This window comes from Streptomyces sp. NPDC018263 (assembly GCF_055562575.1).
Genome location: NZ_JBVHFA010000009.1, coordinates 112738 through 168320 on the forward strand (window position 1 = coordinate 112738; position 55583 = coordinate 168320).

At 71.4% G+C, this 55583-nt stretch carries 54 protein-coding genes, 4 tRNA genes and 1 pseudogene (2 of these 59 only partly in view); 12 read left to right on the top strand and 47 right to left on the bottom strand.

Features of this window, described 5'->3' with window-relative positions:
* Positions 1-329: the 5' end (the start) of an aspartate carbamoyltransferase catalytic subunit gene (locus tag ACZ3HQ_RS25460; protein ID WP_467514338.1), read on the bottom strand. The gene continues 652 nt to the left of window position 1, outside the view; the window shows 329 of its 981 coding nt (coding positions 1-329); its start codon is at positions 327-329; the stop codon falls past the left edge of the window.
* 91 nt (positions 330-420) lie between these two features.
* Entirely contained in the window at positions 421-993 is a 573-nt protein-coding gene (pyrR, locus tag ACZ3HQ_RS25465; RefSeq protein ID WP_467514340.1) for a bifunctional pyr operon transcriptional regulator/uracil phosphoribosyltransferase PyrR, read from the bottom strand.
* Positions 994-1245: 252 nt separating this feature from the next.
* Here pyrR and bldD point away from each other — a divergent pair, with 252 nt between their 5' ends.
* Positions 1246-1746, top strand: coding sequence for a transcriptional regulator BldD (bldD, locus tag ACZ3HQ_RS25470; protein ID WP_018549006.1), 501 nt, complete (start codon positions 1246-1248; stop codon positions 1744-1746).
* A 184-nt stretch (positions 1747-1930) separates the two neighbouring features.
* On the opposite strand, the gene nusB is transcribed toward bldD, so the two are convergent.
* The 18 genes from nusB to ACZ3HQ_RS25560 form a co-directional block, all read right to left on the bottom strand.
* A complete protein-coding gene (nusB, locus tag ACZ3HQ_RS25475) occupies positions 1931-2365 on the bottom strand; it encodes a transcription antitermination factor NusB (protein WP_467514341.1) in 435 nt (144 codons plus the stop codon).
* Between the two features lie 2 nt (positions 2366-2367).
* Entirely contained in the window at positions 2368-2934 is a 567-nt protein-coding gene (gene efp, locus ACZ3HQ_RS25480; RefSeq protein WP_130339883.1) for an elongation factor P, read from the bottom strand.
* A 49-nt stretch (positions 2935-2983) separates the two neighbouring features.
* Positions 2984-4099 carry an aminopeptidase P family protein gene (locus ACZ3HQ_RS25485; RefSeq protein WP_467514343.1) on the bottom strand — a complete coding sequence of 372 codons (1116 nt, stop codon included), beginning with the start codon at positions 4097-4099 and terminating at the stop codon, positions 2984-2986.
* A gap of 70 nt (positions 4100-4169) precedes the next feature.
* A complete protein-coding gene (locus tag ACZ3HQ_RS25490) occupies positions 4170-5048 on the bottom strand; it encodes a Pro-rich N-terminal domain-containing protein (protein ID WP_467514344.1) in 879 nt (292 codons plus the stop codon).
* Positions 5049-5214: 166 nt separating this feature from the next.
* The gene (aroB, locus tag ACZ3HQ_RS25495) at positions 5215-6306 is read right to left on the bottom strand and encodes a 3-dehydroquinate synthase (RefSeq protein ID WP_467514345.1); all 1092 of its coding nucleotides are present in this window, start codon (positions 6304-6306) and stop codon (positions 5215-5217) included.
* Positions 6303-6821: a shikimate kinase gene (locus ACZ3HQ_RS25500; RefSeq protein WP_467514346.1), complete on the bottom strand. Its 519-nt coding sequence runs from the start codon at positions 6819-6821 to the stop codon at positions 6303-6305. Before ACZ3HQ_RS25500 ends, aroB begins: the two co-directional genes overlap by 4 nt.
* Positions 6818-8002, bottom strand: a complete 1185-nt coding sequence (aroC, locus tag ACZ3HQ_RS25505; RefSeq protein WP_467514347.1) for a chorismate synthase — start codon at positions 8000-8002, stop codon at positions 6818-6820. The genes ACZ3HQ_RS25500 and aroC overlap by 4 nt, the downstream gene beginning before the upstream one ends.
* A gap of 177 nt (positions 8003-8179) precedes the next feature.
* The gene (locus ACZ3HQ_RS25510; RefSeq protein ID WP_467514349.1) at positions 8180-9019 is read right to left on the bottom strand and encodes a shikimate dehydrogenase; all 840 of its coding nucleotides are present in this window, start codon (positions 9017-9019) and stop codon (positions 8180-8182) included.
* On the bottom strand, positions 9000-10634 hold the full coding sequence (gene mltG, locus ACZ3HQ_RS25515; RefSeq protein WP_467514350.1) for an endolytic transglycosylase MltG: 1635 nt from the start codon (positions 10632-10634) through the stop codon (positions 9000-9002). The genes ACZ3HQ_RS25510 and mltG overlap by 20 nt, the downstream gene beginning before the upstream one ends.
* 122 nt (positions 10635-10756) lie before the next feature.
* Positions 10757-11221, bottom strand: coding sequence for a Holliday junction resolvase RuvX (ruvX, locus tag ACZ3HQ_RS25520; RefSeq protein ID WP_381112953.1), 465 nt, complete (start codon positions 11219-11221; stop codon positions 10757-10759).
* Between the two features lie 11 nt (positions 11222-11232).
* Complete coding sequence (alaS, locus tag ACZ3HQ_RS25525) at positions 11233-13905, bottom strand: alanine--tRNA ligase (protein ID WP_467514353.1); 2673 nt, start codon at positions 13903-13905, stop codon at positions 11233-11235.
* Complete coding sequence (locus ACZ3HQ_RS25530; protein ID WP_030810645.1) at positions 13905-14252, bottom strand: hypothetical protein; 348 nt, start codon at positions 14250-14252, stop codon at positions 13905-13907. Before ACZ3HQ_RS25530 ends, alaS begins: the two co-directional genes overlap by 1 nt.
* An 8-nt stretch (positions 14253-14260) precedes the next feature.
* Positions 14261-14704, bottom strand: coding sequence for a DUF948 domain-containing protein (locus tag ACZ3HQ_RS25535; RefSeq protein WP_030810648.1), 444 nt, complete (start codon positions 14702-14704; stop codon positions 14261-14263).
* Between the two features lie 180 nt (positions 14705-14884).
* The gene (gene rpsD, locus ACZ3HQ_RS25540) at positions 14885-15499 is read right to left on the bottom strand and encodes a 30S ribosomal protein S4 (protein ID WP_018549020.1); all 615 of its coding nucleotides are present in this window, start codon (positions 15497-15499) and stop codon (positions 14885-14887) included.
* 343 nt (positions 15500-15842) lie between these two features.
* Complete coding sequence (locus ACZ3HQ_RS25545; RefSeq protein WP_467514354.1) at positions 15843-17198, bottom strand: replication-associated recombination protein A; 1356 nt, start codon at positions 17196-17198, stop codon at positions 15843-15845.
* A 41-nt stretch (positions 17199-17239) separates the two neighbouring features.
* On the bottom strand, positions 17240-17896 hold the full coding sequence (locus ACZ3HQ_RS25550) for a vitamin K epoxide reductase family protein (protein WP_467514356.1): 657 nt from the start codon (positions 17894-17896) through the stop codon (positions 17240-17242).
* A gap of 223 nt (positions 17897-18119) precedes the next feature.
* Entirely contained in the window at positions 18120-19379 is a 1260-nt protein-coding gene (gene hisS, locus ACZ3HQ_RS25555) for a histidine--tRNA ligase (RefSeq protein ID WP_467514358.1), read from the bottom strand.
* Positions 19380-19392: 13 nt separating this feature from the next.
* Positions 19393-20100 carry an MBL fold metallo-hydrolase gene (locus ACZ3HQ_RS25560; protein WP_467514360.1) on the bottom strand — a complete coding sequence of 236 codons (708 nt, stop codon included), beginning with the start codon at positions 20098-20100 and terminating at the stop codon, positions 19393-19395.
* A gap of 192 nt (positions 20101-20292) precedes the next feature.
* On the opposite strand from ACZ3HQ_RS25560, the gene ACZ3HQ_RS25565 reads away from it, so the two are divergent.
* Complete coding sequence (locus ACZ3HQ_RS25565) at positions 20293-21117, top strand: peptidylprolyl isomerase (protein WP_467514362.1); 825 nt, start codon at positions 20293-20295, stop codon at positions 21115-21117.
* Positions 21118-21285: 168 nt separating this feature from the next.
* Complete coding sequence (locus tag ACZ3HQ_RS25570) at positions 21286-22515, top strand: DUF349 domain-containing protein (protein ID WP_467514363.1); 1230 nt, start codon at positions 21286-21288, stop codon at positions 22513-22515.
* A gap of 68 nt (positions 22516-22583) precedes the next feature.
* On the opposite strand, the gene ACZ3HQ_RS25575 is transcribed toward ACZ3HQ_RS25570, so the two are convergent.
* From ACZ3HQ_RS25575 to pgsA, 15 genes and pseudogenes are all read right to left on the bottom strand, one after another.
* Positions 22584-25097: a RelA/SpoT family protein gene (locus ACZ3HQ_RS25575; RefSeq protein ID WP_467514365.1), complete on the bottom strand. Its 2514-nt coding sequence runs from the start codon at positions 25095-25097 to the stop codon at positions 22584-22586.
* 229 nt (positions 25098-25326) lie between these two features.
* Positions 25327-25866, bottom strand: a complete 540-nt coding sequence (locus ACZ3HQ_RS25580) for an adenine phosphoribosyltransferase (protein WP_467514367.1) — start codon at positions 25864-25866, stop codon at positions 25327-25329.
* The gene (secF, locus tag ACZ3HQ_RS25585) at positions 25863-26972 is read right to left on the bottom strand and encodes a protein translocase subunit SecF (RefSeq protein WP_467514369.1); all 1110 of its coding nucleotides are present in this window, start codon (positions 26970-26972) and stop codon (positions 25863-25865) included. The genes ACZ3HQ_RS25580 and secF overlap by 4 nt, the downstream gene beginning before the upstream one ends.
* Before the next feature lie 3 nt (positions 26973-26975).
* Positions 26976-28754 carry a protein translocase subunit SecD gene (secD, locus tag ACZ3HQ_RS25590; RefSeq protein ID WP_467514371.1) on the bottom strand — a complete coding sequence of 593 codons (1779 nt, stop codon included), beginning with the start codon at positions 28752-28754 and terminating at the stop codon, positions 26976-26978.
* 155 nt (positions 28755-28909) lie between these two features.
* Positions 28910-29452: a preprotein translocase subunit YajC gene (gene yajC / locus ACZ3HQ_RS25595; RefSeq protein WP_467514373.1), complete on the bottom strand. Its 543-nt coding sequence runs from the start codon at positions 29450-29452 to the stop codon at positions 28910-28912.
* Between the two features lie 164 nt (positions 29453-29616).
* Positions 29617-30687, bottom strand: a complete 1071-nt coding sequence (gene ruvB, locus ACZ3HQ_RS25600) for a Holliday junction branch migration DNA helicase RuvB (protein ID WP_467514375.1) — start codon at positions 30685-30687, stop codon at positions 29617-29619.
* Positions 30688-30717: 30 nt separating this feature from the next.
* Positions 30718-31323, bottom strand: a complete 606-nt coding sequence (gene ruvA, locus ACZ3HQ_RS25605; RefSeq protein ID WP_467514377.1) for a Holliday junction branch migration protein RuvA — start codon at positions 31321-31323, stop codon at positions 30718-30720.
* Positions 31320-31907, bottom strand: a complete 588-nt coding sequence (gene ruvC / locus ACZ3HQ_RS25610) for a crossover junction endodeoxyribonuclease RuvC (RefSeq protein ID WP_467514762.1) — start codon at positions 31905-31907, stop codon at positions 31320-31322. The genes ruvA and ruvC overlap by 4 nt, the downstream gene beginning before the upstream one ends.
* 140 nt (positions 31908-32047) lie before the next feature.
* On the bottom strand, positions 32048-32800 hold the full coding sequence (locus ACZ3HQ_RS25615) for a YebC/PmpR family DNA-binding transcriptional regulator (RefSeq protein WP_031180147.1): 753 nt from the start codon (positions 32798-32800) through the stop codon (positions 32048-32050).
* Between the two features lie 80 nt (positions 32801-32880).
* Positions 32881-33486, bottom strand: coding sequence for a pyridoxal 5'-phosphate synthase glutaminase subunit PdxT (gene pdxT, locus ACZ3HQ_RS25620; protein WP_467514379.1), 606 nt, complete (start codon positions 33484-33486; stop codon positions 32881-32883).
* A gap of 11 nt (positions 33487-33497) precedes the next feature.
* Complete coding sequence (pdxS, locus tag ACZ3HQ_RS25625; RefSeq protein ID WP_030810697.1) at positions 33498-34403, bottom strand: pyridoxal 5'-phosphate synthase lyase subunit PdxS; 906 nt, start codon at positions 34401-34403, stop codon at positions 33498-33500.
* Between the two features lie 127 nt (positions 34404-34530).
* Complete coding sequence (locus tag ACZ3HQ_RS25630) at positions 34531-35073, bottom strand: LemA family protein (RefSeq protein ID WP_030810699.1); 543 nt, start codon at positions 35071-35073, stop codon at positions 34531-34533.
* Positions 35070-36278, bottom strand: a complete 1209-nt coding sequence (locus tag ACZ3HQ_RS25635) for a glycosyltransferase family 4 protein (protein ID WP_467514381.1) — start codon at positions 36276-36278, stop codon at positions 35070-35072. Before ACZ3HQ_RS25635 ends, ACZ3HQ_RS25630 begins: the two co-directional genes overlap by 4 nt.
* Positions 36275-37183 (bottom strand): phosphatidylinositol mannoside acyltransferase, encoded by a 909-nt coding sequence (locus tag ACZ3HQ_RS25640; protein WP_467514383.1) that lies wholly within the window; start codon positions 37181-37183, stop codon positions 36275-36277. The genes ACZ3HQ_RS25635 and ACZ3HQ_RS25640 overlap by 4 nt, the downstream gene beginning before the upstream one ends.
* Positions 37180-37903: pseudogene (gene pgsA / locus ACZ3HQ_RS25645) on the bottom strand (phosphatidylinositol phosphate synthase). Before pgsA ends, ACZ3HQ_RS25640 begins: the two are co-directional and overlap by 4 nt.
* A gap of 235 nt (positions 37904-38138) precedes the next feature.
* Here pgsA and ACZ3HQ_RS25650 point away from each other — a divergent pair.
* Positions 38139-40337 carry an elongation factor G-like protein EF-G2 gene (locus ACZ3HQ_RS25650; protein WP_467514384.1) on the top strand — a complete coding sequence of 733 codons (2199 nt, stop codon included), beginning with the start codon at positions 38139-38141 and terminating at the stop codon, positions 40335-40337.
* Positions 40338-40533: 196 nt separating this feature from the next.
* On the top strand, positions 40534-42177 hold the full coding sequence (locus ACZ3HQ_RS25655) for a hypothetical protein (protein WP_467514386.1): 1644 nt from the start codon (positions 40534-40536) through the stop codon (positions 42175-42177).
* Between the two features lie 18 nt (positions 42178-42195).
* On the opposite strand, the gene ACZ3HQ_RS25660 is transcribed toward ACZ3HQ_RS25655, so the two are convergent.
* The gene (locus tag ACZ3HQ_RS25660) at positions 42196-42756 is read right to left on the bottom strand and encodes an HIT family protein (RefSeq protein WP_467514388.1); all 561 of its coding nucleotides are present in this window, start codon (positions 42754-42756) and stop codon (positions 42196-42198) included.
* A gap of 67 nt (positions 42757-42823) precedes the next feature.
* Here ACZ3HQ_RS25660 and ACZ3HQ_RS25665 point away from each other — a divergent pair, with 67 nt between their 5' ends.
* A complete protein-coding gene (locus tag ACZ3HQ_RS25665; RefSeq protein WP_467514390.1) occupies positions 42824-43483 on the top strand; it encodes a potassium channel family protein in 660 nt (219 codons plus the stop codon).
* Positions 43484-43514: 31 nt separating this feature from the next.
* Here ACZ3HQ_RS25665 and thrS read toward each other — a convergent pair whose 3' ends face one another.
* From thrS to ACZ3HQ_RS25680, 3 genes are all read right to left on the bottom strand, one after another.
* Positions 43515-45491: a threonine--tRNA ligase gene (thrS, locus tag ACZ3HQ_RS25670; protein ID WP_467514392.1), complete on the bottom strand. Its 1977-nt coding sequence runs from the start codon at positions 45489-45491 to the stop codon at positions 43515-43517.
* 94 nt (positions 45492-45585) lie between these two features.
* Positions 45586-46821, bottom strand: a complete 1236-nt coding sequence (locus ACZ3HQ_RS25675) for a hypothetical protein (protein ID WP_467514393.1) — start codon at positions 46819-46821, stop codon at positions 45586-45588.
* Positions 46818-47384, bottom strand: coding sequence for a DUF4365 domain-containing protein (locus tag ACZ3HQ_RS25680; RefSeq protein ID WP_467514395.1), 567 nt, complete (start codon positions 47382-47384; stop codon positions 46818-46820). Before ACZ3HQ_RS25680 ends, ACZ3HQ_RS25675 begins: the two co-directional genes overlap by 4 nt.
* A gap of 168 nt (positions 47385-47552) precedes the next feature.
* Between ACZ3HQ_RS25680 and ACZ3HQ_RS25685 the strand changes: the two genes are divergently transcribed.
* Positions 47553-48278, top strand: a complete 726-nt coding sequence (locus ACZ3HQ_RS25685; protein ID WP_030810727.1) for a 3'-5' exonuclease — start codon at positions 47553-47555, stop codon at positions 48276-48278.
* A gap of 82 nt (positions 48279-48360) precedes the next feature.
* On the opposite strand, the gene ACZ3HQ_RS25690 is transcribed toward ACZ3HQ_RS25685, so the two are convergent.
* From ACZ3HQ_RS25690 to ACZ3HQ_RS25700, 3 genes are all read right to left on the bottom strand, one after another.
* Positions 48361-48432 (bottom strand) — tRNA-Val (locus ACZ3HQ_RS25690).
* Positions 48433-48715: 283 nt separating this feature from the next.
* A tRNA-Val gene (locus ACZ3HQ_RS25695) sits at positions 48716-48787 on the bottom strand.
* A gap of 61 nt (positions 48788-48848) precedes the next feature.
* Positions 48849-49301, bottom strand: a complete 453-nt coding sequence (locus tag ACZ3HQ_RS25700; RefSeq protein WP_467514397.1) for a TIGR02611 family protein — start codon at positions 49299-49301, stop codon at positions 48849-48851.
* A 190-nt stretch (positions 49302-49491) separates the two neighbouring features.
* On the opposite strand from ACZ3HQ_RS25700, the gene ACZ3HQ_RS25705 reads away from it, so the two are divergent.
* Together ACZ3HQ_RS25705 and ACZ3HQ_RS25710 are read left to right on the top strand one after the other, a co-directional pair.
* A complete protein-coding gene (locus tag ACZ3HQ_RS25705) occupies positions 49492-49905 on the top strand; it encodes an SsgA family sporulation/cell division regulator (RefSeq protein WP_010351314.1) in 414 nt (137 codons plus the stop codon).
* A 287-nt stretch (positions 49906-50192) separates the two neighbouring features.
* Positions 50193-50753 (top strand): CGNR zinc finger domain-containing protein, encoded by a 561-nt coding sequence (locus tag ACZ3HQ_RS25710; protein ID WP_467514399.1) that lies wholly within the window; start codon positions 50193-50195, stop codon positions 50751-50753.
* 90 nt (positions 50754-50843) lie between these two features.
* Here the strand turns inward: ACZ3HQ_RS25710 and ACZ3HQ_RS25715 are convergent, their stop codons facing one another.
* Positions 50844-50996 (bottom strand): hypothetical protein, encoded by a 153-nt coding sequence (locus tag ACZ3HQ_RS25715; protein ID WP_165425682.1) that lies wholly within the window; start codon positions 50994-50996, stop codon positions 50844-50846.
* A gap of 201 nt (positions 50997-51197) precedes the next feature.
* Positions 51198-51644 (bottom strand): hypothetical protein, encoded by a 447-nt coding sequence (locus ACZ3HQ_RS25720; RefSeq protein ID WP_467514401.1) that lies wholly within the window; start codon positions 51642-51644, stop codon positions 51198-51200.
* A 242-nt stretch (positions 51645-51886) separates the two neighbouring features.
* Here ACZ3HQ_RS25720 and ACZ3HQ_RS25725 point away from each other — a divergent pair, with 242 nt between their 5' ends.
* Positions 51887-52411 (top strand): DsbA family protein, encoded by a 525-nt coding sequence (locus tag ACZ3HQ_RS25725; RefSeq protein WP_467514403.1) that lies wholly within the window; start codon positions 51887-51889, stop codon positions 52409-52411.
* 34 nt (positions 52412-52445) lie between these two features.
* On the opposite strand, the gene ACZ3HQ_RS25730 is transcribed toward ACZ3HQ_RS25725, so the two are convergent.
* The 3 genes from ACZ3HQ_RS25730 to ACZ3HQ_RS25740 all read right to left on the bottom strand — a co-directional run bounded on the left by ACZ3HQ_RS25730 (position 52446) and on the right by ACZ3HQ_RS25740 (position 55223).
* A complete protein-coding gene (locus tag ACZ3HQ_RS25730; protein WP_467514405.1) occupies positions 52446-53270 on the bottom strand; it encodes a GNAT family N-acetyltransferase in 825 nt (274 codons plus the stop codon).
* A 70-nt stretch (positions 53271-53340) separates the two neighbouring features.
* Positions 53341-54162, bottom strand: coding sequence for an aminotransferase class IV (locus ACZ3HQ_RS25735; protein ID WP_467514406.1), 822 nt, complete (start codon positions 54160-54162; stop codon positions 53341-53343).
* On the bottom strand, positions 54159-55223 hold the full coding sequence (locus tag ACZ3HQ_RS25740) for a chorismate-binding protein (RefSeq protein WP_467514408.1): 1065 nt from the start codon (positions 55221-55223) through the stop codon (positions 54159-54161). The genes ACZ3HQ_RS25735 and ACZ3HQ_RS25740 overlap by 4 nt, the downstream gene beginning before the upstream one ends.
* A gap of 179 nt (positions 55224-55402) precedes the next feature.
* On the opposite strand from ACZ3HQ_RS25740, the gene ACZ3HQ_RS25745 reads away from it, so the two are divergent.
* Positions 55403-55475 (top strand) — tRNA-Gly (locus ACZ3HQ_RS25745).
* 38 nt (positions 55476-55513) lie between these two features.
* Positions 55514-55583: transfer RNA gene (locus ACZ3HQ_RS25750), tRNA-Cys, on the top strand (it continues 4 nt past the right edge of the window).

Here is a 55583-nt window from a genome sequence, read left to right on the forward strand (position 1 = left end):
CCGGAGGCGCTGTGCCGGATGACGACGGCGTCCACGCCCATCGCCTCCAGTGTCTGGGCGGTGTCCTTCAGCGACTCGCCCTTGGAGACGCTGGAGCCCTTGGCCGCGAAGTTGATGACATCGGCGGAGAGGCGCTTCTCGGCGGCCTCGAACGAGATCCGGGTGCGGGTCGAGTCCTCGAAGAAGAGGTTGCAGACCGTGCGGCCGCGCAGGGCCGGCAGTTTCTTGATCGGCCGGTCCGCGACCCTGGCCATCTCCTCGGCGGTGTCGAGGATCAGGACGGCGTCGTCACGGGTGAGGTCGGCGGCCGAGATGAGATGACGCTGCATCTGTCAGGCTCCGTAAGGCAGTTAATACGGGAGGTTTCGGGCGGACCGGGGTGCGCCGGGGCACGCCGAAGCGGCCGGGCACCCGGAAGCGCTACTGGTCGGCAGCCTTGGCACCGAGCAGCACGGTGTCGCGACCGTCCTCCTCGGCGAGCTGGACCTTGACCGTCTCCCGCAACGACGTGGGGAGGTTCTTGCCGACGTAGTCGGCGCGGATCGGGAGTTCCCGGTGGCCGCGGTCGACGAGGACGGCGAGCTGGACCGCGCGCGGGCGCCCGAATTCGTTCAGGGCGTCGAGGGCGGCGCGGATGGTGCGGCCGGAGAAGAGCACATCGTCGACGAGGACCACCAGGCGGCCGTCGACACCCTCACCGGGGATCTCGGTGCGGGCGAGGGCGCGCGGGGGGTGCATGCGCAGGTCGTCGCGGTACATCGTGATGTCGAGCGAGCCGACGGGGATCTTCCGGCCGGTGACCTGCTCCAGCTTGACGGCGAGCCGCTGGGCGAGGAAGACGCCTCGCGTGGGGATGCCGAGGAGCACCACGTCGTCGGCGCCCTTGGCGCGTTCGACGATCTCGTGGGCGATGCGGGTCAGTACGCGGGCGATGTCCGGGCCTTCGAGTACGGGCCGGGCATCTGAGTTCAGCGGATTGGCGTGCGAGTCCATACGAAACGGACCTCCTTCTCCGCCTCACGGGACGGACTTTAAAGGACGTCGGATTTGCGCCAACCACCCTAGCAGGTCGCCGGAGGGGCTCGTTCACCCGCTTGGCCCAACGGGCGGCCACTACCACGGAAGAGTCGGTGTGGACCATTCGGCTTGACGCAGGAGAATCACGCTGCGTAACCTCACAGTGAGTTACCAGCCGCGCGGTGGGATCACCTGCCGCCCGCGTCTACACAGTGTCCGGGGAGCTATATGTCCAGCGAATACGCCAAACAGCTCGGGGCCAAGCTCCGGGCCATCCGCACCCAGCAGGGCCTTTCCCTCCACGGTGTCGAGGAGAAGTCCCAGGGGCGCTGGAAGGCCGTGGTGGTCGGTTCCTACGAGCGCGGCGACCGTGCCGTGACCGTACAGCGCCTGGCCGAGCTGGCCGATTTCTACGGCGTTCCGGTGCAGGAGCTGCTGCCGGGCACCACGCCGGGCGGGGCAGCCGAGCCGCCGCCGAAGCTGGTCCTGGACCTGGAGCGGCTGGCCACCGTGCCGGCCGAGAAGGCGGGCCCCCTCCAGCGGTACGCGGCGACGATCCAGTCCCAGCGCGGCGACTACAACGGCAAGGTGCTGTCGATCCGCCAGGACGACCTGCGCACCCTCGCCGTCATCTACGACCAGTCCCCCTCGGTCCTCACCGAGCAGCTCATCAGCTGGGGCGTCCTGGACGCGGACGCGCGCCGCGCGGTCGCCCACGAGGACAGCTAGCCGCTGAGTTCAGCAGCGCAGAAACGTGCCGCCGGGATGGCAGGGAGACGATCCCTGCCACCCCGGCGGCTTTTTCGGCGTGCTGAGGCCGGAGAAACTCAGGGGCGCGGGGAACTGCGCGACCAGCCCCGACGGGCCGGCACACGCGGCTCTCCCGCGCCCTTACGGCAGTACTACGGCGGTACTACGGCTGATCGCGCCGCAGGCCTGGCTTCAGCTCCTTGAAGCGGCCCAGGAGGCCGTTCACGAAGGCCGGCGACTCGTCCGTCGAGAACTCCTTCGCGAGCTGCACCATCTCGTCCAGGACGACCGCGTCCGGGGTCTCGTCCTCCCAGATCAGCTCGTACGCGCCGAGGCGCAGCAGGTTGCGGTCGACGACCGGCATCCGGTCGAGCGTCCAGCCCACCGCGTACTGGGCGATCAGGTCGTCGATGCGGCGGGCGCGCTCGGCGTACCCCTCGACGAGCTGCATGGTGTACTCGCTGACGGGCGGCTGCCGGGTGTCGCTCCGGGAGAGCCGGACCCAGTCGGCGAGAACCGTGATGACGTCGGTGCCGCGCTGGTCACCCTCGAAGAGGATCTGGAAGGCGCGCTTGCGGGCCGTGTTGCGGGCGGCCACGGTTAGCTGTTCACCCGGCCGAGGTAGTCGCTCGTACGGGTGTCGACCTTGATCTTCTCGCCGGTGGTGATGAAGAGCGGGACCTGGATCTGGTGGCCGGTCTCCAGGGTGGCGGGCTTGGTGCCACCGGTGGAGCGGTCGCCCTGGACGCCCGGCTCGGTCTCCTGGATGACCAGCTCGACGGCGGCCGGCAGCTCCACGAAGAGCACCTCGCCCTCGTGCTGGGCGACGACGGCGGTGAAGCCCTCGATCAGGAAGTTCGCGGCGTCGCCGACGGCCTTCGGGTCGATGTGGAGCTGGTCGTACGTCTCCATGTCCATGAAGACGAAGTACTCGCCGTCCTTGTACGAGTACTGCATGTCGCGCTTGTCGACGGTGGCCGTCTCGACCTTGACACCGGCGTTGAAGGTCTTGTCGACCACCTTGCCGGAGAGGACGTTCTTGAGCTTGGTGCGCACGAAGGCCGGGCCCTTACCGGGCTTGACGTGCTGGAACTCGACGACGGACCAAAGCTGGCCCCCGTCGAGCTTGAGCACCATGCCGTTCTTGAGGTCGTTCGTGGAAGCCACGGTTGCGGAATCTCCTGGACTGACGTACGACCCCGGCGCTCGCACCTGACTACAGGGCGAGCAGTTCCTTGGTCGTGATGGTGAGTAGCTCGGGTCCGCCGTCCGCCTCGGGGCGGACGACGAGCGTGTCATCGATCCGGACTCCGCCCCGGCCCGGAAGGTGGACCCCCGGCTCGACGGTGACCGGCACGCAAGCGTCAAGTTTACCCATGGCCGCGGGGGCGAGCTGCGGGTCCTCGTCGATTTCGAGCCCGACCCCGTGTCCGGTGGCCGGCTGGAGGGCCGCGCCGTGCCCGGCGGAGTCCAGCACCTGGCGCGCGGCACGGTCCACGTCACGGCAGGCCGCGCCCGGCACGAGGGCCTCGCGACCGGCCCGTTGGGCGGCGAAGACCAGGTCGTACAGCTCCACCTGCCAGTCGGCCGGCGAGGTGCCGATGACGAAGGTCCGCCCGATCTCGCACCGGTAGCCGCGGTAGGCGGCGCCCAGGCAGACGGAGAGGAAGTCGCCCTCCTCCACCCGCCGGTCGGTGGGGCGGTGGCCCGGACGGCCGGAGTTGGGGCCGGTGGCGACCGAGGTCGGGAAGGCCGGGCCCTCGGCGCCGTGGTCGACCAGCCGGCGCTCCAGCTCCAGCGCGAGATGCCGCTCGGTGCGGCCGACCAGGATGGACTCCAGCAGCTCGCCGAGGGCCTGGTCGGCGATCTCGGCACCGATGCGCAGACAGGAGATCTCCTCCTCGTCCTTGATCAGCCGGAGCTGCTCCACGGCCGTGCCGAGGTCGGCGAGCCGCAGCTTGGGCGCGACGGCGTCCAGGGCGCGGTACCGGGCGACGGTGAGGTGGTGCTCCTCCACGGCGAGGGCCTCGCTGCCCTGGCTCCCGGCCAGGTCGGCGGCGGCGACGGCCGGGTCGCGGCCGGGCGTGGACAGGATGTGCAGGACCAGGGACTCGTCGGGGCGGCCGTCCGCGGGCCGGTCCTCGGGCGGGACGGGGCACACCAACTGGTCCTGCTGGTCCTGGTCCCTGCCGAGCAGCAGGACGGCGCCCTGGGGCGCGGCGCCCGCCAGGTAGCGCACATTGGCGGGGCGGGAGATGAGCGCTGCCGCGGTACCGGCCGCGTTGCAGCGTTCCCTCAGCCGGGATCGACGGGTCGCGTACACCTCTGACATGAGACGAGCGTAGAAGTTGTGCCCGGTTTGTGCCGGTTGGCGAGGGCCGAGTGGGGTGCGGCCGGTGTCCCTACCAGTTCGGCGGACTGGCGATGGCGCGGGCCAGCACCTCGTCCAGCACCCGTGCGGTGCCGGGGACGTCCAACTGGGAGTTGTCGATGATGGGCAGCCCGGAGCCGTACCAGCCGGCCATGCGGCCGTGGATGCGGGCCACCTCCTCGTCGGTGAGGCGGCGGTTGCCCGAGCGCTCGGCGTTGCGCTCCAGGACGACGTCCAGCCCCGGCAGCAGCACCACCGGGAGCAGGCCGGGGCCCACATGGCGCTTCCAGCCGCCGAGCCCGACGACCGGGCGGTCCGGGAAGACCGCGTCGTCGAGGATGCAGGAGATCCCGTTGGCCAGGAAGTTGCGGGCGGCGAAGCCGCAGGTGCGGCGGGCCAGGCGGTACTGGGCCTCGGAGTGGTCGTTCCACCCGGTCTGCGGGTCGGCGAAGCCGGAGCGGACCCACTCGCGGACGTCGTCCAGGCTGATGTGGGCGGTGGGCACCCGGCGGTGGTCGGCCCAGTACTTGGCCACGCTGGTCTTGCCCGCGCCCGCGGGACCGATCAGCAGTACGGCGAGCGTGGTGGCCGAGGAGTCGGGGGCCGCCATGGCGGGCGGCGCCGCGGGGACGCCGACAGGACCGCCGGGCGGCAGCGTCACATGCCCGGAGACATCGGGCGCGGGCGGCGGCGCCACGGGGTGCCGCGGGGCGGGGTGCTGAGGAGCCGGGGCCTGCGCGGGCGGAGCCGGTGGCGGCACGGGCGGGGCGGGCGGTACGGGAGGACCCGAGAACCCCGGTGGCGGCACGCCCGGCCCCTGCGGCGCCCCCGCGCCGGGTGCCCAGGTGGTGTGCGGCCCGTGCCCCGGCTGGTGGGGCGGCGGCAGCGGAGATCCCACTGCGTGCTGCATCCGTTGCCACTCCATCTCGTACACACGCTCGGCGCCGGAAGGCGGGTACGGAGCCCGCACCCTACCGAACGGTACCGCCCCCGGCCGTCATTCGGTGAAACGGCCGGGGGCGGTGCGAAGTGCCCGCCCCTGATGGGGAATCGGGGCACACCGGGCGGTACGGGACCTACTGGCCGACCTCGCCGTAGGCGGCGAGGAGCACGGCCGGGTCGGGGCCCTCCAGCACGGTCGGCCGGGCGAGACCGTCCAGCACGATGAAGCGGAGCAGGTCGCCGCGCGACTTCTTGTCGACCTTCATCGCCTCCACCAGCTTGGGCCACTGGTCGTAGCGGTAGTGCAGCGGCAGGCCGACGGACTCCAGGACCGCGCGGTGCCGGTCGGCGGTCGCGTCGTCCAGCCGGCCCGCCAGGCGGCCGAGTTCGGCGGCGAAGTGCATGCCGACGGCGACGGCCGCGCCGTGCCGCCACTTGTACCGCTCGTTCTTCTCGATGGCGTGGCCGAGGGTGTGACCGTAGTTGAGGATCTCCCGGCGGCCGGTCTCCTTGAGGTCGGAGGAGACCACGTCGGCCTTGACCCGGATCGAGCGCTCGATCAGCTCGGCGGTGTGCGGTCCGGCCGGGGTGCGGGCGGCCTCGGGGTCGGACTCGATCCTGTCGAGGATCACCGGGTCGGCGATGAAGCCGGCCTTGATGACCTCCGCCAGCCCGGAGACGTAGTCGTGCACCGGGAGGGAGTCCAGCGCGGCCAGGTCGCACAGGACGCCGGCCGGAGGGTGGAAGGCGCCGACGAGGTTCTTGCCCTCGGCGGTGTTGATGCCGGTCTTGCCGCCGACCGCCGCGTCCACCATGGCCAGCACGGTGGTGGGGACGGCGATCCAGCGCACCCCGCGCAGCCAGGTCGCCGCGACGAACCCGGCCAGGTCGGTGGTGGCGCCACCGCCGACGCCCACGACCACGTCGGTGCGGGTGAAGCCGGACTGGCCGAGCGCCTTCCAGCAGTAGGCGGCGACCTCGGCGGTCTTCGCCTCCTCGGCGTTGGGCACCTGGATGGCGACCGCCTCGTACCCCTGCTCCGCCAGGTCGGCGCGGAGCGCGTCGCCGGTCTCGGCGAGCGCCTCGGGGTGGATGACGGCGACCCGCTTGGCCTTCGGGCCGATCAGTCCGGCCAGCTCGCCCAGCAACTGGCGGCCCACCAGGACCTCGTAGGGGTCGGTGCCCGCCGTCCCGGCGATCGGGATGCGGGTGACTGCCTCGCTCATGCTTCCTTCAACTCCAGTGCGTCCAGGACGGCTCGGGCGACGTCCTCGGGACCGCGTCCGTCGGTCGGCACGACGGCGGTGGCGACCTCTTCGTACAGATGGCGGCGGGCCTCCATCAGCGCGCGCCACTGCTGGCGCGGGTTGACGGCGAGCAGCGGGCGGGCGGCGTTCAGCCCGGTGCGGCGTACGGCCTCCTCGACGTCCATCGAGAGGTAGACCACGCGCTGCGCGGTCAGCAGCGCCCGGGTGTCCGCGTCCAGGACGGCGCCGCCGCCCAGCGCGAGCACGCCCGCGTGCCCGGCGACCGCCTCGGCCACCGCGCGCTTCTCCAGCGCGCGGAAGGCGTCCTCGCCGTCGTCCACGAAGATCTCGGCGATGGTGCGGCCCTGCTGGGCCACGATGTCGTCGTCGGTGTCCCGGAAGGCGGCGCCCAGCCGGCCGGCCAGCAGCCGTCCGACGGTGGACTTGCCCACGCCCATCGGCCCCACCAGGACGACCAGGGGCTGGGCGCTCATCCGATCGCCAGGTTGTCGAGGTAGGAGCGGACGTTGCGCCGGGTCTCGGCCACGCTGTCGCCGCCGAACTTCTCCGCGACCGCGTCCGCGAGGACCAGGGCCACCATCGCCTCGGCCACGATGCCCGCGGCCGGGACCGCGCACACGTCGGAGCGCTGGTGGTGGGCCTGTGCGGCCTCGCCCGTGGCGACGTCGACCGTGGCCAGCGCGCGCGGCACGGTGGCGATCGGCTTCATCGCCGCCCGCACCCGCAGCAGCTCACCGGTGGTCAGGCCGCCCTCGGTGCCGCCGGAGCGGCCGGTGGCGCGCTTGATGCCCTCGGGGGTGGCGAGGATCTCGTCGTGCGCCTTGGAGCCCGGCACCCGGGCCAGGTCGAAGCCGTCGCCGACCTCGACGCCCTTGATCGCCTGGATGCCCATGAGCGCGGCCGCGAGCCGGGCGTCCAGCCTGCGGTCCCAGTGCACGTGCGAGCCGAGGCCGACCGGGACGCCGTACGCCAGCACCTCGACCACGCCGCCGAGGGTGTCGCCGTCCTTGTGGGCCTGGTCGATCTCCGCGACCATCGCCTTGGAGGCGTCCGCGTCCAGGCAGCGCACCGGGTCCTCGTCGAGCCGCTCCACGTCGGCCGGCGTCGGGTACACGCCGTACGGCGCCTTCGCGGCGGCCAGCTCCACGACGTGGCTGACGATCTCGATCCCGGCGGTTTCCTTCAGGTACGACCGCGCCACCGCGCCGAGCGCGACCCGCGCCGCCGTCTCCCGCGCGGAGGCCCGCTCCAGGATCGGCCGGGCCTCGTCGAAGCCGTACTTCTGCATGCCGGCCAGGTCCGCGTGGCCGGGGCGCGGGCGGGTCAGCGGGGCGTTGCGCGCGAGGCCGGCCAGCACCTCCTCGTCCACCGGGTCGGCCGCCATGACCTGCTCCCACTTCGGCCACTCGGTGTTGCCCACCATGACCGCCACCGGGGAGCCGAGGGTCAGCCCGTGCCGCACACCGCCGAGGAACGTGACCTCGTCACGCTCGAACTTCATCCGCGCGCCACGCCCATAGCCGAGCCGCCGCCGCGCCAGATGATCCGCCACCATCTCCGTGGTGATCGGCACGCCGGCGGGAAGTCCCTCCAGCGTCGCGACGAGTGCGGGACCGTGGGACTCCCCCGCGGTCAGCCAACGCAGCCTGCTCAACGGTGCTCCTCAGATTTCGCGCCCGGTACTGCCCCGCTTACGCGTGTCCGCGCGTACGGCGGCGGCCCGACCGGGTGCGCGATCCCGGCCCGCCACCTCCGATCCTCCCACGCCGGGCCCGGTATCCGGGCCTCGGTCCGGATTTCGGGACCCCGGTGCGGGGCGGGGTGCGGCGGGTCAGCGGGCGGCGAGGGCCCGTTCGCCCGCCCGGCGCATGGCCTCCAGCGGGGCCGGGGTGCGGCCGGTCATCCGCTCCACCTGGAGCACGGCCTGGTGGACCAGCAGGTCCAGACCGCCGACCACGGCCCCGCCGAACATCGACCAGCGGGCGGCCAGCTCGGTGGGCCAGGGGTCGTAGAGCACGTCGAAGAGGGTCGCCGGGCGCTCGGGTACGGCGGTGGCGAGGGCGTCGGCGGTGCCGGCGGGGGTGGTGGCGATCACCAGGGGCGCGTGCAGGGCCTCGGCCGCGTCCGCCCAGTCGGCGGTGCGGACCTCGACGTCGAGCCGCTCGCCCCACTCCCGCATCTCCGCGGCGCGGGCGGCGCTGCGGACGTAGACCACGACCTCGCCCGGGCAGATCCGGGCGAGCGCGGCGAGGGCGGAGGAGGCGGTGGCGCCGGCGCCGAGGACGGCGGCGGACTCCACCTCTTCGATGCCGTGCTCGCGCAGCGCGGCCACCATGCCGGGGATGTCGGTGTTGTCCCCGACCTTCCGGCCGTCCTCCGTGAACACCACCGTGTTCACGGCGTCCACGGAGGCCGCCGTCTCACTGACCTCGTCCAGCAGGGGCATCACGGCCCGCTTGAGCGGCATCGTCAACGACAACCCGGCCCACTCGGGCCCGAGCCCCGCAAAGAACCCGGCCAGCCCCGCCTCATCGACCTCGAAGCGGTCGTACGACCAGTTGCCGAGCCCGAGTTCGGCGTAGGCCGCCCGGTGCAGCACCGGAGAGAGCGAATGCCCGATGGGCTTGCCGAGCACGGCGGCCCGGCGGGCGTCAGTTGCCCGAGCTGGCATTGAACTTGTCCTTGAGCTTCTCGAACTCCGCGTTGGTCCTCGCGAACTCGGTCTTGTTCATACCGTCCGTCGCCACGAAGTACATCCAGCCCTCGTGCGTCGGGGACAGGGCCGCGTTGAGCGCCTCGTCACCCGGGTTCCCGATCGGACCGGGCGGCAGACCCTTGTTGGTGTACGTGTTGTACGCGCTTCGGTCGCCGTTGATCTCCTTCTCGGAGATATGGATGTTGCTGGCGCCCTTGAGGTAGTTGTACGTCGAGTCGAACTGGAGGAGCTGGTTCGTCTCGGTGTTGTCCGGCTTGAGGCGGTTGTAGATGACCTCGGCCATCTTGCGGAAGTCGTCGTGCGTCTTGCCTTCGGCCTGGACCAGGCTCGCGGCGGTCAGGAGCTGCCAGGGCGATTCGAGCCCGACGTCGGACGCCTTCTTCTCCAGGCCCAGGGCCGCGTACTTGTCGTTGGCCCGGCCGACCATCGCCTTCAGGACGTCCTTGGGCTTCTGGTCCTTGCCGACCGGGTAGCTGGACGGGAAGAGGAAGCCCTCCAGCGGGTCCTTCAGACCGGGGTGGTTGAGCGCCCAGGCGGGCAGACCGAGGGACTTGTACTCCTTGGCGGCCACCTTCTGGGTGGTGCCGTCGGCCAGCTTCAGGCGCTTGTCGATCAGCGCGTAGACGGCCGCGTTGCGGGAGCCCTCGGCGATGATCAGGTTGTTGCGGCTCTTCGGGCTGAGCATCAGCTCCACCGCGCTGGCGGCGGACATGTGCTTCTGGAGGGTGTAGACGCCGTCCTGGAGGGTCTTGCCCCTGGGGTTGGCGAGCTGGGCCGAGACGAAGGCGTCGACGCTCTCGACGACACCGGCCTCCTTCAGCTTGCGGCCGATGGCGGCGCCGACCGCGCCCTTGGGGATCTCGACCGTCACCGCCTCGCCGTTGCCGCTGCCCGCGTAGTCCGGGGCGGGGGCGAAACGATTTTTGTAGAACTGGTAGCCGAAGTAGGCGACGCCGCCGAGGCCGCCGCCGAAGACGACGACGACCACCATCAGGGCGCAGCCGGTGCGGCCCTTCTTGCTCTTGACGGGCTTGCGGCCCTTGCCGCGCCGCTCGGCGGGCTCCACCGGGTCATCGTCGTCACCGGGGGGCACGGGGGGCTCGTCGTCGCCCTCGGGGTCCCAGCCGGGCTCCGGGTCCCGGTGGCCCGGAGGCTGGGGCGGCGGGTAGGCGTCCTCGGTGCCGTAGAGGTCGGGCTGCTCGGCCCCGTAGGCGGCGGGGTGCTGTCCGTAGGGGTCGCCCGGGTCGGCCGCGTAGGGGACGTGGCCGTGCGTACCCGTGGCGTCCCAGCCGCCCTGGTGCTGCTGGGGATGCGGGTGCTGACCGGTCTGCTGGGGATCGAAGTGCTGCTGGCCCTGACCGTCGTACTGCGGGTACTGCTGGCCTCCGTAGTGCGGCTGCTGGCCCTGGGACCAGCCGTCGTACTGCGGGTGCTGCGGGTGCTGTGGCTGGCCGCCGTAGGGGTACTGCTGCCCCGCGTGGGCCGCTTGCGCTCCCCATCCGGCGTCCCCGTACAGCGGGTCCTCCGGATGCCACGGTTCGGTGCCTGGGCCCCGGCCATACTCAGTCATCGATCCCCTAGAGCCGCGAGGCCGACGGTCGCCCGGCGCCAGGACCGGCTTCCGTTCCGCCTCTTGCTGTGCGGCGGCTGTTCGAACACCGCCGCATCGCGCGGAACGTTACCGCACCGCGATCAGATGACCACTTCGACGCCCTCACCGGGTGGTGCACCTGACACCCGTTCGGATTCCAGCGCCTGCTGGAGAATGATCACGGCGGCCGCCTGGTCGATCACGGAGCGGCCCTTCTTGGACTTCACGCCCGAGGCGCGCAGTCCCTGACTGGCCGTCACCGTGGTCATCCGCTCGTCCACCAGCCTGACCGGCACCGGCTTGATGCCCCGTGCCAGCTCTTGGGCGAAGGCGCGCACCTTGACCGCCGCCGGGCCCTCGCCCCCCTTGAGGGAGCGAGGGAGCCCGACGACGACCTCGATCGGCTCGTACTCCTCGACCAGTTGCCGCAGCCTGCGGTGCGCGGCCGGGACGTCCCGGCCGGGAACCGTCTCCACCGGGGTGGCGAGGATGCCGTCGGGATCGCACGAGGCGACCCCGATCCGGGCGTCCCCGACGTCGATGGCGAGCCGGCGTCCTCTGCGCATGACGGCCCGGCCTACTTCGCGGTGTCGGCGACGAGGCGCTCGACGGCGTCCACGGCGTCGCCGACGGCGGCCGGGTTCTGGCCGCCGCCCTGGGCGACGTCCGGCTTGCCGCCACCGCCGCCGCCGAGGGTCTTGGCGGCGGTACGGACCAGCTCACCGGCCTTGAGGCCGCGCTCGCGGGCCGCTTCGTTGGTGGCGATGACGGTGAGCGGCTTGCCGTTGTTCACCGTGAACAGCGCGACCACGGCGGCCCGGCCGCCCTGGATGCGCCCGCGCACGTCCAGCACCAGCTTGCGCAGGTCGTCCGGGGTGGTGCCGTCCGGGACCTGGCCGGCGACCAGGGCGACGCCGCGCACGTCCTTGGCGGACTCGGCGAGACCGGCGGCGGCCTGGAGCACCTTCTCGGCGCGGAACTTCTCGATCTCCTTCTCGGCGTCCTTCAGCTTGCCGAGCATCGCGGAGACCTTCTCCGGCAGCTCCTCCGGGCGTCCCTTGATCAGCTCGCTGAGCTGGTTGACGACCGTGTGCTCACGGGCGAGGAAGTTGTAGGCGTCCATGCCGACCAGCGCCTCGATCCGGCGTACGCCGGAGCCGATGGAGGACTCGCCGAGCAGCTTCACCAGGCCGAGCTGGGCGGTGTTGTGCACGTGCGTGCCGCCGCACAGCTCCTTGGAGAAGTCGCCGATGGTGACCACGCGGACCCGCTCGCCGTACTTCTCGCCGAACTCGGCGATGGCGCCCTGCTTCTTGGCCTCGTCGATGCCCATGACCTCGGCGTGCACGTCCAGGTCGCGGGAGAGCACCTCGTTGATCTTCTGCTCGACGTCGGTCATCACGGCCGTCGGGACGGCGGCCGGGGAGCCGAAGTCGAAGCGGAAGCGGCCGGGCTGGTTCTCCGAACCGGCCTGGGCGGCCGTCGGGCCGAGGGCGTCGCGCAGCGCCTGGTGGGTCAGGTGGGTGGCGGAGTGCGCGCGGGCGATGGCCTTGCGGCGGCGGGCGTCGATGGACGCCTGGGCCCTGGCCCCGACCGTGACCTCCCCGACCTGGACGACGCCCTTGTGGACGTAGACGCCCGGCACCGGCTTCTGGGTGTCGCGGACCTCGATGACGGCACCGGTGTCGACCTTGATGCGGCCGGTGTCACCGATCTGGCCGCCGCCCTCGGCGTAGAACGGGGTGCGGTCGAGCACGATCTCGACCTCGTCGCCCTCGGTGGCGGCCGGCGAGGAGACGCCGTCGACGAGGATGCCGACGACGGTGGTCTCGCTCTCGGTGTCGCTGTAGCCGATGAAGTCGGTGGCGCCGGCGGCGTCCGCGATCTCCCGGTAGGCGCCGAGGTCGGCGTGGCCGGTCTTCTTGGCGCGGGCGTCGGCCTTGGCGCGCTCCCGCTGCTCCGTCATCAGGCGGCGGAATCCGGTCTCGTCCACGGAGAGGCCCTGCTCGGCGGCCATCTCCAGGGTGAGGTCGATCGGGAAGCCCCAGGTGTCGTGGAGCAGGAACGCCTTGTCGCCGGAGAGCATGCTGCCCCCGGACTGCTTGGTCTCGGTGACGGCGGTGTCGAGGATGTTGGTGCCGGCCTTGAGCGTCTTGAGGAAGGCGTTCTCCTCGGCGACGGCGACCTTCTCGATGCGCTCGCGGTCGGTGATCAGCTCGGGGTACTGCTGCCCCATCATGGCGATCACGACGTCGATCAGCGGCTTGACGACCGGACCCTCGGCGCCCAGCAGGCGCATGTTGCGGATGGCGCGGCGCATGATGCGGCGCAGCACATAGCCGCGGCCCTCGTTGCCGGGGGTGACGCCGTCGCCGATCAGCATGACGGCGGTGCGCATGTGGTCGGTGACCACGCGCAGCGAGACGTCCGACGCCTTGGCGTCGCCGTAGGCCACGCCGGTCAGCTCGGTGGCCTTCTCGATGACGGCCATGGAGGTGTCGATCTCGTACATGTTCTGCACGCCCTGCAGAATCATGGCGAGGCGCTCCAGGCCGAGGCCCGTGTCGATGTTCTGGCTCGGCAGGTCCCCGAGGATCTCGAAGTCGTCCTTGCCGATGCCCTCGCCCCGCTCGTACTGCATGAAGACGAGGTTCCAGATCTCGACGTACCGCTCGTCGTTGACGGCGGGGCCGCCCTCGACGCCGAACTCGGGGCCGCGGTCGTAGTTGATCTCGGAGCAGGGGCCGCAGGGGCCGGGGACGCCCATGGACCAGTAGTTGTCCTTCATGCCCAGGCGCTGGATGCGCTCCTTGGGCACGCCGACGACGTCGTGCCAGATGCGCTCGGCCTCGTCGTCGTCCTTGTAGACGGTGATCCACAGGCGCTCGGGGTCGAGGCCGTAACCGCCCTTGTCCTGGGGGCTGGTGAGCAGCTCCCAGGCGAACTTGATGGCGCCTTCCTTGAAGTAGTCGCCGAAGGAGAAGTTGCCGCACATCTGGAAGAACGTGCCGTGGCGGGTGGTCTTGCCGACCTCTTCGATGTCCGGCGTGCGCACGCACTTCTGCACGCTGGTGGCGCGCTGGAAGGGCGGCTTGACCTCACCCAGGAAGTAGGGCTTGAAGGGCACCATGCCGGCCGGGACGAGGAGCAGAGTCGGGTCGTCCGCGATGAGCGACGCCGAAGGGACGACGGTGTGCCCGCGCTCCTCGAAGAAGCTCAGCCAGCGGCGGCGAATCTCGGCCGACTCCATCAGTGGTCCTCATTCCGGTTGTACGAGTACGTCGTGTTCTCGATGTACTTCACTGTGCTGCTGTTGTTCTCGATGGCGGTGATCCGCCGGGGCTCGGGCAGTGCGGGGCTCTCGTGGATGCCGAGCGCCTCCTCCAGCTCCGCCTCGCGCTGGACCATGTTGTCGCGGACGTCGAGTGCGAAGCCGACCGCCGCGTCCTTGAGCCGGTGCCCGGTCTCCAGTGCCTTGTTGGCCGCGGTGACGGCGAGGCTCTCGGGGGTGAGCTGCTTCAGCTTGCGGTTGACCTTGGTGGTGGCCCACACACCGGCGGCGACGCCGGTGCCGAACCAGAACGTACGGCGGAACATCGCGGTCCTCAGTCCTTCTTTCGCTTGCCCCGCCGTGTGGCCGGGACCGTCCGGCCCACGATCACCGTTCGGCGCGGCGTCCTCGCGGGCTTGGCCTCGTCGCGGCCGCCGAGCGCGCGGCGGACGCCGTAGCCGAAGGCGGCGACCTTGACCAGGGGGCCGCCGAAGGTGGAGGCGACGGTGGAGGACAGCGCGGAGGCGTTCGACGTCACCTCCTGCACGTCGGAGGCGATGGCGTCGACCCGCTCGATCTGGGTCTGCGCCGAGCGCACCGCCGTGGACGCGTCCGCCAGCAGCGGGACGGCCTGGTCGGTCACGTCCGCCACGAGCTTGGTGGTCGCCTTGAGCGTCTGGGCCAGCCTCGCAAGCGCTACGGCGAGGAAGGAGACCAGGATCGCCCAGAAGACGGCCACCAGAATCCCGGCAACCTCTCCACCGGACACTGTGCGCACCAGCTCCCTGAAACGTGCTTGAGCATCAAAAAAGTCGTGCACCGAGCCTATCGCGCCACCGGCGGGGCTCCGTACCGGATTACCGGGCGCCGGCCGGGGCGCCCGAAACGCGCGAGCCCGCCGTCCCGCCCGCCGGAGGGCGGGGGGACGACGGGCCGTGGTGCTGCGCCGGGGCTGGGATCAGCGGGCGTAGTACTCGACGACGAGCTGCTCGTCGCAGATCACCGGGATCTCCTTGCGGTTCGGCTCACGGTCCAGGCGGAACGCCAGGGCCTTGAGGTTCACCTGGAGGTAACGCGGGGTCTCACCGTCGGCGGCGAAGCCACCCTCACGCGCGACCTGGAAGAGCGTCTTGTCCTTGGAGCGGTCGCGGACCTGCACGACGTCGTCCGGACGGACACGGAAGGACGGCTTGTCGACCTTCTGGCCGTTGACCTGGATGTGGCCGTGGACGACCATCTGGCGGGCCTGGTAGATCGTGCGGGCGATGCCCGAACGCAGGACCAGCGCGTCGAGGCGGCGCTCGAGCTCGATGATCAGGGCCTCACCGGTCTTGCCCTGGACCTTGGCGGCACGCTCGTAGGCGCGGACGAGCTGACGCTCGGACACGTCGTACTGCGCGCGCAGACGCTGCTTCTCGAGCAGACGGACCTTGTAGTCCGAGTTCTGCTTGCGGCCGCGGCCGTGCTCGCCCGGCGGGTAGGGGCGGGCCTCGAAGTACTTGACGGCCTTCGGGGTCAGCGCGATGCCGAGGGCACGCGACTTCTTGACCTTGGGACGGGACTGGTTCGCCATGGAACCGACACCTCGTGTTTCTTATGCGAATACGGCTTCACCAGGGTTAGGGGAGGTCGCATCCGCAGCCGGGGAGACCCTGCCTGTCCTTGCCGGACGGGCCGGGCAGCCGTTCCCCGAACTGGGCACATACGTGCAGCACGCGAGTGGCCCACCGACCGGTTCCGGCGCGTGGCCGGAGGGTGGTGGGCTGCCCGCGACACCTTCGACGGTGCGCGACGCTCCTGGAGAACCCCGCCCTGGGGCCGGACTCTCCGGCTGGATGTCCCGCTCTGGTGAGCCGTTCCCCCTTGTCGGGGGCCCGGACACGGGACTCAGCACTTCGAGGCAGTCTACAGGGCGCTCAGGACCGCTTTCGACCCAGGTGCTTCCTGGTCCATTCGACCGCGTCCGCGTACCGCGCCTCGGCGCCGTGCCGGGTGGGGGTGTAGTACTCGCGGTCCTTGAGGGCGTCCGGGGCGTACTGCTGGGCGGCGATCCCGTCGGGCTGGTTGTGCGGGTAGACGTAGCCCTTGGCGTGGCCCAGCTTCTTGGCGCCCTGGTAGTGCCCGTCCCGCAGGTGGGCCGGGACCGGGCCCGCGTGGCCCTTGCGCACGTCGGCCATGGCCTCGCCGATCGCGACGGTCGCGGAGTTGGACTTGGGGGCCAGCGCGAGCGCGATGGTGGCGTGGCTGAGGGTGAGCGCGGCCTCGGGGAAGCCGATCATGGCGACGGCCTGCGCGGCCGCGACGGCTGTCGGCAGCGCGTTCGGGTCCGCGACGCCGATGTCCTCGCTGGCGGAGATCATCAGGCGCCGGGCGATGAAGCGGGGGTCCTCGCCGGCCTCGATCATGCGGGCCAGGTAGTGCAGGGCGGCGTCCACGTCGGAGCCCCGGATGGACTTGATCAGGGCGCTGGCCACGTCGTAGTGCTGATCGCCGTCGCGGTCGTACTTCACCGCGGCGCGGTCGACCGTCTCCTCCAGCGTGGTCAGGGTGATCTCGCCGTCGCCCTTGTCGAGGGAGGCGCCCGCGGCGGCCTCCAGGACGGTGAGGGCGCGGCGGGCGTCTCCGCCGGCCACCCGCAGGATGTGCTCCTCGGACTCCTCGGGGAGGGTGAGCGTCCCGCCGAGGCCCCGCTCGTCGGCGAGGGCGCGGCGCACGAGGTCGCGTACGTCGTCGTCGGTGAGGGGTTCGAGGGTGAGGAGCAGGGAGCGGGAGAGCAGCGGGGAGATGACCGAGAAGTACGGGTTCTCGGTGGTGGCCGCGATCAGGGTGACCCAGCGGTTCTCCACGGCCGGGAGCAGGGAGTCCTGCTGGGCCTTGCTGAAGCGGTGGATCTCGTCGAGGAAGAGGACGGTCTCCTTGCCGAAGCCGCCGGTGGCGCGGCGGGCGCCGTCGATGACCGCGCGGACCTCCTTGACGCCGGCGCTGATGGCGCTCAGCTCCACGAAGCGCTGGTCGGTGGCGCGGGAGACGACATGGGCGAGGGTGGTCTTGCCGGTGCCGGGCGGGCCCCAGAGGATCACCGAGGAGGGTCCGGCGGGGCCCCTGCCGCCCTCGCCGACGAGTCTGCGCAGCGGTGAGCCGGGCTTGAGCAGATGGCGCTGGCCCACCACCTCGTCGAGGGTGCGCGGGCGCATGCGCGCCGCCAGGGGGCTGCCCGCGGGCTCCTTCTCCTGGCGTTCTTCGGCTGCGGCGGTGAACAGGTCGGCTTCCACACCGAAAACCCTAAATCACGCCACTGACAACGCTCCGGCCGTCAGCTCGTCCAGAAGCTCCACCAGCGGGTCAGGACCAGCATGCCGATGATCCCGATGTGCAGCACGGGCAGGACCCAGGTGAACTCGCCGAAGAAGGACCTGAGCGGGCGCGGGGCGGGCAGGAAGCCCTGGCGCACGTTGAAGGAGGTCACGTACCAGAACATGATGATCGTGGCGACCCAGGCCAGCGAGCACCACAGGCACAGGGCGTTGATCCGGTACAGGGACTGGAACTGGAGCCAGGTGCAGAAGCCGACGCCGAAGAGCGTGCCGGCGTTGAAGGTCAGCCAGTACCAGCGGGGGAAGCGGGCGCGGGCGAGCAGACTCACGCCGACGCAGATCACGATGCCGTAGGCGACCAGGCCCAGCATGGGGTTGGGGAAGCCGAAGGCGGCGGCCTGCTTGCTCTCCATGACGCTGCCGCAGGAGACCACGGGGTTGAGGCTGCACCCGGGGACGAAGGTCTTGCCCTCGACCTTGGCCTCCAGCAGCTTGAACTTGTCCAGCGTGATGACCCAGGCGGCGAGCAGTCCGGCCGCGCCGGTGATCACCAGCATCAGGGCGAAGGCGCGGCTGCCGCCCTCGGCGCGGGCCGTGCCCCGAGCCCGCTCGGGCCCGGACTGGGTGGAGACGTCGTTGACTGTCGTCTTGCTCATCACGCCGATTCCGTCACTCACTAGGTCGGACTGCTTCGGGCATCGGTCATTGTGCCGCACAGGCGCCCTCGCGCACCGTTCGCTGTGCATAAGTTCGAGGCGGGCGGGGCACGCTCCCTCTATTTTCGGCCGGTTCGGGCCGTACGGCAGCACAGGCGATCGAACGGTGACGGGCCGGACGGATGTCCGTCCGGCCCGTCGAATCCTGGCCGACCTCAGATGCTCAGAGCCGGGACTCCAGCTCCGCGACGACCTCGTTCAGGCCGACCGCGGTCTGCTCGCCGGACTCCATGTCCTTGACCTGGACCAGGCCCTCGGCGAGGTCGCGCTCGCCGAGCACCAGCGTGTAGCGGGCGCCGGAGCGGTTGGCGGCCTTCATCGCGGCCTTCAGGCCCTTGCCCCCGTAGGAGAAGTCGGCCGCGACGCCGACCTTGCGCAGCTCGGTGACCTTGGCGAACAGCACCCGGCGGGCCTCCTCGCCGAGCGGGACGGCGAAGACGCTGGTGGTGGACGGCAGGTCCAGCTCCACGCCCTCCGCCTCCAGGGCGAGGACGGTACGGTCCACGCCGAGCGCCCAGCCGACCGAGGGCAGCGCGGGGCCACCGATCATCTCGGACAGGCCGTCGTACCGGCCGCCGCCGCCGACGGCGGACTGGGAGCCGAGGCCGTCGTGGACGAACTCGAAGGTGGTGCGGGTGTAGTAGTCCAGGCCGCGGACCAGCTTGGGGTCGTCCTCGAAGACGACTCCGGCGGCGGTGATCAGCTCGCGGACCTCCTCGTGGTACGCCTTGCAGGCGTCGCACAGGTAGTCGCGCAGCAGGGGGGCGCCGGTGAGCTGCTTCTGCACCGACTCGCGCTTGTCGTCCAGGACGCGCAGCGGGTTGATCTCGGCGCGGCGCAGGGTGTCCTCGTCGAGGTCGAGCCCGCGCAGGAAGTCCTGGAGCGCGGCCCGGTACACCGGACGGCACTCGGCGTCGCCCAGGCTGTTGAGCAGGATGCGGAACTCGCGCAGGCCCAGCGAGCGGTACGCCTGGTCGGCCAGGATGATCAGCTCGGCGTCGAGCGCGGGGTCCTCGGCACCGATCGCCTCGGCGCCGACCTGGGAGAAGTGGCGGTAACGGCCCTTCTGCGGGCGCTCGTAGCGGTAGTAGGAGCCGGAGTACCAGAGCTTGACCGGGAGGTTGCCCGCCTTGTGCAGGTTGGCCTCCAGGGCGGCGCGGAGCACGGAGGCGGTGCCTTCGGGGCGCAGGGCGAGCCGGTCGCCGCCCTTGGTCTCGAAGGCGTACATCTCCTTGGTGACGATGTCGGTGGACTCGCCGACACCGCGTGCGAACAGCTCGACGTTCTCGAAGCCCGGCGTCTCGATGTAGCCGTACCCGGAGTTGCGCAGGGGGGCGGCGATGGCCTCGCGGACGGCGAGGTACTGGGCGGACTGCGGCGGGATCAGGTCGTACGTGCCCTTGGGGGCCTTGAAGGTGCTCACGGAAGTTCTCTCGTCACATTCCTCGTCGGGGAGCCGGGTCGGTTCCCTGGCCGGCGGCCACCTGCCGCAGATAGGGGTTGGTGGCGCGTTCCTGGCCGATGGTGGTCTGGGGGCCGTGGCCGGACAGGACCACGGTGGAGTCGTCGAGCGGCAGGCACACGCGTGCCAGCGACCCGAGCATGTCCTCCATCGATCCGCCCGGCAGGTCGGTGCGTCCCACGGAGCCGGCGAACAGCAGATCCCCGGAGAAGAAGACCGACGGGACGTCGGCGCTCTCGGGCATCCGGAAGGTCACCGACCCCCTGGTATGGCCCGGCGCGTGGGCGACGGAGAACTCCATCCCGGCCAGGTCCAGCTTCGCGCCGTCGGTCAGCTCCCGGACGTCGTCCGGCTCCCCCACGGTCAGTTCGCCCATGAGCGGCATCCCGATGGACCGGCCGAGCGCCTTCTCGGGATGCTTGAGCATGTAGCGGTCGTCGGGATGAATCCACGCGGGCACGTCGTGCGCGCCGCACACGGGGACGACGGAGGCGACATGGTCGATGTGGCCGTGGGTGAGGACGACGGCGGTCGGCTTGAGGCGATGCTTCTTCAGCGCTTCCTCGACGCCGGGGGCGGCCTGATGGCCGGGGTCGATGATCACGCACTCCTCACCGGCGGCGGGGGCGACGAGATAACAGTTCGTCCCCCAGGCCCCGGCGGGGAACCCGGCAATGAGCACGATCGTCCTTCGTTGTGTCGGTACGGGAGGGCTCGCGCGCGGGCCGCCCGTGATGGGAAGAAGCCCCTAGAGCCTACCGGCGCTGCCGTTTCCTCAGCGAACCCATATACGGTACGGGGCTACACGCGCCTGTCGGATCACAGGACGCACACGTACCGGTCGGCATACGACACGCATGAGGGAGAAAACCCGGTGGTCAGCCAGGAGCAGCGGCGGCGTCAGCTCGCACGGGAGAAGTTCTTGCGGCAGCAGCAGCGGCGCACGGACGCGCGACGCAAGGCGCGCATGCGCAACTCGGTGATCGCGTCGGTGCTCGGCGTGATCGTGATCGGCAGCGTGGCGCTCTACACGACGGGCGTGATGAAGGACGACGGCGACAAGAAGGTGGACGCCGCCGGGTCCTCGCCGAGCGCGGCAGCGAGCCCGAGCAAGGCGCCGGACCCGTGCGCGAAGCCGGCCGAGGGCTCGGTGAAGAAGCAGTCCTGGAAGAAGGAGCCGGCGATGTCGATCGACACGTCGGCCGACTACACGATGAAGCTGGCCACCACCTGCGGCGACATCGGCATCGCGCTGAAGGCGTCGGCGGCCCCGCACACGGTGAACTCCTTCTCCTACCTCGCGGACAAGGGCTTCTTCGACCACACCAAGTGCCACCGGCTGACCACGAACGGGATCTACGTCCTGCAGTGCGGCGACCCGACGGCCGCGGGCACCGGCGGGCCGGGCTACACGATCCCGGACGAGAATCTGAAGGACAAGAGCCTCAAGAAGAACACGTACCCGGCGGGCACGGTGGCGATGGCCAACACCGGGCAGCCGCACACCGGCGGCAGCCAGTTCTTCCTGGTGTACAAGGACAGCCCGCTGCCGCCGTCGTACACCCCCTTCGGCACGATCGACAAGGCCGGGCTGAAGGTGCTGGACAAGATCGCCAAGGCGGGCGAGAACACCGGCCAGGGCGACGGCGCCCCGAATGCGACGGTCGTGATCGACAAGGCGACGGTCACGAAGTCCTGACGCCGCCGGGGCGTTCCGGTCCGCCTCCGCGGGCCGGTCGCCTGCGGAATTGGGTGCCGCCGGATGCGGACAGGCCCCCTGCCGGTCGCCTATGTTGGCGATGACGAAACTGTGGACGATGCCAGGGGGCCGGGAGGCTCCCCGCAGGCATCATGTGGAGGAGGCGCTGTGAGCAGCGACCCGTGGGGCCGCGTCGACGAGACGGGGACCGTGTACGTGCGTACGGCCGACGGCGAGCAGGTCGTCGGATCGTGGGCGGCCGGCTCCCCCGAGGAGGCGCTTGCCTACTTCGAGCGCAAGTACGAGGGCCTGGTGGTCGAGATCGGCCTCCTCGAGAAGCGCGTGCAGACCACCGATCTGTCCGCCAAGGACGCCCAGACCGCGATCGGCCACATCCGCGAGCAGGTGGACGCGCACCACGCGGTGGGCGACCTGGACGCGCTGCGGACCCGGCTGGACAAGCTCGTCGAGAAGGTCGAGTCGCGCCGCGAGGAGCGCAAGGCGCAGCGCGCCAAGCAGTCCGACGAGGCCCGCAAGGCCAAGGAGGACTTGGTCGCGGAGGCGGAGCAGCTCGCGGCGTCCGACCAGTGGCGGGTGGCCGGTGAGCGGCTGCGGGCGCTGGTGGACACCTGGAAGGGCCTGCCCCGGCTGGACCGCAAGTCCGACGACGAGCTGTGGCACCGCTTCTCGCACGCCCGGTCGGCGTTCTCCAAGCGCCGCAAGGCGCACTTCGCGCAGCTCGACTCGCAGCGCGAGGACGCCCGGCGGGTGAAGGAGCGGCTGGTCGCGGAGGCCGAGGCGCTGTCCGGTTCGACGGACTGGGGCGCGACGGCGGCCCGGTACCGCGAGCTGATGGCGGACTGGAAGGCCGCGGGCCGCGCCCAGCGCGAGCACGAGGACGACCTGTGGAACCGCTTCCGGGGCGCGCAGGACGTGTTCTTCGCCGCGCGCAGCTCGGTGTTCGCCGAGCGGGACGCGGAGCAGGGCGAGAACCTGAAGCTGAAGGAGGCGCTGGCCGAGGAGGCCGAGCAGATCCTCCCGGTGCGGGACCTCAAGGCGGCGCGTGCCGCCTTCCGTTCGGTCAACGAGCGGTGGGAGGCCATCGGTCATGTGCCGCGGGACGCGCGGGGCAAGGTCGAGGGCCGGATGCACGCCGTCGAGCGGGCGATCCAGGAGGCCGAGGAGGCCGAGTGGCGCCGGACCAACCCGGAGGCGCGTGCGCGTGCCGAGGGTCTGACCGGTCAGCTCCAGGCCGCCGTGGACAAGCTCCGCGGCCAGGTCGAGCAGGCCCGCGCCCAGGGCAACACCTCCCGCGCCGACAAGCTGGAGCGTGAGCTTCAGGGCCGCCAGGCGCTGCTGGACCAGGCGCTCAAGGGTCTTGAGGAGTTCGGGGGCTGATCACTCCCCCACCCGCATACGCCGAGGGGCTCCGTACACACCGTACGGAGCCCCTCGGCGTATGCGTCCTAGCCCCGGTTGCGGGCGGAGGTGACGCGGTAGACGTCGTAGACGCCCTCCACGCCCCGGACCGCCTTCAGGACGTGGCCCAGGTGCTTGGGGTCGCCCATCTCGAAGGTGAAGCGGGAGGTGGCGACCCGGTCGCGGGAGGTCTGCACGGCCGCCGACAGGATGTTGACGTGCTGGTCGGACAGGACGCGGGTGACGTCCGAGAGCAGCCGGGAGCGGTCCAGCGCCTCGACCTGGATGGCGACCAGGAAGACCGAGGACTGGGTGGGCGCCCACTCGACGTCGAGGATGCGCTCGGGCTCGCGGGAGAGCGAGTCCACGTTGACGCAGTCGCTGCGGTGCACCGAGACCCCGCTGCCCCGCGTGACGAACCCGATGATCGGATCGCCCGGCACCGGGGTGCAGCAGCGGGCCAGCTTCACCCACACGTCGTCGACGCCCTTGACGACGACACCGGGGTCGGCGCTGGAGCGCCGCTTGCGGCTGCGCCGGGTCGGCGGGACCGGCTCCTCGATCTCCTCGGTGGCCGCCTCCTCGCCGCCGAGCGCCTGGACGAGCTTCTGCACGATGTTCTGCGCGGAGACATGGCCCTCGCCGATCGCCGCGTACAGCGCGGAGATGTCCGAGTACCGCATCTCGTGCGCCAGCGTGACCAGGGAGTCCCCGGTGAGGATGCGCTGGATCGGCAGGTTCTGCTTGCGCATCGCGCGGACGATCGCGTCCTTGCCCTGCTCGATCGCCTCGTCCCGGCGCTCCTTGGAGAACCAGGCGCGGATCTTGTTGCGGGCGCGCGGGGACTTGACGAAGCCCAGCCAGTCGCGGGAGGGAGCGGCACCGGGCGCCTTGGAGGTGAAGACCTCCACCAGGTCGCCGTTGTCCAGGGTGGACTCCAGCGGCACCAGGCGTCCGTTGACGCGTGCCCCTATGGTCCGGTGGCCGACCTCGGTGTGCACCGCGTAGGCGAAGTCGACCGGGGTGGCCCCGGCCGGGAGCGCTATCACGTCGCCCTTGGGCGTGAAGACGAAGACCTCGTTGCGGGACAGGTCGAAGCGCAGGGACTCCAGGAACTCGCCGGGGTCCTCGGTCTCCTTCTGCCAGTCGAGCAACTGGCGCAGCCACGCCATGTCGTTGAGGTGGTCGTCCTTGCCCTTGCCGGACGACTTCGGCGCGTCGGTGCGCACCTTGGAGGCGCCGGCGACGGCCTCCTGCTTGTACTTCCAGTGCGCGGCGATGCCGTACTCGGCGCGGCGGTGCATGTCGAAGGTGCGGATCTGCAGCTCGACCGGCTTGCCGTTGGGTCCGATGACCGTCGTGTGCAGCGACTGGTACATGTTGAACTTCGGCATCGCGATGTAGTCCTTGAACCGGCCGGGGACCGGGTTCCATCGCGCGTGGATCGTGCCGAGCGCCGCGTAGCAGTCCCGGACGGTCTCCACCAGGACGCGGATGCCGACCAGGTCGTAGATCTCCGCGAAGTCCCGGCCGCGGACGATCATCTTCTGGTAGACGCTGTAGTAGTGCTTGGGGCGGCCGGTGACGGTCGCCTTGATCCGGGCGGCGCGCAGGTCGGCCTGCACCTCGTCGGTGACTATGGCCAGGTACTCGTCGCGCTTGGGGGCGCGCTCGGCCACCAGCCGCACGATCTCGTCGTACATCTTGGGGTAGAGGATGGCGAAGGCCAGGTCCTCCAGCTCCCACTTGATGGTGTTCATGCCCAGGCGGTGGGCGAGCGGCGCGTAGATCTCCAGGGTCTCGCGCGCCTTCTTCTCCTGCTTCTCGCGCTTGAGGTAGCGCATGGTGCGCATGTTGTGCAGGCGGTCGGCGAGCTTGATGACCAGGACGCGGGGGTCCTTGGCCATGGCGACGACCATCTTGCGCACGGTCTCGGCCTGCGCGGCCTCGCCGAACTTGACCTTGTCCAGCTTGGTGACGCCGTCCACCAGCAGCGCGACCACGTCACCGAAGTCCCGGCGCAGGTCGTCCAGGCCGTACTCGGTGTCCTCGACGGTGTCGTGCAGCAGCCCTGCCATCAGGGTCGCCGGGTCCATGCCCAGCTCGGCCAGGATGGTGGTGACGGCGAGCGGGTGCGTGATGTACGGGTCGCCGCTCTTGCGCTTCTGGCCGCGGTGCCAGCGCTCGGCCACCTGGTAGGCGCGCTCGATCTGGCGGAGCGTCGCGTTCTCGATCTTGGGGTCGTTGCTGCGCACTATCCGCAGCAGCGGCTCCAGCACCGGGTTGTAGGGGTTCGCGCGCTGCACGCCGAGGCGGGCCAGGCGGGCGCGGACGCGGTTGGAGGAGCCGGAGCGGGGCGCGGTCTGGCCGGCCGCGGGGCGCACGGGGGCGGGCTTGGGGCGCGCGGTGTCGGCGGTCTTCTCCACCGGCGCCGACTGGGCGTGCTCGACCGAGCCGCGCCGGTCGTTCTTCGCGTCGGACGCGTTCGGCGCGGGCTTCACCGCGGGCGCCGAGGCGGACTCCGGCTTTGCGGCGGTCAGTGGCTGGGCCTCGTCGGGCAAGAGGACTCCTAGTGCGCGATCCGGGTCCCCCGGTCAGGCTCCGGAAACCCCATGGTAGCGATCCCGGGCCCCGCCATCGCCTTCAGGCCGCGGGGAGAACGGTCCACCAGTGGAACACCTGGGACGGGTGGTGGATTCCGGTGGCCGGGCCCGGGACGCGCAGCGGCCGCGAGCGCGGGCCGGGGAAGGCCCGGTGCGCTCGCGGCCGCCAGGGTCCGCTCGGTCCGGTTCAGACCTGGAGCAGCGCCTCCAGGGGCGCTCCGTCCAGGGCGGACTCCAGCCGGGCGCGGCCGTCGAGGAAGCCCAGCTCCATGAGGACGGCGACGCCGGAGACCCGTGCGCCGGCGCGCTCGATCAGCTTGATCGCGGCCTCGGCGGTGCCGCCGGTGGCGAGCACGTCGTCCACGATGAACACGCGGTCACCGTCGGACAGGTCCTCAGCGTGCACCTCGATCTCGGCGGAGCCGTACTCCAGGTCGTACGCCTGGCGCAGCGTGGCTCCGGGGAGCTTGCCGGCCTTGCGGACCGGGATGAAGCCGAGGCCCGCGCGGACGGCGACCGGCGCGCCCAGGATGAAGCCCCGTGCCTCCAGGCCGACGATCTTGGTGGCCCCGGTGGCCGTGGCGAGTTCGGCCAGCGTGTCGGTGAGGGCCGTGAACGCGGCGGGGTCGGCCAGGAGCGGGGTGATGTCCTTGAACATCACGCCCGGCTCCGGGTAGTCGGCCACATCGCGGATACGGCTGAGCAGCAGTTCCTGGATGGAGGTCATCGGCGCTTTCCAGAGGGTCGGCCGCGGCCCCGGTTGCGGGGCGCGGGCTGGTCGCGCGGGCCCACCACAGCGGGCGCCGCGCCGTCGGACGGTTCTCCGGCGGCGGACCGGGACTCCCCCTGGGCCTCTCCGGCGGCGGCCTGGGCACGCTTGGCCATGACCCGCTTCCTGAGGGCCTTCATCGCCGGCTCGCGCTCCTTGAGGTCGGCGACGAGCGGTGTGGCGATGAAGATCGAGGAGTACGCGCCGGCCGCGAGGCCGACGAACAGCGACAGGGAGATGTCGTTGAGGGTGCCCGCTCCGAGGAAACCGCCGCCGATGAACAGCAGGCCCGCCACCGGGAGGAGTGCGACCACCGTGGTGTTGATGGAGCGCACCAGGGTGCTGTTGATCGAGTGGTTGGCGATGTCGCTGTAGGTGAAGCGGGTCTGCTTGGTGATGTCCTTGGTCTGCTCCTTGAGGCTGTCGAAGACGACGACCGTGTCGTAGAGCGAGTAACCGAGGATGGTCAGCAGACCGATGACCGTACCGGGCGTGACCTCGAAGCCGACGAGGGCGTAGATGCCGACGGTGATGGTGATGTCGTGGATCAGCGCGACGAGGGCCGCGATGGCCATGCGCCACTCGAAGGCGATCGCCAGGTAGATCACCACGAGCACCATGAAGATCGCCAGGCCCTGCCACGCCTTGTTGGCGATCTGCTCGCCCCAGCTCGGGCCGACCAGGTCGGCGTTGAGCTTCTCGGGGTCGAGCTTGAGGTCCTTGGCCAAGGTCTGCTTGACGTCGTCGGACTTGGCGGTGTCGAGGCCGGCGATCTGGATGCGCAGGCTGCCGTTGCCGAGCTTCTGCACGACGGCTTCCTGGCCGGAGGCGTCGTGGGCGTACTCCTCGACCTGGGCGACCGAGGCGCTCATCTTGGTCGGGGTGGTGAAGACGGCGCCGCCCTGGAAGTCGATGCCCATGTTCAGGCCGCGCACCGCCAGGCCGAGGATGGCCGTGATGGTGATCAGGATGGAGACGCCGTACCAGATCTTGCGCTTGCCGATGAAGTCGTAGCTGACTTCGCCGCGGTGCAGCCGAGCGCCGAGGTTACCGAGTTTCGACATCGCTCACGCCCCCTTGGGGTCGACGGGGCCCGTGGTGGGACCGGAGGGACGGCGGGTGCGGCGCAGCGGGGGCTTGGCGCCCAGGCTCCGCGGGTCGAGGCCGGACCACTTGTGGCCGTCGGCGAAGAACCTGCGGCGGGCCAGCAGCGTCATCAGCGGCTTGGTGAAGAAGAAGACCACCACGACGTCGAGGACGGTGGTCAGACCGAGCGTGAACGCGAAGCCCTGGACCTTGCCGACGGTCACGATGAACAGCACGGCGGCGGCGAGGAACGACACGAAGTCGGAGACCAGGACGGTGCGCCGGGCGCGCGGCCAGGCACGCTCCACGGCGGGGCGCAGGGTGCGGCCCTCGCGGATCTCGTCCCGGATGCGTTCGAAGTACACGATGAACGAGTCGGCGGTGATACCGATGGCGACGATGGCACCGCAGACGGCGGGCAGGTTCAGCGCGAAGCCGATGGCCGGGCCGAGCAGCGACATGATCACGTAGGTGAGGATCGCGGAGACCAGCAGGGAGGCCATGGCCACCAGCGACAGACCGCGGTAGTAGGCCACCAGGTAGACCACGACCAGCAGGAGGCCGATGGCGCCCGCGAGGAGGCCGGCCTTGAGCTGCTCGCCGCCCAGGGCCGCGGTGACCGTGGTGACGGTCTCCTCCTGGAAGGACAGCGGGAGCGCGCCGTAGGACAGCATGTTGGCGAGGCTCTGGGCCTCTTCCTGGGTGAACCGGCCGGAGATCTCGGCCTGGCCGCCGGTGATGGCCTGCTGAACGTACGGGCTGGAGACCACGTCGCCGTCGAGGACGATGCCGAACTCGTTCTGCGGCTGCTGGTTCTTGGCCAGCTCGCCGGTGATGTCGGCGAACTTCTTGGCGCCGGAGGAGGTGAAGTTCATCTGCACCTGCCACCCGGAGGCGCCCTGGGTGTCGAAGACCGCCTTGGCGTTCTTCACCTCGGTGCCGTCGACGGCGGCGGGGCCGAGGACGTACTTGTACCAGACCTTGTTGATCTCACCGCAGGCCACGGTGGGCTCGCCGGGCTTGCCGGCCTGGCCGACCTTGGCGCGTTCGGCGGGCTTGGTGCAGTCCAGGGCCGCGTACTGGGCCTGGAGCTTGGCGGTGGCCGCGTCGGCGCTCGGCGTCGGAGAGGGGCTCGCCCCGCCGGAGGACTTGGCGCTCGGGGAGCCGGCGGGCGACGGGGTGGCGTCGGCCTTCAGCGCGTCGCTCACGGCGCGGCCCTGGGAGGTGGCCGTGGCGTTCGGCGAGGGGGCGCCGGAGGGCGAGGTCGCCTTCTGGTCGCCGGAGGGGCTGGCGGCCGGGCTCGGGGAGCCGCTGGCGCCGGAGGAGGTGCTCGGCGACGGCTTGGGGGCCGCGCCGCCGCTGGGCTCGCTGGCCAGGACCGGGCGGAAGTACAGCTTGGCGGTGGTGCCGACCTGCTGCTGGGCCTCCTTGGAGTTGGTGCCCTTGGGGATGTTGACGATGATGTGATCGTCGCCCTGGGTCTGCACCTCGGCCTCGGAGACACCAAGGCCGTTGACACGGCGGTTCATGATGTCGACCGCGGTGTCCATGTTGGCCTTGTTGATCGCCGACCCCTGGTCGGCCTTCGCCTTGAGCGTGATGCTCGTACCGCCGGCAAGGTCGATGCCGAGACGCGGGGTGGTGTGCCCGGAGAGGAACATTCCCCCGGTCATCGCCACGATGGCGATCAGGATGAGGACCAGCGAGCGCCCTGGCTTGCTCTGGGCACTCGGGCCCCGGCCCTTCTTAGGTGCTGCCACCTTCTCGTACTCCCTCTCGGGCCGCCCGGTGCGCCGTGGGCGCCGGTGGCCATGACATGGTGTCGGGATTCCGTGCGGGAAAACGTGCGGGAACCGAGCCGTCCGGGGCGTCCCGCGCGCCCGGTGAAGGGCGCCGGGACGCCCCGGGGACGTGACTACTTCGCGTCGGTGTCGCCGTCGGTCTTCTTCGGCGCCTCGGCCGGCTCGGCCGCCTCCGCCTTGTTCACGACGGTGTCGTCCTTGGCGGCGGGCTCGACGGTCTCGGCCTTGTCGGCGAGCGTCTTGTCCTCGGCCGCGGCGGTGTCCTCGGCGGCGTCCTTCTTGCCGAAGTCGACGGCCTTGTGCTCGGCGTCGGCGGCGGTGAGGGAGGAGGCGTCGTCCGGGACGGTCTCGCCGTCCGACTTCAGGTCGTGCTCGACGCCGTGGATGATGCGGTTGTACTCGTCGTCGGAGAGGACGGCGCCGATCGCGTTCTTGGCGAAGATCAGCTCGACGCCCGGCCCGGCGTCGAGGAGGACGGTGTCCTCGGTGACTTCCTTGACCGTCGCGTACATCCCCCCGATCGTGCGGACACCCGAACCGGGCTGCATCTCGTTCCGCATGTTGACGGCCTGCTGCTGCTTCTTCTTGGCCGAGCGCGTCATCAGGAACATGACCGCGATGAGCACGATGAAGGGGAGAAGGGTATAGACATTCACGAGACGGAATTTCCTTCGCGCGACCGCGCGGTGAGCGGCCTGTTGGAGGGGGCTTGGTCGGCGTCGCCCACAAGGGCGGCATCGGCGGAGTCTAAGCGAGTCCGCGTGCATGGAACAACGCTCAGCATGGCACCTGGGTTCCTCCTGGGGCCAATGCGCCGGTCTCACGCCCCGAACAGGTCCTGTTGTCCGTTTCCCGTGGCCGGCCGCTGCGGCGGGGTGAGGCCGAGGTGCGCCCAGGCCGCCGGGGTGGCCACGCGCCCGCGCGGGGTGCGGGCGAGCAGGCCCTCGCGCACCAGGAACGGTTCGGCGACCTCCTCCACCGTCTCCCGCTCCTCCCCCACCGCCACGGCCAGCGTGGACAGGCCGACCGGGCCGCCGCCGAACAGTTTCAGCAGCGCCTCCAGCACGCCCCGGTCGAGCCGGTCGAGGCCGCGGGCGTCCACCTCGTAGACGGCGAGGGCGGCGGCCGCGATGTCCTCGGTGATCAGGCCGTCCGCCTTGACCTGGGCGTAGTCCCGCACCCGGCGCAGCAGCCGGTTGGCGATACGGGGCGTGCCGCGCGAGCGGCCGGCGATCTCGGCGGCGCCGGACGGGTCGATCTCGACGTCCAGCAGGGCGGCGGATCGGTGCACGACCCGCTGGAGTTCGCGCGGCTCGTAGAACTCCATGTGCGCGGTGAAGCCGAAGCGGTCGCGCAGCGGGGGCGGCAGCAGGCCGGCGCGGGTGGTGGCGCCGACCAGGGTGAACGGGGGCAGCTCCAGCGGGATGGCGGTGGCGCCGGGGCCCTTGCCGACGATGACGTCGACCCGGAAGTCCTCCATCGCCATGTACAGCATCTCCTCGGCGGGCCGGGACATGCGGTGGATCTCGTCCAGGAAGAGGACCTCGCCCTCCTGGAGGGAGGAGAGGATCGCGGCGAGGTCGCCGGCGTGCTGGATGGCGGGCCCCGAGGTGATGCGGATGGGGGCGCCCATCTCGGCCGCGATGATCATCGACAGGGTGGTCTTGCCGAGGCCGGGGGCGCCGGAGAGCAGCACGTGGTCGGCGGTGGCGCCGCGCGCGCGGGCGGCGCGCAGCACGAGGTCGAGCTGTTCGCGGACCTTCTCCTGGCCGATGAACTCGCCGAGATCCTTGGGGCGCAGGGCGGCTTCGACGGCCTGGTCCTCCCGGTCGGCGGCGGTGTCCACCAGCCGGTCCGCGGCGGCGCCGTCCGTCGTGTCGTCCCAGTTCACTTCAGGTGCTCCTAGCGGGATGCGCGCGGGTCAGCGGGCGCGGTTCAGGGTCTGGAGGGCGGCCTTGAGCAACTGGCCGACCTGGGGGGTGCCGCCCGCCGCCTCGGCCTGGGGGGTCACGGCGGTCACGGCCTCGTCGGCCTCGCGGGTGGCGTAGCCCAGGCCGATGAGGGCCACGTGCAACTGGTCGCGCCAGCCCTGGCTCACCGGGGCGCCGACGGCGGGGGCGCCGATGGGGGCGCCGAGCCGGTCCTTCAGTTCCAGGAGGAGTTTCTGCGCGCCCTTCTTGCCGATGCCGGGGACGGCGGTGAGGGCCTTCTCGTCGGCGGTGGCGACGGCGCGGCGCAGCGCGTCCGGGCGGTGGGTGGCGAGCATGGCCTGGGCGAGGCGGGGGCCGACGCCGCTGGCGGTCTGGAGCAGTTCGAAGACCTGGCGCTCGTCGTCGTCGGCGAAGCCGTACAAGGTGAGCGAGTCCTCGCGCACGACGAGGGTGGTGTGCAGCCGGGCGTCCTGGCCGACGCGGAGCTTCGCCAGGGTGTCGGGCGTGCACTGGACGGCCATGCCGACCCCGCCGACCTCGACGACCGCCGAGTCGGGGGCGAGGGCGGCGACGGTGCCGCTGACGAAGGCGATCATGCCGTTCGGCCTTTCGTTGCGTGCGCGGTGCGCGGGGCTGTCTTCCGGTCCGTCTTCTGCGCCGTCTTCTGGGCCGTGTGCCGGTCGACCGCCTGCTGGAGCCGGTTCTGGGCGGGGGCGCGCCAGATGTGGCAGATGGCGAGGGCGAGGGCGTCGGCGGCGTCGGCGGGCTTGGGGGGCGCGCTGAGCCGGAGCAGCCGGGTGACCATGGCGCCGACCTGGGCCTTGTCGGCGCGGCCGGTGCCGGTGACGGCGGCCTTGACCTCGCTGGGGGTGTGCAGGGCGACCGGGATGCCGCGCCGGGCCGCGCACAGCATGGCGACGGCGCTGGCCTGGGCGGTGCCCATGACGGTGCTGACGTTGTGCTGGCTGAAGACGCGCTCCACGGCGACGAACTCGGGTTTGTGCTCGTCCAGCCACTGTTCGAGGCCCTGCTCGACGGCGAGCAGCCGGTGGCTCAGCTCGGCGTCGGGGGGCGTACGGACGACACCGACGCCGACCATGGTGAGCGGTCGTCCCGCGACCCCCTCGACCACCCCGACTCCGCACCGCGTCAGTCCGGGGTCCACCCCTAGCACCCGCACCTGTCGCCCCCTGGGCTCGATCATTTGTTTGTGCAGGCTATCGGGTGCCACTGACAACGTCCCGCAACCGGGCCCCGGCAAAGGCGACGGGCCGACGGGTTGCCCCGTCGGCCCGCTCCCACGCCGAGCCCGCAGCGGCGTTACGCGTCGACCTTCTCCATGACGTCGTCGCTCACGTCGAAGTTGGCGAAGACGTTCTGCACGTCGTCGCTGTCCTCGAGGGCGTCGATCAGCTTGAAGATCTTCCGGGCACCGTCCTCGTCCAGCTCGACCTGCATGGTCGGGACGAAGTTGGAGTCGGCGGAGTCGTAGTCGATGCCGGCCTCCTGGAGGGCGGTGCGGACCGCGACCAGGTCGGTGGCCTCGCTGAGCACCTCGAAGGACTCACCGAGGTCGTTGACCTCCTCGGCACCGGCGTCCAGGACGGCACCCAGGACGTCGTCCTCGGTCAGCTCGCCCTTGGGGACGATGATGACGCCCTTGCGGTTGAACAGGTACGACACCGAGCCGGGGTCGGCCATGTTGCCGCCATTGCGGGTCATGGCGACGCGGACGTCGGAGGCGGCACGGTTGCGGTTGTCGGTGAGGCACTCGATGAGCACCGCGACACCGTTGGGGCCGTAACCCTCGTACATGATCGTCTCGTAGTCGGCGCCGCCGGCCTCCAGGCCGCCGCCGCGCTTGACCGCGGAGTCGATGTTCTTGTTGGGGACCGACTGCTTCTTCGCCTTCTGGATGGCGTCGTAGAGCGTCGGGTTGCCCTCGATGTCGACGCCGCCCATGCGGGCCGCGACCTCGATGTTCTTGATGAGCTTCGCGAAGAGCTTGCCGCGCTTGGCGTCGATCACGGCCTTCTTGTGCTTCGTCGTAGCCCATTTAGAGTGGCCGGACATCTGCCTGTCTCCTTCGCGTAACCCGATCCGATACGGACTCCCCCGGCGCTGGGAGAGCCTGAGGGGTACCGCCGCAGATCCTACAAGGACTCCGGTGTCCGGTTCGCGCGGACCATGTCGACGAAGAGCCCGTGCACACGGTGGTCGCCGGTCAGCTCCGGGTGGAACGAGGTGGCGAGCACGTTGCCCTGGCGTACGGCGACGATGTGGCCGTCGTGCTCGGCGAGCACCTCGGCCGACGCGCCCACGGACTCCACCCAGGGGGCGCGGATGAAGACGCCCTCCACGGGGGCGCCGTCGACGCCCTTGACGTCGACCGCCGCCTCGAAGGACTCGTTCTGGCGGCCGAAGGCGTTGCGGCGGACGATCATGTCGATGCCGCCGATGGTCTCCTGGCCCGAACGCGGGTCGAGGATCTTGTCGGCGAGCAGGATGAGCCCGGCGCAGGTGCCGTAGACGGGCAGCCCGGCGCGCACGCGGGCGCGCAGGGGTTCCATCAGGCCGAAGAGGACGGCCAGTTTGGAGATGGTGGTGGACTCGCCGCCGGGCAGGACGAGGGCGTCCACCTCGGCGAGTTCCTCGGGGCGCCTGACCGGCCTGGCCACGGCGTCCGCCGCGGCCAGGGCGATGAGGTGCTCCCGTACGTCGCCCTGGAGGGCCAGGACGCCGATGACGGGGGTGTTCATGTGACGGGGTCCTACCAGCCGCGGTTGGCGTAGCGCTCGGTCTCGGGGAGGGTGTCGCAGTTGATGCCGACCATGGCCTCGCCGAGGTTGCGGGAGGCGTCCGCGACGATCTTCGGGTCGTCGTAGAAGGTGGTGGCCTTCACGATGGCGGCGGCGCGCTTGGCCGGGTCGCCGGACTTGAAGATGCCGGAGCCGACGAAGACGCCCTCGGCGCCGAGCTGGCGCATCAGGGCGGCGTCGGCCGGGGTGGCGACGCCACCGGCGGAGAAGAGGACGACGGGGAGCTTGCCCAGCTCGGCGACCTCCTTGACCAGCTCGTAGGGGGCGCGCAGCTCCTTGGCGGCGGCGAACAGCTCGTTGTGGTCGCAGCCGCGCAGCTTGGCGATCTCGCCCTTGATCTGGCGCAGGTGGCGCACGGCCTCGACGACGTTGCCGGTGCCGGCCTCGCCCTTGGAGCGGATCATGGCCGCGCCCTCGGCGATGCGGCGCAGGGCCTCGCCCAGGTTGGTGGCGCCGCAGACGAAGGGGGTGGTGAACGCCCACTTGTCGGAGTGGTTGACCTCGTCGGCCGGGGTGAGCACCTCGGACTCGTCGATGTAGTCGACGCCGAGGGACTGGAGCACCTGGGCCTCGACGAAGTGGCCGATGCGGGACTTGGCCATGACCGGGATCGAGACGGCGTCGATGATGCCCTCGATCATGTCCGGGTCGGACATCCGGGCCACGCCGCCGTCCTTGCGGATGTCGGCCGGGACCCGCTCCAGGGCCATGACGGCCACGGCGCCGGCGTCCTCGGCGATCTTCGCCTGCTCGGCGTTGACCACGTCCATGATGACGCCGCCCTTGAGCTGCTCGGCCATGCCGCGCTTCACACGGGCGGTGCCGGTCTCGGGACCCTGGTTGTCGATGATGGACACGCGTGACCTCACTGGTGGGTAAGACGGTTTCTGCACCGCCGAGGAAACGCGACCGGAGCGGGCCACATCAAGGGCCAATGGGAAGCCGGTGGATCATTTTGCCCCGCCCTGCCCCTGCGGGAGCCGCTCAGGCGACCCGTTCGACGAGCGCGGCGGGCGGTTCGTCGTCCATCTCGAAGGCCAGCGGGAACGGCGCGTGTCCGGCGAGGCGGAACCAGCGGACCTTGCGGTGCTCGCGCAGCCGGCGGGCGGCGCCCACGGCGTCGTTGTGGAAGCGGCGGGCCATCGGCACCCGGCGCACCGCCTCGGCCAGCTCGTGCGCCGCGTCCTCGCCACCGGGGGCCGCGCGGACGCCCTCCACCTGGCGGGCGTCCTCGAAGACGGCGCGCAGGGCCTGGCTCAGCTCGCTCTCCGCGACCTCGCGCTGCTCCTCCTCGGCCTGCCGGGCGGCGTGCGCTGCCTCGTAGAGCACGATCGAGGCTGCCGGGTCCAGGACGCCGGAGGTGGCGAGTTCCTGCGCCACGGACGCCCGGCGCAGCAACTGCGCGTCCAGGGCGGCGCGGGCGGCGTCCATGCGGACGTGCAGCCGGTCCAGCCGGCCGGCGGTCCAGCTCAGGTAGACGCCGATCGCCAGCAGCGCGACGAGAATCCAGATGAGGGTGGGGATCACGCGCGAAGGTTATCGGTGGAGGGCGGGGTGCTCGTCTCCGCGTCCCGCTCACGGGCCAGGCCGAACCGCGACCACAAGCCCGGCCGCTCGTCGGTGGCGACCGCCGCGGTGCCGGTGGTGACCGTCTCGTACACCGAGAGGATGTCCGCGCCGACCGTGGACCAGTCGAAGCGGCGTACGTGGGCGCTGCCCCGCTCCCGCAGTTCCGCCCGGCGCCCGGGGTCGGCGAGCAGGGCCACGGCCTTCTCGGCGAGCGCGTCGGCGTCCTCGTTGGCGAAGACCTCGCCCGCCTTGCCCTGGTCCAGGACCTGGACGAAGGCGTCGAGGTCGGAGGCGAGCACGGGGGCGCCCGCCGACATGGCCTCGACCAGGATGATGCCGAAGCTCTCGCCGCCGGTGTTGGGCGCCACGTACAGGTCGACGCTGCGCAGGAAGCGGGCCTTGTCCTCGTCGCTGACCATGCCGAGGAACTCCACGCGGGAGCGCAGCTCCTCGGGCAGCTCCTCGACCGCCGCCTCCTCGTCACCCCGGCCCGCGACCAGCAGCCGGGCCTCCGGGTGCGCGGCGACGATCTTCGGCAGGGCCCGCATCAGCACCGGCAGGCCCTTGCGCGGCTCGTCGATGCGCCCTATGAAGCCGATCGTGCCGCCCTGCCACTCCGCCTTGGGCTCGGCGTCGGCGAAGAAGTCCACGTCGACCCCGTTGGGGATCACCACGGCGTCCCCGCCGAGATGCTCGACCAGGGTGCGGCGGGCGTACTCGCTGACCGCGATCCGGGCGCTGATCTTCTCCAGCGCGGCCTGGAGGATCGCGTAGGCGGCGATCATGGCGCGGGAGCGGGGGTTGGAGGTGTGGAAGGTGGCCACGATGGGGCCCTGCGCCGCCCAGCAGGTGAGCAGACCGAGGGAGGGCGAGGTCGGCTCGTGGATGTGCACCACGTCGAACGCGCCGTCGTGCAGCCACCGCCGCACCCGCGCCGCCGAGAGGAACCCGAAGTTCAGCCGGGCCACCGACCCGTTGTACGGCACCGGCACCGCGCGGCCCGCCGAGACCACGTAGGGCGGCAGCGGGGTGTCGTCGTCGGCCGGGGCGAGCACGGAGACCTCGTGGCCCAGACGGATGAAGTACTCGGCGAGGTCGCGGATGTGGAACTGGACGCCACCGGGCACGTCCCAGGAGTACGGGCAGACGATCCCGATTCTCACGCGGGTCCCTTCGCCGGGTCGAGGTCGGCGAGCCACAGCCGCTGGAGCATGTGCCAGTCCTCCGGGTGCTCGGCGATCCCGGAGGCGAAGGCGTCGGCCAGCGCCTGGGTCATCGCGGCCGTCTTCTCGATCCGCGTACCCGTTCCGGGCACCTCGACCGGTGGGTGCACCCGGCCCTGCATCACCGGCGAGTCGTCGTACCAGAGGGTGACCGGGAGCAACTGGGCACCGGTCTGCTGGGCGAGCAGGGCGGGCCCGGCGGGCATCCGGGCGCGCTCGCCGAAGAAGTCGACCTCGACGCCGGCGGCCGACAGGTCCCGGTCCGCCACCAGGCAGACCAGGCCGCCGTCGCGCAGCCGCCGGGCCAGGGTGCCGAACGCGGAGGCCCCGCTGTGCGGCAGCACCTCCATGCCCAGGCCCTCGCGGTAGGCGACGAACCGGTCGTACAGCGTCTCGGGCTTCAGGCGCTCGGCGACGGTGGTGAAGGGGATGCCGAGGGTGGTGGTGACCCAGGCCCCGGCCAGGTCCCAGTTGGCCAGGTGCGGCAGCGCCAGTATCACGCCCTTGCCCGCGGCCAGGCCGTCCGTCAGGTAGTGGGCGCCCTTGGGGTCGAAGCCGGTGCGCACCCGCTCCGGGCTCCACGCGGGCAGCCGGAAGGACTCCATCCAGTACCGCAGGTAGGAGCGCATGCCCGCGCGGGACAGCTCGGCGAGCCGCTCCGGAGAGGCGTCCGGCACCACGCGCGCGTAGTTGGCCTCCAGCCGCTGGACACCCTTGCCGCGCCGCTTCCAGGCGGCGTCCGCGACGGTACGGCCCAGCCTGGCGGCGACCGGTTCGGGGAGCTTCTTGACGGTGCTCCAGCCGAGCCCGTACAGCCCGTCGGTGAGGCGTTCGGCGGCGCTCACTGGGCCGCCTCGCTCCCGGCGTCGAGCCGCGCCGCCTCCTCCGCCTCGGCGGACTCCCGGCGCACGGTGACCACCCGCTGCACCAGCGTGACCAGGCTGCCCACCGCGACGATCCACAGGGCGACGGGGAGCAGGTACTGGATGCCCGGCACGCCGAACGTGTGCAGCCCCGCGAAACCGGCCGCGACCAGCGAGATCACCAGCCGCTCGGCCCGCTCCACCAGCCCGTTGACCGCCACCGGCAGCCCGATCGCCTCGCCACGCGCCTTGGTGTACGACACCACCTGGCCGCTGGCCAGGCAGAAGATGGAGACCGCGCACAGCACGTCGTCGTTGCCGTGGCCCGCGTACCAGAGGGCGAAGCCGCCGAAGATCGCGCCGTCGGCGACCCGGTCCAGGGTGGAGTCCAGGAAGGCGCCCCAGCGGCTGGAGCGGCCGAGCTGGCGGGCCATGTTCCCGTCGACCAGGTCGGAGAAGACGAACAGCGTGATCACGATCGTGCCCCAGAAGAACTCTCCCCGGGGGTAGAAGACCAGCGCACCCGCGACCACACCGGCGGTGCCGATGAGCGTCACCGTGTCGGGGCTCACCCCCCGCCGGATGAGAAACGCGGCGAACGGCGTGAGGACACGCGTGAAGAATGCACGCGCGTACTTGTTCAGCATGGCCTTCCAGACGGTCGGTGTCGCCGTGGCCCCTGGTGGCCGTCGGCTGGCCCATCGTAGCCACGCGCGCCCGCGCACGGGGGCGCGCACCCTCCGCCACGGCACGATCCGTGACCCTCCACACGGTGCCGGACGGCCGCGCCGGGTTCGCGGGGGGCCGCCGTATGGACGCGGCATGACGGGAGTGGAAAGCTCGAAGGACCGCGGGCGCCTTTGGAGCCGCCGCACCCACGCGGGACCCCGCCGCGTTCGCGTCCCCGATGACCTCACCGTGCACGGGAGGCAGAACCATGGGCGACAAGACACACGCACACACCGGAGCCGCCGGCAGAGCAGTGACGGCCGACCACCCCGCGTCCATACGGAACGTGGTGCTGGTCGGCCCCTCCGGATCGGGCAAGACCACCCTGGTGGAGGCCCTCGCACTCACCGCGGGGGCGGTGAACCGGGCGGGCCGCGTCGAGGACGGCGGCACCGTCTCCGACCACGACGACATCGAGCACCGCCAGCACCGCTCCGTACAGCTCTCGCTGGTCCCCGTCGAATGGGACGGCATCAAGATTAACCTCCTCGACACCCCCGGATACGCCGACTTCGTCGGGGAGCTGAGGGCCGGTCTGCGCGCGGCGGACGCGGCCCTCTTCGTCGTCTCCGCCGCCGACGGCGTGGACGGCGCGACCCGGATGGTGTGGGAGGAGTGCCAGGCCGTCGGCATGCCCCGCGCGATAGTCGTCACGCACCTGGAGTCCGCCCGCGCCGACTTCGAGGAGATGACCCGGGTGTGCGCCGAGGCGTTCGGCGCCGACGACCCCGACGCCGTCCTCCCGCTCTACCTCCCGCTGCGCGGCCCCGCCGGACCCGACGGCCACGCCCCGGTGACCGGCCTGGTCGGCCTGCTCTCGCAGAAGCTCTTCGACTACTCGGCCGGCGAGCGCAAGGAGTCCGAACCCGGCGAGGACCAGCTCCCCGCGCTGGAGGGCGCCCGCGACCGGCTCATCGAGGGGATCATCGCCGAGAGCGAGGACGAGACCCTCATGGACCGCTACCTCGGCGGCGAACAGGTCGACGTCAAGACCCTCGTCGAGGACCTCGAACGCGCCGTCGCCCGCGGCACCTTCCACCCCGTCCTCGCCGCCGCACCCGCGGCCGAGGGCGCCCGCCAGGGCCTCGGCACGGTGGAACTCCTGGAACTGATCACCCGGGGATTCCCCACCCCCTTCGAGCACCCCCTGCCCGACGTCACCGGCCTCGACGGCACCCCCCGCGAACTGACCCCCTGCGACACCGAGGGCCCCCTGGTCGCCGAGGTCGTCAAGACCTCCTCCGACCCCTACGTCGGCCGCCTCTCCCTGGTCCGCGTCTTCTCCGGCACCCTGCGCCCCGACGACACCGTGCACGTCTCCGGCCACGGCCTCGCCGACCGGGGCCACGAGGACCACGACGTCGACGAGAAGGTCGGCGCCCTCTCCATGGCCTTCGGCAGACAGCAGCGCCCGGTCACCCAGGCGGTCGCCGGAGACCTGGTCTGCGTCGCCAAGCTCAACCGCGCCGAGACCGGCGACACCCTCTCCGCCAAGGACGACCCCCTGCTCATGGAGCCCTGGCGGATGCCCGACCCGCTGCTCCCCCTCGCCATCCAGGCCCACAGCAAGCCCGACGAGGACAAACTCTCCCTCGGCCTCTCCCGGCTCGTCGCCGAGGACCCCACCATGCGGCTCGAACAGAACCAGGACACCCACCAGGTCGTCCTCTGGTGCCTGGGCGAGGCCCACGCCGACGTCGCCCTGGAACGGCTCCGCAGCCGCTACGGCGTCCAGGTCGACGTCGTCCCGCACAAGGTGCCGCTGCGCGAGACCTTCGCCGGCAAGGCGGCCGGACGCGGCCGGCACGTCAAGCAGTCCGGCGGCCACGGCCAGTACGCCATCTGCGAGATCGAGGTCGAACCGCTGCCCGGCGGCTCCGGCATCGAGTTCGTGGACAAGGTCGTCGGCGGCGCGGTTCCCCGCCAGTTCATCCCCTCCGTCGAGAAGGGCGTCCGCGCCCAGGCCGCCAAGGGCGTCGCCGCCGGACACCCCCTGGTCGACGTGCGCGTCACCCTGCTCGACGGCAAGTCCCACTCGGTCGACTCCTCCGACGCCGCCTTCCAGACCGCGGGCGCCCTCGCCCTGCGCGAAGCCGCCGCCGAGGCCCGCATCCACCTCCTGGAACCGGTCGCCGAGGTCGATGTCCTGATCCCCGACGACTACGTCGGCGCCGTCATGAGCGACCTCTCCACCCGCCGCGGCCGCGTCCTCGGCACCGAACAGACCGGCGCCGGACGCACCCTGATCCGCGCCGAGGTACCCGAGTTCGAGATCGGCCGGTACGCCGTCGACCTCCGCTCCCTCTCCCACGGCACGGCCTCCTTCAGCCGCGCCTACGCCCGCCACGAACCCATGCCTCCCCAAGTCGCCGAGAAACTGCGCGAACAGGCCGGCGAGAACCCGTAACTCCCGGCACCGGCGGGCGGCTTCGGCCGTCCGCCGACGCACGGGGGCGGCGGCCGATACGCTGGCCACCGGGCCCCGGACCGGCCGAACCGGCGCCGTGGCCACGGGACATCGCAACGATGTCCGGTTCGGCAGGTGTGCGCGGCGGGGAAGCCGGGAAGGCCGCAGGAGCGATACTGCGGCGATGGGGGCGGGAATGTCGGTAGGTACGGAGTGGGACGGCCCTCAGGTGCCCGTCTCCGGGGACGAGGGCCAGGCGGCGACCCTCGCGCTGGCCTCGGCGGCCTACCGGGACAACCCCGTCCTCGAGATCAAGAAGGCCGACAACGAGTGGCACACGTCCACCGTCAAGGCCGGCCGCATCCCGCTCTTCCGCCCCAACCTGGGCGAAGCCTTCTCCCGCGCCGTCGCCGACCGCCTCCTCGCGCCGGGCCGCAAGCCCCTGATCCAGTCCTTCGGCGCCGACCCCCAGGTCGTCGTCGAACACTGCCTGGCCGCCAACAACATCCGCCGGGAACGCGACAACAAACTGACCCTGGTGATGGTCGTCTGCGGCCTGATCTTCCTGCCCGGCCTGATCGCCTGGCTCCTGGTCTTCTTGCTCCGCTCGTTCCTGGCCAAGCGCGAGGGCCGCGCCGGGGCGCTCGGCACCGCGCTGCTCGCCGGGGTCGGCGTCCTCGCCGTGCTCTTCCTGCTCAAGCTGCCCTTCGGCGGCTTCTGGGGCTGGTACACCCGCGCCGCCGTCGTCGTCCCCGTCCTCGGCTGGTTCTGGGCCCGCCGCGTCTGCGAGCGCACCGCCGCCGACCTGCGCGAACGCTGGGCCGGACTGCTCTCGGGCAGCAGCGTCGGCGCCAAGGTCCCCGAGGCCGTACCCCGCGGCCCCGGCGAGACCGCCGCCGAACAGCTCCGCCAGTCCCTGGCCCGGCTCGGCGCCGAACAGCGCTCCAACTCCGTCTTCTACGCCGGTCCCAAGGGCATCCTCGGCATGGGCACCCGCTGGGGCTCCTGGCAGCTCGCCGAGGACCTCGTCTCCGCCGACCCCCCGCGCGAGATCCACCCCTTCCGGAGCTGGGACGTCATACGCGCCATCCACGACCAGCTCAGCCTGCTGGAGCGCGGCCCCCTCAACACCGGCGGCTTCCCCCGCCCCTCGGTACGGCACTGGATCGTCACCCCGATCGGCGAGAACGCCGACGCGGTCTCCCGGCCCGACGGCACCGACGTCGAAGCGTTCCAGGTCAAGCCGCACGCCATACAGGAGATCTGCAACAAGCAGCAGTTCGGCAGCGGCGACCGGCACTACCTGGGCGTCCAGTGGACCCTGTGGGACGGCCAGCTCGTCCTCACCATGATGATCACGGTGACCGTCCTCCACGAGACCCTGCGCATCGAGGTCACCGGCCACGCCCTCGGCCCCGTCAACCCGCTCTTCCACACCAAGCCGGCCGCCCCCACCAAGGACGTCGCCAAGACCCTCAAGCCGTGGGAGAACCGCACCGTCAAGCTCCCCCTCGTCCCCACCGACGAGGTCGTACGGCTCGCCGTCCGCGCCCCGCTGACCCGGTTCACACCCACCCTGAACTGGCTCGGCGGCTCCATCGGCCTCCCCGAGCCGTTCGGCCTGCGGCACGCCTGGGCCGACCAGCCCTGGCGCCACCGCTTCATGGCCGACGACGCCCTGCGCGCCGCCACCCCGGTCCTCCGGGTGGTGCACGCCGCCGCGATCAAGGTCCTCAAGGAGAACGGCGTGGACACCGAGAAGTTCGGCGCCCGCTCCGCCTTCCTCAGCGGCCTGGTCCAGGACCCGTCCCCCCGGAAGGCCGACCTGTACGACGCGTAAGCCTCCGGCGCCGGCCCGTCAGACTGCGGGCCAGGCGTCCGCGAGCATCTTGCGGGTGTCGCCGAGCAACTGCGGCAGCACCTTCGTCTGGCCCACCACCGGCATGAAGTTCGTGTCGCCACCCCAGCGCGGCACGATGTGCTGGTGCAGATGGGCCGCGATGCCCGCACCCGCCACCGAACCCTGGTTCATCCCGATGTTGAACCCGTGCGCCCCGGACGCCGTACGCAGCGCCGTCATCGCCTGCTTCGTCAGCTCCGCCAGCTCGGCCGTCTCCGCACCGGTCAGATCGGTGTAGTCCGCCACATGCCGGTACGGCACCGTCATCAGATGACCGCCGTTGTACGGATACAGGTTGAGCACCGCGTACACATGCTCACCCCGGCGCACGATCAGGCCGTCCTCGTCGGACTTCGCCGGGATCGAGCAGAACGGGCAGCCGTCGTCCGCACCCGGACCGCTCGGCTTGTTCTCGCCCTGGATGTAGGCCATCCGGTGGGGCGTCCACAGGCGCTGGAACGCGTCCTGCGTCCCCACTCCGATCTGCTGCTCCGGCTCACTCGTCATGCAAGGCAGCATATGGCTTCGCCCGTTCGCGGCGTGTCGCCGGGGCGGCGGGAAGGGTCCCGGCGGCCAAGCTGGGGCGGTGGACCACGACAGAACCAAGACCCGCTGGGAGCGCCGCGCCGAGATGCCGCTCACCGTGGCGTCCCTGATGTTCCTCGGTTCCTACGCGGCCCTCGTCCTCGCCCCCCGCCTCGGCACCGCCTGGGACGGCATCTGGCTGGTGCTGCTGCTCGCCTGCTGGGCCCTGTTCGCCGTGGACTACGCCATGCGCTGGTGGCTCAGCGGCCAGGGCGCGCGCTTCGTCCGCACCCACTGGCTGGACACCCTCGTCCTGATCCTGCCGCTGCTGCGCCCGCTGCGGATCGTACGGATCTACGAGTCCGTGGAGCACCGGCGCGGCCTGCCCCGGCTCCCGCTGTACGCGCGGGTCATCGCCTACTCGGGGATCTCCACCCTGCTGATGGGCTTCACCGGCGCGCTCGCGGTCTACCAGCAGGAGAGGGGCGCGCCGGCCTCGCACATGCGGACCTTCGGCGACGCCGTCTGGTGGGCCTGCTCCACGCTGTCCACGGTGGGCTACGGCGATGTCGTCCCGGTCACCACGGGGGGCCGGATCATCGCGGCGGCCATGATGGCGGGGGGCCTCGCCCTGCTGGGCGCGGTGACGGGGTCGTTCTCGTCGTGGCTGCTGCAGGTGTTCTCGCGGGAGGAGGACGAGGAACCCCCGAGGCGGCGGTGATGCCTCGGGGGTTCCTCGGGGTCGTACCGGGTCAGACCTGGACCCGCTCCGCCACGACCTTCTCGATCTTTGCGATGGCGTCCTCGAACGGGATGCCGTTCTCCTGCGAGCCGTCGCGGTAGCGGAAGGAGACGGTGTCCGCGTTCATGTCCTCGTCACCGACGATGATCATGAACGGCACCTTCTGGCGCTGGGCGTTCCTGATCTTCTTCTGCATCCGGTCGGAGGAGGAGTCCACCTCGACCCGCAGACCCTTCCGCTTGGCCTCGGCCGCGAACTTCTCCAGGTACTCGACGTGCGCGTCCCCGATCGGGATGCCGACCGCCTGCACCGGGGCCAGCCACGCCGGGAAGGCACCCGCGTAGTGCTCCAGCAGCACGGCGAAGAACCGCTCGATGGAGCCGAACAGCGCGCGGTGGATCATCACCGGCCGCTGCTTGGAGCCGTCGGGGCCGGTGTACTCCAGGTCGAACCGCTCGGGCAGGTTGAAGTCGAGCTGGATGGTCGACATCTGCCAGGTCCGGCCGATGGCGTCTCGCGCCTGGACGGAGATCTTCGGCCCGTAGAACGCGGCGCCACCGGGGTCGGGCACGAGCGGCAGGCCCTGCTTCTCGGCGACCTGGCGCAGCGTCTCGGTGGCCTCTTCCCAGGCGTCGTCCGAGCCGACGAACTTCTCCGGGTCCTTGGTGGAGAGCTCCAGGTAGAAGTCGGTCAGACCGTAGTCCCGCAGCAGGCCGAGGACGAAGGTGAGCGTCTTGTCGAGCTCCTCCGCCATCTGCTCACGGGTGCAGTAGATGTGCGCGTCGTCCTGGGTGAAGCCGCGGGCGCGGGTGAGGCCGTGCACGACGCCCGACTTCTCGTACCGGTACACGGTCCCGAACTCGAAGAGGCGCAGCGGCAGTTCACGGTACGAGCGGCCGCGCGCGTCGAAGATCAGGTTGTGCATCGGGCAGTTCATGGGCTTGAGGTAGTAGTCCACGCCCTCGTCGAGCTGCATGGGCGGGTACATGCCGTCGGCGTACCAGTCCAGGTGGCCCGAGGTCTCGAAGAGCTTCCCCTTCGTCGCGTGCGGGGTGTAGACGAACTCGTAGCCCTCCTCCTCGTGGCGGCGCCGCGAGTAGTCCTCCATGACCCGGCGGATGATGCCGCCCTTGGGGTGGAAGACGGCGAGGCCGGAGCCGATCTGCTCCGGGATGGAGAAGAGGTCCAGCTCGCTGCCGAGCTTGCGGTGGTCGCGCTTCTCGGCCTCGGCGAGGAACTCCAGGTGCGCCTTCAGCTCGTCCTTGGACGGCCAGGCGGTGCCGTAGATGCGCTGGAGCATCGGGTTCTTCTCGCTGCCGCGCCAGTAGGCGGCCGCGTTGCGCATCAGCTTGAACGCCGGGATGTTGCGGGTGGAGGGCAGGTGGGGACCGCGGCAGAGGTCCTTCCAGCACAGCTCGCCGGTCTTGGCGTCGAGGTTGTCGTAGATGGTCAGCTCGCCGGCGCCCACCTCGACGTCCGCGCCGTCGTCGGAGGAGGCCGAGCCCTTGAGGCCGATCAGCTCCAGCTTGTACGGCTCGTCCGCCAGCTCGGCGCGGGCGTCCTCGTCGGTGACCACGCGGCGGGAGAACTTCTGGCCCCGCTTCTGGATCTCCTGCATCTTCTTCTCGATGGCCTTGAGGTCATCGGGGTGGAAGGGCTTCGCCACGTCGAAGTCGTAGTAGAAGCCGTCCTTGACCGGCGGGCCGATGCCCAGCTTGGCCTCGGGGAACAGCTCCTGCACGGCCTGAGCCATGACGTGGGCGGTGGAGTGGCGCAGGATGGCGAGACCGTCCTCGGAGGAGATCTCGACGCCCTCGACCTCGTCGCCGTCGGACAGCTCGTGGGTGAGGTCCTTCAGCTCGCCCGCGATGCGCGCGGCGATGATGGAGCGCTCGCCCGCGAAGAGGTCGGCGGCGGTAGTGCCCGTCGTCACCACGCGCTCTTCCCGCTCGGAATCGCGTTGGATGATCACACGGACGTCTGACACCGGTCTCTCCTGACTGAAGGCTTGAGTGCGGCGCCGTACCAGGAGCGCGCGCACAAGGGATCGTACCGACCCGCCCCCTCCGACCGCGAAACGGTTACTTTCCGTCGCCGTCCCCGTACGCCTCCCCGCATGCCTCCTCGAAGAAGTCGAGGTTCTCCTGGAGGGACTTCATCAGCCGGTCGCGTTCGGTCTCGTCGACCCGTACGGGGACGACCCCGGTGGCGCCGGTGAGCCTGCGGAAGCCGCCCCGGCGCTCCAGCCGGCCGCGCACGCGGACCGGGAGGCCGACGAGGTGGGCGTGGCCCGCTATCCGGTAGTCCTCCTCGCCGAGGGTGAGCCGCAGGTGCGGGACCTCGGCGCCCGCGAGGACCCGCAGCCGTACGGTGCCCGCGCCGCGCGGTCCGGAGCGGCGCAGCCGGACGACGACGCCGGTGACGCTGACGGTCACGGAGGGTTCGGCGCGCAGGTAGCGGTCGCCTGCGGCCCGCAGGGCGGGGAGGTCGCCGGGTGAGAACTCGACGGGTCCGGCCGAGGCGGCGCAGCCGTCGGGGATGCCGGCGGCGGGGGCCCAGGCGATGGCGATGCGGGCGCCCTCGGTGCCGCGGACGAGTGCGGTGAGGGCTTCGGTGAGTTCACGGCTGACGCCGGCTTCGACCGCGCCGTCGAAGGCGTCCATGTTTCCGGTGGCCCGCTGGTAGTCGATGGCCTCGCGGGTGGCGTGCAGGGCGTGGTGGAGGCGGACGGTGAGGGGGCGGCCGGCGGGGGCAGGGGCGAAGGCGGTGAGGGTGCGGCCCTCGGTGGCGGGGCCGAGGAGGACGTCGCCGATCAGCGCGGTGGCGGGGCCGCGGTGCCGGGCGCCGTGGTAGCCGGTGCGGGCGCGGGTGGCGAGGGCGGCGGCGAGGAGGGTCTGGCGGGCGGCGGTGCGCAGGCGTTCGTCGAGGGTCCAGGGGGTGGCGCCGTCGACGGGTCCGGCGGGGGTGTCGCGGTGCCAGCGGATCTCGTCGCTGGGGACGGCGAGGGCGATGAGGATCTCGCGGGCGGAGGGGGCGGCGCTGCGGTGCAGGGCGTGCAGGGCTTCGCCGAGCAGGTCGTCGGCGTCGGGGAAGGCCCGGTTCTCGGGGACGAGGAGGCTGGTGGGGCCTTCGGCGGGGGTGGGCGGGGTCCAGCGGCCGTAGCGTCCGGGGACTCCGCCGCGTCTGAGCCAGCCGTGGCGCCGGAGCAGGGCGGTGAGGTCGGCGGGGTCGACGCGGGCGGGGTCGGGGGGCCGGTGCCATGCGGAGTCGTCGGGGTGGGGGCGGAGCATGCGCAGGGGTTCGTCGGGGCTTGTCATGGCCTGCCTCCGGTGCCGACGCGCGTCATGATCTCGCAGAGGGCGCGGTCGTCGAAGATGCGCGCGGTGGGGATGCGGACGGTGGTGCGGGTGCGTCCGGTGACGGGGTGTCCGGCGAGGTTGACCCAGTAGCAGCAGTGCCTGACGTCGAGCCGGTCGTGTCCGGCGCGCAGCCAGTCGTCCGGGGAGCGCGGGACGATCATGACGACGAGAATCTTGTGCACCGAGACGGGGGTGCGGGCGAGTTTGCGCAGGTGATCGTTGTCCAGCGTGAACGAGAAGGTGGGGCCGGGGGGCCGGGGCGCGAGCTGGTAGGTGCATTTGAGCTGCACCTTGATGGTGACCTCGTCGTCCACGGTGTGGCCGGGGGCGCTGTGGCTGACGTGCCAGTCGATGCCGTTGTCGGGGAACGGCTGGGACAGCGAGCAGCCGGCCGCGGCGGCGACCGCGTGCAGATAGCCGACCTGCAGGGTCTCCATGCAGGCGGTGGTGGCGAGAGAGCCGCGAAGGTGACCCGTGCGGTCGGGCAGCAGCCCGCCCCGCTCGGGCTGCGCCATGGCCATGGACAACAGCCTTCCGAACCGGGGGTTTCCCCACTGCGGGCCGCTGAACTGCAAAGACCCGTACTCCTGTTGTCTCCTTCCGGCGTACGGCGCAAACGGGCCGGGTATCACCAAACGGGCAGAAGACGGAACGTCAGCCGCCGTGTGCGGGCGAGGAGTTGGATTGGTATGACGTGCTGGTACGAAGGGGCGCTGGCCGCCTTCGACACGGAGACGACGGGCGTGGACGTGGAGACCGACCGGATCGTGTCGGCCGCCGTCGTCGTCCAGGACGCGCCGGGGACGCGGCCGCGGGTGAGCCGCTGGCTGGTCAGTCCGGGGGTGCCGGTGCCCGAGGGGGCGACGGCGGTGCACGGGCTGACGGAGGAGCACCTCCAGCGCAACGGCCGCTGGCCGGCGCCGGTGGTCTATGAGATAGCCCAGCAGTTGGCGGAGCACACGGCGATGGGCCGGCCGCTGGTGGTGATGAACGCGCCCTTCGATCTGACGCTGCTGGACCGGGAGTTGCGCCGGCACCGGGCGTCGTCGCTGGACCGCTGGTTCGAGTCGGCGCCGCTGCGGGTGCTGGACCCGAGGGTCATGGACAAGCAGTTGGACCGCTACCGCAAGGGCCGCCGCACGCTGGGCGATCTGTGCGAGCAGTACGGGGTGGAACTGCGGGGCGCGCACGACGCGGCGGCGGACGCGATGGCGGCGCTGGACGTGGTGCGGGCGATGGGGCGGCGGTTCGCGGCGCGGCTGGAGCGGTTGTCCCCGGCGGAGTTGCACGCGTTGCAGGTGGGCTGGCACGCGGCGCAGGCGCGGGGCCTCCAGGCGTGGTTCGCGCGCAGCGGGTCGCCGGAGCTGGTGAGTACGGAGTGGCCGCTGCGGCAGGAGTTGTCGGCGGCGGCGTAGCCGGGGCGGTGCGCGCGGCCTTCGACGGCGCCGGACAGCGGAAGAGCCGGCCCGCTGTGTGCGGACCGGCTCCTCGTGCCGGTGGGCGATACTGGGTTCGAACCAGTGACCTCTTCGGTGTGAACGAAGCGCTCTCCCACTGAGCTAATCGCCCGGCAACGCACTGAACCATACAGGCCCGGGCGGGGTGAGTCCAAACCGCCGCCGTCCGCCCGGGGGCCCCGGGTGCCGTGCGCGCGGCGCCGGGACGGAAGTGACCGGGAATCAGAAGAGTGTGCGCACAGGGGACTTGGCGGTGCGGGGAATTCGCATGTTGTCGCACTTGCGGGAAATCCGGACGCTTTCCATCGGAATATCGTCCGGATTTCCCCGGCGCCTTTTTACGTGCACACGCCGAAGGCCCGCCTGCTGTTCGCAGACGGGCCTTCGGACCAGGGTGGGCGATACTGGGTTCGAACCAGTGACCTCTTCGGTGTGAACGAAGCGCTCTCCCACTGAGCTAATCGCCCTGGGCGCAGGAAGAACATTACCCCATGTCAGCGGGTGCCTGTGACCACCTGCGGCCCCGGCTCACTGGTCCTTGATGCTCCAGGGCGCGACGACGCCGAACTTCCAGAGGTAGATCCCGGCCAGCACCCCGATGATCACCAGCCCGATCACGGTCAGGGTGATGTTGCGGCGCCGCACCCTGGGGTCCAGCGCCTTCTGCGCGGCCTCGGTGACCTTGCGCTTGGTCCAGCGCAGCACGAGCTGGGCCCAGACGAACTCGGTCGCCCAGATCGCCATGCCGCCGAAGATCACGACCCAGCCGGGTCCGGGCAGCGGGAGCATGATGATGCCCGCCACGACCACGGCGAGGCCGATCACGAAGACACCGACCTGCCAGCTCAGGTGCAGGGCCCTGCGTCGCTTGACGAACTCGGGCGCCCGCGAGCCCAGACCGTCGTCAGCGGACCCGTCGTCCGTCCCGGCCTTGTCCGACACCACGGCGACCTCACCCGGCTCGTCACTCCCCGTATTCATACGGTCAAACCCTACCGGAGCGAATGAGTCACTGGAATGGTGGCAGATCTCGTATCACTTCTCGGCCGGAAGAGGTACCTAAAGCCACGCAAAACCCTCGAAGGGGTTTACAACGGCACCGTAGGTGGCATGTCGATTTCGCCGACGTGCGAATCCCCGAGCGCACACTGAGCGAAAGGCCCTGGCGCTTATGAACACCACGGTCAGCTGCGAGCTGCACCTGCGCCTCGTTGTGTCGAGCGAGTCCTCCCTGCCTGTCCCCGCAGGACTGCGGTACGACACGGCCGACCCCTACGCCGTGCACGCCACCTTCCACACCGGAGCCGAGGAGACCGTCGAGTGGGTGTTCGCCCGCGACCTCCTCGCCGAGGGGCTGCACCGCCCCACCGGCACCGGCGACGTCCGCGTCTGGCCATCGCGCAGTCATGGTCAGGGCGTCGTCTGCATCGCCCTCAGCTCTCCGGAGGGCGAAGCTCTGCTGGAGGCCCCCGCACGGGCCCTGGAGTCCTTCCTGAAGCGAACCGACGCCGCCGTGCCGCCCGGCACGGAACACCGGCACTTCGATCTCGACCAGGAGCTGTCGCACATCCTGGCGGAGAACTAGGCCCCGACACCCCACCGAGCCGCCCGGCGCCGTCCACTCGGGGAGACGGCGCGGGCCGAGACAACCGCATAGGGCACCCAGCGGCGTCGTCACCGTGAGCTTTCACGGAGGCGGCGCCGCTGCGCGCGTGCACGGCGCTCAGGGGGCCGGGGAACCCGGGCGGCCGGGCGGGCGTTGCACGGGCAGGAGCCGCCGTCGGGCGGCGCCCGGTGGGGCGGGCGCGGTTGTCGCTACCATCTGCCCCCATCGGCGGGCGCCCGCCCGACCCTCAGGCCAGGGAGCGAAACGTGCTGATCACCCACGACACCCGGTGCGCGCTCGACACCGTGGTGGATCTGGTGAACACCGCGCCGGAGGACGACACGGCGGCGGACGGACTGCCGGACGTGGCGGCGCTGGCGGAGTTCACCCGCGGCCACGCCGTGAGCGACGTCGGCACGCTGTCCGAGCCGGATCTGGCGGCGGTGCGGGAGATCAGGAGCCGGTTCGCCGGGATCTTCGCCGCGCCGGACGCCCGGACGGCGGCCGGGATGATCAACGACCTGGTCGCGGCCGCGGGCACCACCCCGCGCCTGACGGACCACGACGGCTACGACTGGCACGTGCACTACTTCGCCCCCGGCGCCTCGCTGGCCGACCATCTCGCCGCCGACTGCGGGATGGCGCTGGCCTTCTTCGTGGTGGCCGGCGAGGAGGAGCGGCTGCGGCGCTGCGAGGCACCGGACTGCCGGCGCGCCTTCGTGGACCTCTCCCGCAACCGCTCGCGCCGCTACTGCGACAGCCGGACCTGCGGGAACCGGCTGCATGTGGCCGCCTACCGGGCGCGCCGCAAGGAGGCGGCCGGCTGAGCCGAGCCGGGAGGGCCCAGGTGACACGCGCCGGGGGTGCGCGGTTCGACGCCGGTCCCGGCGGGTGACGCCGGGACGGGCGCGTACGGCTCACAGCAACAGCAGATCGTGCAGCGCAGCCATGAGGATCAGACACCCGATCACCGCCAGGAAGATCATCAGCGGTGGCTGGGAAAGGGCGAAGAGGCACCCGCGCGGCTCGTCCTTCTGCGGCGCGGCCTCGCTCTGTGTCGTGTCGACCATCTCGCGGTGATGATGACCCAGGTCAGGACCTGTACGCGATCAACACACTCGTAAAGTGCGGGACTGCGCCGAATTCGTACCGTAGCTTTCGCGTCGCTCCGCGGGGTGAACGGTTTCGTGCGCGGCGTGACGGTATGTGGCGACAGGTCCGTCATGTGCAGGTCATCGGTCTGGCATATGCGATCTGGCATATGCCGACAGCTATATGCCGTGCTTCTTGAGGATGGCCTCGATGTCGCTGAAGTCGTCCGAGGAAGACTTGGCCGGAGCGGAGGGCGCGGCGGCCGACCGGGAACCCTGGCCCGCGCTCCGGCCCAGCGCGGGTGCCGAGGCGGACGGGCTCACCGGGGTGGCCGAACCCTCACCGGCGGCCGCCCGTGCGGCGCGGCTGCCCCGGCGGCGCTCCACAGCGCGGACGAGGGCGAAGAGCGCCCAGGACGCGCCGAGCACGCCGAAGCCGGCCCAGGCCAGCGGGCTGAAGGCGGTACGGGCCAGCCAGCCGACGGCGCCCGTCATCACCAGGCCGACCGGGATCAGGGAGTAGGCGGTTATGCGCAGGGCGGTCAGGAAGCGCTTGCGGTAGGCGGTGACCGCGGCGATGCCCAGGCCCGCCGCGGACACGGCGGAGCAGACGGTCTCGGCGAGCATCCGGTCCTCCTGGCGGGGTCGGTCGGTCCTCCGGTCCGGTGTTCCGGGCCGGGACGGCGAGGGCACCGACGGTGCGCTTCGTCCCTTCCATCCTGCACCGTCCGCACCCGGCGGGGCCACGGTCCGGCCCGGAGATCAGGGACTTCTCAGGGATGCCCCCGGGCCCCCTCGGGGTCCCCACCGGGCAGGCTGCCCACGGCCGCGATTGGGCCGGGCCGGACCCGCCTGGAAGACTGGGCCGCATGAGCGACACCTCCCCCGCGCACCCCGAGCCCGTCGTGCTCGACGTCTGGTGCGAACTCCAGTGCCCCGACTGCCGCAGCGCCCTGGACGACGTACGCGCCCTGCGTGCCCGCTACGGCGACCGGCTGGAGATCCGGCTGCGGCACTTCCCGCTGGAGAAGCACAAGCACTCCTTCGCCGCCGCCCAGGCCGCCGAGGAGGCGGTGGAGCAGGGGCAGGGCTGGCCGTACATCGAGGCGGTGCTCGCGCGCGTCGAGGAGCTGGACCGGCGGGGCGAGGCGGTGCTGGTGGACACCGCCCGTGAACTCGGCCTGGACCCCGAGGAGTTCGAGGTCGCCTTGATCGACGGGCGGCACATCCTGATCGTGGACGCCGACCAGGCCGAGGGCAAGGCGATCGGCGTCACCGGCACCCCGACCTATGTCATCGGCGGCGAGCGCCTGGACGGCGGCAAGAGCCAGGAGGGGCTGCGCGGACGGATCGAGGAGATCGCCGACCGCCTGCTGGCCGACGCCGAGGCCTGAGCGGGACCCTGAGTCTGAGCCTGAGCCTGAGCCGCTACAGCAGCGGCTTGGTCAGCGTGCGGTACGTCGTCTCGTAGCCGAGCGACTCGTACAGCCGCTCGGCCGGGGTGTTGCCCGCGAAGACGTTGAGGCCGAGGGTGCGGGCGCCCTCGGTGATCGTGCGGGCCTCCGCGAGGAGCATGAGGGCGCGGCCGTGGCCCCTGCCCCGGTGGGCCTCGTCGGTCTGGACGTCGTAGATCCAGCGCTCGTCCTCGCGCCGGCCGAGCCAGACGTGGCCCACCGGGGTTCCCTCGTGCTCCAGGACGCCGAACCAGACGCCTTCGGAGGCGAGTCCGTCCGGGAGCACGGTGGCGTGGTCGCGCCGGGCCTTGGCGTGGGCGTCGGCCTCGGGTACGCCGCGCTCGATCCACTCCTTCGCGTACCGCGCCCGTTCCGCCTCCTGCCAGGCGGTGAACTCCGCCCCGGTCATGGGGCGGGCGGTGCTGCCGGGCGGGAGGCGCGGGGGCTCGTCCCCGAGGCGCTTGCGCATGCCCCGGTTGCGCAGGACGTAGCCGAGGGCGTCGGCGAGGCGGGACGCGGCCTCGTTCGCGGCCGGGAGGGTCAGCTCGATCTGGCGGCAGCCCCAGCTCCGCGCCACTTCCTCGGCGGCGAGCATGGCCACCGTGCCCCGGCCGCGCCGCCGGTCGGGCTCGTCGATCCGCAGCCCGGTGACGCGGGCCACCGTGGGGCCGAGGAACGGCGAGGTGTCCAGGCGGATCTCACCGGCCGGGCGGCCGTTCACGCACACCTGGAAGCGGCGCGAACGGGTGCCGTCCGCGTGCTGCTGGAGCGGCTCGGTCGGCCGCAGTGTCGTCGTCATCACGGGAGTTGTACCCGCTCGGCGGCGCCGGGTCAGCTCAATTACCCGCGCCCGCCGGGTGGATGGGGTCTCACGGGTTCAGGTCGGCGCGCGAGCGCTCCTCGAAGATCCGCATCGCCTTGGTGGTCACCGGGCCCGGCGCGCCGGGCAGTTCACGGCTGTCGACCCGGTGCACGCCCTGCACGTCGCGCAGCGAGGAGGTCAGGAAGATCTCGTCGGCGCGCTCCAGCACGTCCAGCGGGAGGTCGGTCTCCTTGGCGCCGGTCCATTCGATCGTCAGCGCGCGGGTGATGCCGGCCAGGCAGCCGGAGGGAACCGGCGGGGTGTGGATCTCGCCGTCCAGGACGACGAACACGTTGGAGCCGGTGCCCTCGCAGAGCTGCCCGACGGAGTTGGCGAACAGCGCCTCGGACGCGCCCTGTTCGCGCGCGCGGGCCAGCGCGACGACGTTCTCGGCGTACGAGGTCGTCTTCAGGCCGGTGAGGGCGCCGCGTTCATTGCGGATCCAGGGGACGGTGACGACGGCCGTGGAGTCGGGGCGGCGGGTGGTCTCGCTCACGGCGACGAGCAGGGTCGGGCCGTGCTCGCCGCGCTCGGAGCCGAGGGGGGCCTGGCCGCCGGTGTAGGTGACGCGGAGCCGCCCGAGCGGCATGGGGTTGGCCTCCAGCACGGCCGCGCAGGCGCGGGCGACCTCGTCGTGGTCGGGGTCGGGCAGGCCGAGGCCGCGGGCGGAGCGGGTCAGCCGGTCGAGGTGCCGGGTGAGCGCGAACGGCTTGCCGTCGGCCGCCTTCAGCGTCTCGAAGACGCCGTCGCCCACGGTCAGCCCGTGGTCGAAGACGGAGACGCTCGCGGTGCCGGCGTCCCGCAGGGCGCCGTCCAGCCAGATGCTCATGTGCGGGCCTTTCCACTTTCCTGGTACTGCCCCGACGCTACCGTGAGCAGCCGGGACCTCTTCAGCTCGGTCTCGCGCCACTCCGCGAGCGGGTCGGAGCCCCAGGTGATCCCGGCCCCGGTGCCGAAGCGGAGGGCACCCTCGGCGCGGTCGATCCAGAACGTACGGATGCCCACGGCCAGCTCGGCGGTGCCCCGGTCGGCGTCGACCCAGCCGATGCCGCCGCAATAGGGGCCGCGCGGGGCGGTCTCCAGGGCGGCGATGATCTTCAGGGCGCTCGGTTTGGGGGCGCCGGTGACCGAGCCGGGCGGGAAGGTGGCCGCGAGCAGCTCGGGCCAGCCGGTGTCCTCGCGCAGTTCGCCGCGCACGGTGGAGACGAGGTGGACGAGTCCGGGGTGCTTCTCGGTGACGCACAGCTCGGGGACGGTGACGCTGCCGGTGGCGCAGACGCGGCCGAGGTCGTTGCGGACCAGGTCCACGATCATCACGTTCTCGGCGTGGTCCTTCTCCAGCAGGTCCGCCTCGGTGCGGCCGGTCCCCTTGATGGGCCCGGACTCGATGGTGCGGCCGGTCCGGCGCAGGTACAGCTCCGGCGAGGCGGTGGCGATCTCCACCCCGTGTTCCGGCAGCCGTACGGTGCCCGCGTAGGGGGCGGGGTTGCCGCGGGCCAGCAGGGCGGTGAGGGCGTCCACGTCGGCTTCGGGGCCGACCGGTGCGCTCAGCACCCGGCAGAGGTTGGCCTGGTAGACGTCGCCGGCCGCGATGTGTTCCCGGATGCGCCGGACGGCGCTCATGTAGGCGGCGCGGTCCAGCGATGTGGTCCAGTCCTCGGGGGCCGGGCCCCGCCAGGCGCCCGGTAGCGGGGCGGGGACGGGCGCGTGCCGGACGTCGGCGAAGCGCGCGCAGGTCAGGCCGCCCTCGAAGTCGGCGACGACGGCCCAGAAGCCGGTGGAGTCGAGGGCGGCCGGGTCGCTGGTGACGTCGAGGAGGCCGGTGGCGAGGCGGTCGCCGAAGCGGGCCAGCGGAGTCCGGGAGGAGGCGGCGGCCGGGAGGTGGAGCACGTGGCCGAGTCTAGGCCGGGTGTCCGAAAGCCGGGCCGGACGGGCGGCTCGCGGGACCCTTGGCCACGGTGTCCGCCGGGTGCACCGCAGCACGCTGCGCAAACGCGTTTTTGTGCTGGCTCAGGAATCCGCTAGAGTTCAACACGTCGCCGGGACGCGCAAGCCGACCGAAACGACAAGCGGACGTAGCTCAGTTGGTAGAGCGCAACCTTGCCAAGGTTGAGGTCGCGAGTTCGAGCCTCGTCGTCCGCTCGCAGGAAGTAGGGTGTCTTCCCGATCCCTACGCTCCTGGTGGAGTGGCCGAGAGGCGAGGCAACGGCCTGCAAAGCCGTCTACACGGGTTCAAATCCCGTCTCCACC

Coding starts and splice junctions, on each gene's coding strand:
- pyrR (WP_467514340.1), bottom strand. CDS start 993: ATGGACTCGCACGCCAATCCGCTGAACTCAGATGCCCGGCCCGTACTC.
- bldD (WP_018549006.1), top strand. CDS start 1,246: ATGTCCAGCGAATACGCCAAACAGCTCGGGGCCAAGCTCCGGGCCATC.
- ACZ3HQ_RS25485 (WP_467514343.1), bottom strand. CDS start 4,099: ATGTCAGAGGTGTACGCGACCCGTCGATCCCGGCTGAGGGAACGCTGC.
- ACZ3HQ_RS25490 (WP_467514344.1), bottom strand. CDS start 5,048: ATGCAGCACGCAGTGGGATCTCCGCTGCCGCCGCCCCACCAGCCGGGG.
- aroB (WP_467514345.1), bottom strand. CDS start 6,306: ATGAGCGAGGCAGTCACCCGCATCCCGATCGCCGGGACGGCGGGCACC.
- ACZ3HQ_RS25500 (WP_467514346.1), bottom strand. CDS start 6,821: ATGAGCGCCCAGCCCCTGGTCGTCCTGGTGGGGCCGATGGGCGTGGGC.
- ACZ3HQ_RS25510 (WP_467514349.1), bottom strand. CDS start 9,019: ATGCCAGCTCGGGCAACTGACGCCCGCCGGGCCGCCGTGCTCGGCAAG.
- mltG (WP_467514350.1), bottom strand. CDS start 10,634: ATGACTGAGTATGGCCGGGGCCCAGGCACCGAACCGTGGCATCCGGAG.
- ruvX (WP_381112953.1), bottom strand. CDS start 11,221: ATGCGCAGAGGACGCCGGCTCGCCATCGACGTCGGGGACGCCCGGATC.
- alaS (WP_467514353.1), bottom strand. CDS start 13,905: ATGGAGTCGGCCGAGATTCGCCGCCGCTGGCTGAGCTTCTTCGAGGAG.
- ACZ3HQ_RS25530 (WP_030810645.1), bottom strand. CDS start 14,252: ATGTTCCGCCGTACGTTCTGGTTCGGCACCGGCGTCGCCGCCGGTGTG.
- rpsD (WP_018549020.1), bottom strand. CDS start 15,499: ATGGCGAACCAGTCCCGTCCCAAGGTCAAGAAGTCGCGTGCCCTCGGC.
- ACZ3HQ_RS25550 (WP_467514356.1), bottom strand. CDS start 17,896: ATGAGCAAGACGACAGTCAACGACGTCTCCACCCAGTCCGGGCCCGAG.
- ACZ3HQ_RS25580 (WP_467514367.1), bottom strand. CDS start 25,866: ATGACCTCCATCCAGGAACTGCTGCTCAGCCGTATCCGCGATGTGGCC.
- secF (WP_467514369.1), bottom strand. CDS start 26,972: ATGTCGAAACTCGGTAACCTCGGCGCTCGGCTGCACCGCGGCGAAGTC.
- ruvA (WP_467514377.1), bottom strand. CDS start 31,323: ATGATCGCCTTCGTCAGCGGCACCGTCGCCGCCCTCGCCCCCGACTCG.
- ACZ3HQ_RS25615 (WP_031180147.1), bottom strand. CDS start 32,800: ATGTCCGGCCACTCTAAATGGGCTACGACGAAGCACAAGAAGGCCGTG.
- pdxT (WP_467514379.1), bottom strand. CDS start 33,486: ATGAACACCCCCGTCATCGGCGTCCTGGCCCTCCAGGGCGACGTACGG.
- ACZ3HQ_RS25650 (WP_467514384.1), top strand. CDS start 38,139: ATGGGCGACAAGACACACGCACACACCGGAGCCGCCGGCAGAGCAGTG.
- ACZ3HQ_RS25655 (WP_467514386.1), top strand. CDS start 40,534: ATGTCGGTAGGTACGGAGTGGGACGGCCCTCAGGTGCCCGTCTCCGGG.
- ACZ3HQ_RS25660 (WP_467514388.1), bottom strand. CDS start 42,756: ATGCTGCCTTGCATGACGAGTGAGCCGGAGCAGCAGATCGGAGTGGGG.
- ACZ3HQ_RS25675 (WP_467514393.1), bottom strand. CDS start 46,821: ATGACAAGCCCCGACGAACCCCTGCGCATGCTCCGCCCCCACCCCGAC.
- ACZ3HQ_RS25680 (WP_467514395.1), bottom strand. CDS start 47,384: ATGGCCATGGCGCAGCCCGAGCGGGGCGGGCTGCTGCCCGACCGCACG.
- ACZ3HQ_RS25685 (WP_030810727.1), top strand. CDS start 47,553: ATGACGTGCTGGTACGAAGGGGCGCTGGCCGCCTTCGACACGGAGACG.
- ACZ3HQ_RS25700 (WP_467514397.1), bottom strand. CDS start 49,301: ATGAATACGGGGAGTGACGAGCCGGGTGAGGTCGCCGTGGTGTCGGAC.
- ACZ3HQ_RS25705 (WP_010351314.1), top strand. CDS start 49,492: ATGAACACCACGGTCAGCTGCGAGCTGCACCTGCGCCTCGTTGTGTCG.
- ACZ3HQ_RS25715 (WP_165425682.1), bottom strand. CDS start 50,996: ATGGTCGACACGACACAGAGCGAGGCCGCGCCGCAGAAGGACGAGCCG.
- ACZ3HQ_RS25720 (WP_467514401.1), bottom strand. CDS start 51,644: ATGCTCGCCGAGACCGTCTGCTCCGCCGTGTCCGCGGCGGGCCTGGGC.
- ACZ3HQ_RS25725 (WP_467514403.1), top strand. CDS start 51,887: ATGAGCGACACCTCCCCCGCGCACCCCGAGCCCGTCGTGCTCGACGTC.
- ACZ3HQ_RS25730 (WP_467514405.1), bottom strand. CDS start 53,270: ATGACGACGACACTGCGGCCGACCGAGCCGCTCCAGCAGCACGCGGAC.
- ACZ3HQ_RS25735 (WP_467514406.1), bottom strand. CDS start 54,162: ATGAGCATCTGGCTGGACGGCGCCCTGCGGGACGCCGGCACCGCGAGC.